General features: G+C 74.8%; 51 protein-coding genes, 1 pseudogene and 1 riboswitch (1 of these 53 running past the window's edge). Of the genes and pseudogenes, 34 read left to right on the top strand and 18 right to left on the bottom strand.

Features of this window, described 5'->3' with window-relative positions:
- The 3 genes from cbiB to DMH08_RS05265 form a co-directional block, all read left to right on the top strand.
- A partial coding sequence (cbiB, locus tag DMH08_RS05255; RefSeq protein ID WP_125612074.1) for an adenosylcobinamide-phosphate synthase CbiB occupies positions 1-708 on the top strand: 708 nt, incomplete at its 5' end.
- On the top strand, positions 693-2,198 hold the full coding sequence (locus DMH08_RS05260; RefSeq protein WP_233617405.1) for a cobyric acid synthase: 1,506 nt from the start codon (positions 693-695) through the stop codon (positions 2,196-2,198). The genes cbiB and DMH08_RS05260, both read left to right, overlap by 16 nt.
- A 79-nt stretch (positions 2,199-2,277) precedes the next feature.
- Positions 2,278-2,868, top strand: a complete 591-nt coding sequence (locus DMH08_RS05265) for a DUF1444 family protein (protein ID WP_026405379.1) — start codon at positions 2,278-2,280, stop codon at positions 2,866-2,868.
- On the opposite strand, the gene DMH08_RS05270 is transcribed toward DMH08_RS05265, so the two are convergent.
- Positions 2,852-4,405: an ArnT family glycosyltransferase gene (locus DMH08_RS05270; protein WP_199747630.1), complete on the bottom strand. Its 1,554-nt coding sequence runs from the start codon at positions 4,403-4,405 to the stop codon at positions 2,852-2,854. The two genes, DMH08_RS05265 and DMH08_RS05270, sit on opposite strands and share 17 nt — an antisense overlap.
- Positions 4,406-4,529: 124 nt before the next feature.
- On the opposite strand from DMH08_RS05270, the gene DMH08_RS05275 reads away from it, so the two are divergent.
- The gene (locus DMH08_RS05275) at positions 4,530-5,168 is read left to right on the top strand and encodes a LysE family translocator (protein WP_125612078.1); all 639 of its coding nucleotides are present in this window, start codon (positions 4,530-4,532) and stop codon (positions 5,166-5,168) included.
- Between the two features lie 33 nt (positions 5,169-5,201).
- Here the strand turns inward: DMH08_RS05275 and DMH08_RS05280 are convergent, their stop codons facing one another.
- A complete protein-coding gene (locus tag DMH08_RS05280) occupies positions 5,202-6,596 on the bottom strand; it encodes an amino acid permease (protein WP_233617406.1) in 1,395 nt (464 codons plus the stop codon).
- A gap of 167 nt (positions 6,597-6,763) precedes the next feature.
- Here DMH08_RS05280 and DMH08_RS05285 point away from each other — a divergent pair, with 167 nt between their 5' ends.
- Positions 6,764-7,735 (top strand): alpha/beta hydrolase, encoded by a 972-nt coding sequence (locus DMH08_RS05285; RefSeq protein ID WP_199747631.1) that lies wholly within the window; start codon positions 6,764-6,766, stop codon positions 7,733-7,735.
- 24 nt (positions 7,736-7,759) lie between these two features.
- On the opposite strand, the gene DMH08_RS40855 is transcribed toward DMH08_RS05285, so the two are convergent.
- From DMH08_RS40855 to DMH08_RS05305, 4 genes are all read right to left on the bottom strand, one after another.
- The gene (locus tag DMH08_RS40855; protein WP_199747632.1) at positions 7,760-9,028 is read right to left on the bottom strand and encodes a serine/threonine-protein kinase; all 1,269 of its coding nucleotides are present in this window, start codon (positions 9,026-9,028) and stop codon (positions 7,760-7,762) included.
- Positions 9,029-9,125: 97 nt separating this feature from the next.
- Positions 9,126-10,493 (bottom strand): DUF4389 domain-containing protein, encoded by a 1,368-nt coding sequence (locus DMH08_RS05295; protein WP_051301246.1) that lies wholly within the window; start codon positions 10,491-10,493, stop codon positions 9,126-9,128.
- Between the two features lie 52 nt (positions 10,494-10,545).
- On the bottom strand, positions 10,546-11,508 hold the full coding sequence (locus tag DMH08_RS05300; RefSeq protein WP_125612080.1) for a quinone oxidoreductase family protein: 963 nt from the start codon (positions 11,506-11,508) through the stop codon (positions 10,546-10,548).
- A 130-nt stretch (positions 11,509-11,638) separates the two neighbouring features.
- Positions 11,639-12,301: a TetR family transcriptional regulator gene (locus tag DMH08_RS05305; RefSeq protein ID WP_125612082.1), complete on the bottom strand. Its 663-nt coding sequence runs from the start codon at positions 12,299-12,301 to the stop codon at positions 11,639-11,641.
- Between the two features lie 280 nt (positions 12,302-12,581).
- Here DMH08_RS05305 and DMH08_RS05310 point away from each other — a divergent pair, with 280 nt between their 5' ends.
- The 3 genes from DMH08_RS05310 to DMH08_RS05320 all read left to right on the top strand — a co-directional run bounded on the left by DMH08_RS05310 (position 12,582) and on the right by DMH08_RS05320 (position 16,756).
- A complete protein-coding gene (locus DMH08_RS05310) occupies positions 12,582-12,872 on the top strand; it encodes a hypothetical protein (RefSeq protein WP_233617407.1) in 291 nt (96 codons plus the stop codon).
- Between the two features lie 142 nt (positions 12,873-13,014).
- On the top strand, positions 13,015-13,290 hold the full coding sequence (locus DMH08_RS05315) for a DUF6504 family protein (protein ID WP_026404620.1): 276 nt from the start codon (positions 13,015-13,017) through the stop codon (positions 13,288-13,290).
- A gap of 4 nt (positions 13,291-13,294) precedes the next feature.
- Positions 13,295-16,756 (top strand): DNA polymerase III subunit alpha, encoded by a 3,462-nt coding sequence (locus DMH08_RS05320; RefSeq protein ID WP_125612084.1) that lies wholly within the window; start codon positions 13,295-13,297, stop codon positions 16,754-16,756.
- Between the two features lie 25 nt (positions 16,757-16,781).
- Here the strand turns inward: DMH08_RS05320 and DMH08_RS05325 are convergent, their stop codons facing one another.
- The 4 genes from DMH08_RS05325 to DMH08_RS41435 all read right to left on the bottom strand — a co-directional run bounded on the left by DMH08_RS05325 (position 16,782) and on the right by DMH08_RS41435 (position 19,987).
- Positions 16,782-17,474 (bottom strand): DUF4328 domain-containing protein, encoded by a 693-nt coding sequence (locus DMH08_RS05325; protein ID WP_026404618.1) that lies wholly within the window; start codon positions 17,472-17,474, stop codon positions 16,782-16,784.
- A gap of 150 nt (positions 17,475-17,624) precedes the next feature.
- On the bottom strand, positions 17,625-17,945 hold the full coding sequence (locus tag DMH08_RS05330) for a hypothetical protein (RefSeq protein ID WP_233617408.1): 321 nt from the start codon (positions 17,943-17,945) through the stop codon (positions 17,625-17,627).
- Between the two features lie 94 nt (positions 17,946-18,039).
- Positions 18,040-18,690: a response regulator gene (locus tag DMH08_RS05335; RefSeq protein WP_026404617.1), complete on the bottom strand. Its 651-nt coding sequence runs from the start codon at positions 18,688-18,690 to the stop codon at positions 18,040-18,042.
- A 13-nt stretch (positions 18,691-18,703) separates the two neighbouring features.
- Positions 18,704-19,987 (bottom strand): sensor histidine kinase, encoded by a 1,284-nt coding sequence (locus DMH08_RS41435; protein ID WP_125612086.1) that lies wholly within the window; start codon positions 19,985-19,987, stop codon positions 18,704-18,706.
- 120 nt (positions 19,988-20,107) lie between these two features.
- Between DMH08_RS41435 and DMH08_RS39960 the strand changes: the two genes are divergently transcribed.
- The 5 genes from DMH08_RS39960 to DMH08_RS05360 all read left to right on the top strand — a co-directional run bounded on the left by DMH08_RS39960 (position 20,108) and on the right by DMH08_RS05360 (position 24,300).
- Entirely contained in the window at positions 20,108-20,269 is a 162-nt protein-coding gene (locus DMH08_RS39960; RefSeq protein ID WP_158642252.1) for a hypothetical protein, read from the top strand.
- A complete protein-coding gene (locus DMH08_RS05345; protein WP_051301242.1) occupies positions 20,266-20,994 on the top strand; it encodes an ABC transporter ATP-binding protein in 729 nt (242 codons plus the stop codon). Before DMH08_RS39960 ends, DMH08_RS05345 begins: the two co-directional genes overlap by 4 nt.
- Positions 20,994-22,994 (top strand): FtsX-like permease family protein, encoded by a 2,001-nt coding sequence (locus DMH08_RS05350; RefSeq protein ID WP_125612087.1) that lies wholly within the window; start codon positions 20,994-20,996, stop codon positions 22,992-22,994. Before DMH08_RS05345 ends, DMH08_RS05350 begins: the two co-directional genes overlap by 1 nt.
- Positions 22,995-23,156: 162 nt before the next feature.
- Positions 23,157-23,357, top strand: a complete 201-nt coding sequence (locus DMH08_RS05355; RefSeq protein WP_125612089.1) for a hypothetical protein — start codon at positions 23,157-23,159, stop codon at positions 23,355-23,357.
- Between the two features lie 142 nt (positions 23,358-23,499).
- Positions 23,500-24,300 (top strand): methyltransferase domain-containing protein, encoded by an 801-nt coding sequence (locus tag DMH08_RS05360; protein ID WP_125612091.1) that lies wholly within the window; start codon positions 23,500-23,502, stop codon positions 24,298-24,300.
- 7 nt (positions 24,301-24,307) lie between these two features.
- Here the strand turns inward: DMH08_RS05360 and DMH08_RS05365 are convergent, their stop codons facing one another.
- From DMH08_RS05365 to iscB, 5 genes are all read right to left on the bottom strand, one after another.
- The gene (locus DMH08_RS05365; protein WP_125612093.1) at positions 24,308-25,963 is read right to left on the bottom strand and encodes an acetolactate synthase large subunit; all 1,656 of its coding nucleotides are present in this window, start codon (positions 25,961-25,963) and stop codon (positions 24,308-24,310) included.
- 96 nt (positions 25,964-26,059) lie between these two features.
- Positions 26,060-27,079, bottom strand: coding sequence for an LLM class F420-dependent oxidoreductase (locus DMH08_RS05370; RefSeq protein ID WP_125612095.1), 1,020 nt, complete (start codon positions 27,077-27,079; stop codon positions 26,060-26,062).
- A gap of 124 nt (positions 27,080-27,203) precedes the next feature.
- On the bottom strand, positions 27,204-27,404 hold the full coding sequence (locus DMH08_RS05375; protein ID WP_026404609.1) for a DUF397 domain-containing protein: 201 nt from the start codon (positions 27,402-27,404) through the stop codon (positions 27,204-27,206).
- Positions 27,401-28,243, bottom strand: a complete 843-nt coding sequence (locus tag DMH08_RS05380) for a helix-turn-helix domain-containing protein (RefSeq protein WP_026404608.1) — start codon at positions 28,241-28,243, stop codon at positions 27,401-27,403. The genes DMH08_RS05375 and DMH08_RS05380 overlap by 4 nt, the downstream gene beginning before the upstream one ends.
- Positions 28,244-28,270: 27 nt before the next feature.
- A complete protein-coding gene (iscB, locus tag DMH08_RS05385) occupies positions 28,271-29,569 on the bottom strand; it encodes an RNA-guided endonuclease IscB (RefSeq protein WP_125612097.1) in 1,299 nt (432 codons plus the stop codon).
- A 593-nt stretch (positions 29,570-30,162) separates the two neighbouring features.
- On the opposite strand from iscB, the gene DMH08_RS05390 reads away from it, so the two are divergent.
- From DMH08_RS05390 to DMH08_RS05480, 19 genes are all read left to right on the top strand, one after another.
- Positions 30,163-30,738 carry an ATP-binding protein gene (locus DMH08_RS05390; protein WP_233617409.1) on the top strand — a complete coding sequence of 192 codons (576 nt, stop codon included), beginning with the start codon at positions 30,163-30,165 and terminating at the stop codon, positions 30,736-30,738.
- A 57-nt stretch (positions 30,739-30,795) separates the two neighbouring features.
- Positions 30,796-30,917, top strand: a riboswitch (cobalamin riboswitch).
- 57 nt (positions 30,918-30,974) lie between these two features.
- A complete protein-coding gene (locus DMH08_RS05395) occupies positions 30,975-33,005 on the top strand; it encodes a putative cobaltochelatase (RefSeq protein ID WP_125612099.1) in 2,031 nt (676 codons plus the stop codon).
- 51 nt (positions 33,006-33,056) lie between these two features.
- Positions 33,057-33,671 carry a cob(I)yrinic acid a,c-diamide adenosyltransferase gene (cobO, locus tag DMH08_RS05400; RefSeq protein WP_026404604.1) on the top strand — a complete coding sequence of 205 codons (615 nt, stop codon included), beginning with the start codon at positions 33,057-33,059 and terminating at the stop codon, positions 33,669-33,671.
- Positions 33,672-33,682: 11 nt separating this feature from the next.
- Positions 33,683-35,047: a cobyrinate a,c-diamide synthase gene (locus DMH08_RS05405; RefSeq protein WP_199747634.1), complete on the top strand. Its 1,365-nt coding sequence runs from the start codon at positions 33,683-33,685 to the stop codon at positions 35,045-35,047.
- Positions 35,044-35,976, top strand: coding sequence for a GNAT family N-acetyltransferase (locus tag DMH08_RS41440; RefSeq protein ID WP_158642253.1), 933 nt, complete (start codon positions 35,044-35,046; stop codon positions 35,974-35,976). Before DMH08_RS05405 ends, DMH08_RS41440 begins: the two co-directional genes overlap by 4 nt.
- Positions 35,973-36,431, top strand: coding sequence for a hypothetical protein (locus tag DMH08_RS05415; protein ID WP_026404602.1), 459 nt, complete (start codon positions 35,973-35,975; stop codon positions 36,429-36,431). The genes DMH08_RS41440 and DMH08_RS05415 overlap by 4 nt, the downstream gene beginning before the upstream one ends.
- Positions 36,432-36,433: 2 nt before the next feature.
- Positions 36,434-37,381, top strand: coding sequence for a hypothetical protein (locus DMH08_RS05420; protein ID WP_233617411.1), 948 nt, complete (start codon positions 36,434-36,436; stop codon positions 37,379-37,381).
- On the top strand, positions 37,378-37,917 hold the full coding sequence (locus DMH08_RS39970; RefSeq protein WP_158642254.1) for a cobalamin biosynthesis protein: 540 nt from the start codon (positions 37,378-37,380) through the stop codon (positions 37,915-37,917). The genes DMH08_RS05420 and DMH08_RS39970 overlap by 4 nt, the downstream gene beginning before the upstream one ends.
- Before the next feature lie 17 nt (positions 37,918-37,934).
- Complete coding sequence (locus tag DMH08_RS05430) at positions 37,935-38,528, top strand: precorrin-8X methylmutase (RefSeq protein ID WP_026404601.1); 594 nt, start codon at positions 37,935-37,937, stop codon at positions 38,526-38,528.
- Positions 38,525-39,559 (top strand): Rv2231c family pyridoxal phosphate-dependent protein CobC, encoded by a 1,035-nt coding sequence (cobC, locus tag DMH08_RS05435; RefSeq protein ID WP_026404600.1) that lies wholly within the window; start codon positions 38,525-38,527, stop codon positions 39,557-39,559. Before DMH08_RS05430 ends, cobC begins: the two co-directional genes overlap by 4 nt.
- 82 nt (positions 39,560-39,641) lie before the next feature.
- Entirely contained in the window at positions 39,642-41,375 is a 1,734-nt protein-coding gene (gene cobT, locus DMH08_RS05440; RefSeq protein WP_442778627.1) for a nicotinate-nucleotide--dimethylbenzimidazole phosphoribosyltransferase, read from the top strand.
- 150 nt (positions 41,376-41,525) lie between these two features.
- Positions 41,526-42,788, top strand: a complete 1,263-nt coding sequence (gene cobA / locus DMH08_RS05445) for a uroporphyrinogen-III C-methyltransferase (RefSeq protein ID WP_125612103.1) — start codon at positions 41,526-41,528, stop codon at positions 42,786-42,788.
- On the top strand, positions 42,785-44,902 hold the full coding sequence (locus DMH08_RS05450) for an AAA family ATPase (RefSeq protein WP_233617412.1): 2,118 nt from the start codon (positions 42,785-42,787) through the stop codon (positions 44,900-44,902). The genes cobA and DMH08_RS05450 overlap by 4 nt, the downstream gene beginning before the upstream one ends.
- Positions 44,899-46,671, top strand: coding sequence for an ABC transporter (locus tag DMH08_RS05455; protein WP_233617413.1), 1,773 nt, complete (start codon positions 44,899-44,901; stop codon positions 46,669-46,671). Before DMH08_RS05450 ends, DMH08_RS05455 begins: the two co-directional genes overlap by 4 nt.
- Positions 46,672-46,770: 99 nt before the next feature.
- Complete coding sequence (locus DMH08_RS05460) at positions 46,771-47,169, top strand: single-stranded DNA-binding protein (RefSeq protein WP_051301239.1); 399 nt, start codon at positions 46,771-46,773, stop codon at positions 47,167-47,169.
- A gap of 599 nt (positions 47,170-47,768) precedes the next feature.
- Positions 47,769-49,055 (top strand): GGDEF domain-containing protein, encoded by a 1,287-nt coding sequence (locus DMH08_RS05465; RefSeq protein ID WP_125612105.1) that lies wholly within the window; start codon positions 47,769-47,771, stop codon positions 49,053-49,055.
- A 156-nt stretch (positions 49,056-49,211) separates the two neighbouring features.
- Entirely contained in the window at positions 49,212-50,876 is a 1,665-nt protein-coding gene (gene ettA / locus DMH08_RS05470) for an energy-dependent translational throttle protein EttA (protein ID WP_026404597.1), read from the top strand.
- Between the two features lie 138 nt (positions 50,877-51,014).
- Positions 51,015-51,446, top strand: a complete 432-nt coding sequence (locus DMH08_RS05475; protein ID WP_125612107.1) for an acyl-CoA thioesterase — start codon at positions 51,015-51,017, stop codon at positions 51,444-51,446.
- Positions 51,447-51,713: 267 nt separating this feature from the next.
- Positions 51,714-53,141 carry a S28 family serine protease gene (locus DMH08_RS05480; RefSeq protein ID WP_233617414.1) on the top strand — a complete coding sequence of 476 codons (1,428 nt, stop codon included), beginning with the start codon at positions 51,714-51,716 and terminating at the stop codon, positions 53,139-53,141.
- Between the two features lie 90 nt (positions 53,142-53,231).
- Here the strand turns inward: DMH08_RS05480 and DMH08_RS05485 are convergent.
- From DMH08_RS05485 to DMH08_RS41445, 3 genes and pseudogenes are all read right to left on the bottom strand, one after another.
- Positions 53,232-53,609: pseudogene (locus tag DMH08_RS05485) on the bottom strand (globin); the annotation flags it as partial.
- A 57-nt stretch (positions 53,610-53,666) separates the two neighbouring features.
- Positions 53,667-54,671 (bottom strand): mechanosensitive ion channel family protein, encoded by a 1,005-nt coding sequence (locus tag DMH08_RS05490; protein ID WP_026404593.1) that lies wholly within the window; start codon positions 54,669-54,671, stop codon positions 53,667-53,669.
- 228 nt (positions 54,672-54,899) lie between these two features.
- On the bottom strand, positions 54,900-55,346 hold the full coding sequence (locus DMH08_RS41445) for a hypothetical protein (protein WP_233617415.1): 447 nt from the start codon (positions 55,344-55,346) through the stop codon (positions 54,900-54,902).
- Between the two features lie 410 nt (positions 55,347-55,756).
- Between DMH08_RS41445 and DMH08_RS05500 the strand changes: the two genes are divergently transcribed.
- The gene (locus tag DMH08_RS05500; protein WP_233617416.1) at positions 55,757-57,418 is read left to right on the top strand and encodes an XRE family transcriptional regulator; all 1,662 of its coding nucleotides are present in this window, start codon (positions 55,757-55,759) and stop codon (positions 57,416-57,418) included.
- A gap of 7 nt (positions 57,419-57,425) precedes the next feature.
- On the top strand, positions 57,426-57,671 hold the 5' portion of the coding sequence (locus tag DMH08_RS05505) for a GNAT family N-acetyltransferase (protein ID WP_125612111.1). The gene runs 360 nt beyond the window's last position; only the first 246 of its 606 coding nucleotides appear in the window; the start codon lies at positions 57,426-57,428; its stop codon lies off the right edge, out of view.

The raw sequence follows: 57,671 nt of genomic DNA on the forward strand, positions 1-57,671 counted from the left end.
GGGTTCGCCGTGGACCGGGTGTGCAGGGGGCCGTGGGTGACGGCTCTCGCGACGTGGGCGGTCCTCGGGGGGACGTCGCTGGGGCGTGAGGGTTCGGTGATGGCGGACGCTCTGGAGCGGGGCGATCTCGAGGCGGCGCGGGCTCGGCTGCCTCATCTGTGCGCTCGGGACCCGGAGGGGTTGGCGGCGGACGAGCTGGTGCGGGCGACGGTGGAGTCGGTGGCGGAGAACACGAGCGACGCGGCGGTCGCGCCGCTGGTGTGGGGTGCGGTCGCGGGGGTTCCGGGGTTGTTCGTCTATCGGGCGGTGAACACGCTCGACGCGATGGTGGGCTACCGGAACGCGCGGTACGAGCGGTTCGGGTGGGCGGCCGCGAGGCTCGACGACGCGATGAACTGGGTGCCCGCCCGGGTGACGGGGGTGCTGGTGGCGGTGCTGGGCGGGCCGGGTGCGTGGCGGGTGCTGGTGCGGGACGGCGGGAACCATCCGAGCCCGAACGCGGGGCGGTGCGAGGCCGCGTTCGCGGGGGCGCTCGGTGTCCGGCTGGGCGGGACGAACGCGTACGGGGGCCTGGTGGAGCGGCGTCCGGAGATGGGGGACGGGCGTGCGCCGGAGGTGCGGGACGTCCGGCGGGCGGTGCGGTTGTCGGCGGCGGTGACGTTCGTGGCGGCGGGGCTGGCCGCGGTGGCGGCGTGGCGGCGCGGGTGAGCGGGCTGCTGGTGGCGGGGACCACCTCGGACGCGGGCAAGAGCGTGGTGACGGCGGGGCTGTGCCGGTGGCTGCGGCGGAAGGGCGTGCGCGTGGCGCCGTTCAAGGCGCAGAACATGTCGCTGAACTCGATGGTGACGGGGGACGGCGCGGAGATCGGGCGGGCGCAGTTCATGCAGGCGCAGGCGGCGGGGGTGGAGCCGCGGGCGCTGATGAATCCGGTGCTGCTGAAGCCGGGGAGCGACCGGCGGAGCCAGGTGGTGGTGCTGGGGCGTCCGGTGGCGGAGGTCGACGCGCTGGAGTACGGGCGCCACAAGGAGCGGCTGCGGGAGGTCGTGCGGGAGTCGCTGGAGGAGCTGCGCGGCGAGTTCGACGTGGTGGTGTGCGAGGGGGCGGGGAGCCCGGCGGAGATCAACCTGCGGGCCGGGGACATCGTGAACATGGGGCTGGCGCGGGCGGCGAACCTGCCGGTGGTCGTGGTGGGCGACATCGACCGCGGCGGGGTCTTCGCGTCGCTGTTCGGGACGTTGGCGCTGCTGGAGCCCGCGGATCAGGCGCTGGTCGCGGGGTTCGTGATCAACAAGTTCCGGGGCGCCGCGGAGCTGCTGGAGCCGGGGCTGGAGCGGTTGCGGGAGCTGACGGGACGGCCGGTGCTGGGCGTCCTGCCGTGGAAGCTCGGGCTCTACCTGGATTCGGAGGACACGCTGGCCCTGGACGCGCCGCGGCCGGACGCGCGGCCCCCGTACGGGCGGGAGACGCTGCGGGTGGCGGTCGTGCGGTTCCCGCGCATCTCGAACTTCACGGATCTGGACGCGCTGGCCTGCGAGCCCGGGGTGGCGGTGCGGTACGCGGCGAGCGCGGGCGACCTCGCGGACGCGGACCTGGTCGTCCTGCCGGGGACGCGGGCGACCGTGAGCGATCTGGCGTGGCTGCGGGAGCGGGGGATGGCGGACGAGGTCCTGCGGCGGGTGCGGGAGGGCCGGCCGGTGCTCGGGGTGTGCGGCGGCTACCAGATGCTCGCGAGAGAGATCCGCGACGACGTGGAGTCGGGCCGGGGGCGCGTGGCGGGGCTGGGGGCGCTGCCCGCGACGGTGGTGTTCGGCCGGGAGAAGGTGCTCGGACGTCCGAGCGGGACGGCGTACGGGGAGCCGGTGGAGGCGTACGAGATCCACCACGGCGTGGTGGCCGTGGAGGGCGGCGAGCCGTTCCTGGACGGGTGCAGGGCGGGCGGCGTCTGGGGGACGACGTGGCACGGCGCGATGGAGAACGACGGGTTCCGGCGGGCGTTCCTGCGGGACGTCGCGGCGGCGGCGGGGCGGGACTTCGCGCCGGCGCCGGACGTGTCGTTCGCCGCGCTGCGGGAGGCGACGCTGGACGCGCTCGGCGATCTGGTGGAGGAGCACCTCGACACGGACGCGGTGTGGCGGCTGATCGAGCAGGGCGCGCCGGCGGGTCTGCCGGTGGTGCGTTCCGATGTCAAGGGTCGGTAAGGGCCGGGACGCGCGGGACGGGTGCGGCGGTAGGGTGATCCACTCGAAGGTGCGGCCGACGTATCAGGAGGAAAGCCCCGTGACCGACCCGAGTCTCATCGTCCCGCTGATGAAGGCGCGGGTGCCGGCCGAGGTGCAGCTCGAGTTCCCGCTCCCGGCGGACGAGGAGCCGGTGCGCGACCCGTTCGCCGGCGACCTGTACGTGACGTACGCGCTGGAGCACGCGGACGAGAACGGCCGCCGCTACGAGCACGTGGCGCGGCGGCACTGCGCGGAGCTGGGCGTGGAGCCGGGCGACCTGCGGGCGCGGGCGGTGCTGAACCTGCGGGACCGGCGTCCCGAGCTGGGCCTGAACTGGTACCCGGACGTGCGCGCCGTGACGGTCGCGGTGGGCGGGCTCGAGGCGAGCCTGCTCCTGGACGACGGGTTCCTCGACAAGCTCGCGCAGGACGTGGAGGGCGACCTGGTGGTGGCGGCGCCGGCGCGGGACGTGTTCGTCGCGTCGGGCACCGGTCACCCGGAGGGCGTCGACAAGCTGCGCTGGGCGGTCGCGCAGGTGTGGGCGCGGGACGCCGACCCGGCGTGGGACGCTCCGGCGTCCGCGCTGCTGGGGCACGACCTGCTGGTCCGGCGGGAGGGGTCCTGGGGGATCCTCACGACAGTGTCCTGAATTCGGGCCACAGGTCGGTCCAGGTGCCGCGGAGGCCGCGGCAGATCCAGACGGGCTTGCCCTGCTCCTCGTTGTCGAGGCCGACGCCGTTGTCGATGCGCCCGGCGGGACGGACGTCCGTCCAGAAGCGCCGGAGCCGCGCGGCGCCCGCGACGCTTTCTGGTCCGACGACGACCGCGGTGGTCGCGGTGTCGGGCGGGCGCCCGAAGTACCAGTAGCCGTTGTGGCCGCTGTAGGCGCGGGGGAGGCCGAGGTCCGGCCCGTACCGGTCGAGCGCGCCGGCCTCGCCATAGTTGCTGACGATGATCGTCGCCGGTTCGCCCGGGGGGAGCGTGCGGTGCACGCGGGCCACCTCGGCGGCGAACCGGGGCCAGCCGACGGTCTCGGCGCCGTCGGCGTTCACGGCGGGCTGCGGGGTGCTCGCGAGCGTCGCGACGGGGTAGACGGGCAGCGTGAGCAGGACGGTCGACACGCCGGTGACCGCGTAGGCGGGGGCGGACGCGGCCCATCCCCAGCCGCGGGGCGCGCCCCGCCGCTCGACCTCGACGGCGCCCGCCGCCCACAGCGCGGCCCACAGCCCGGAGAGGTAGTACGGCTTGCCGGCGGTGGCGAGGAAGGCGATGTTCAGCAGCAGGTAGGCGTGGCCGACGAAGCGGTACGGGGCGAGGTCGGCCGACCGGTAGAGCCGCCACAGCCCGTAGATCCACAGCCAGGACAGGACGACGCCCGTCAGCACGAGCTGGAACGGCAGGAAGCCGGGCCGGCCGCCGAAGTCGGCGTCTCCGGCGATGGCGTCGGCCATGTCGAGCTGCGGCCAGCCGTGCCGGGCCTGCCAGAGCAGCCCGGGGACGGCGGCGGCGACGGCGAGGGCGGCCCCGGCGGCGAGCGGCGGGCGGCGGAGGAGGTCGCGGGGCCCTGCGATGAGGAGCCCGGCGACGAGCGCGGCCAGCGCGACGGGCGCCAGGTACTTGACGTTCACGGCGACGGCGGTGACCGCGCCCGCCGCGAGGAGGAGCCGCTGGTCGCGGGTCCGCACCCAGCGGATCGCCAGCCAGGCGAGCACGGTGGTGAGCAGCATGTCGAACGCCGCCGTGGAGAGGGTGTGCCCGGACGCGATCGCGAACGGGCACACGGCGTACGCCCCGGCGGTGAGGAGCTGCGCGCGGCGCCGCCCGCCCAGCTCGCGGGCCGTCAGCCCCGCGACGAGGACCCCGGCGGCGACGCAGAGGGCGGACGGGACGCGCAGCGCGATGAGGGAGTCGCCGAACAGGGCGGTGACCGCCCGGGCGAGCAGCGGGACGAGCGGCGGCTGGTCCGGGTAGCCCCAGTCGAGGTGCCGTCCGGCGACGCGGAAGTACAGTTCGTCGCGGTGGTAGCCGTAGCGTGCGCCGAGGGCGAGGAGGACGAGCGCGGCGCCGCCCGCGACGAGCAGCAGCGGCCGCCACGCGGGCGGCGCCGGTGCGCCGCTCCCGGGCGGCCCGGGGTCGGGCGGTACGGGGTCGGACGGGTCGGGCGCCTCGGACGCGGGGGCTGACACATCCGCACCATATGTCGCAATGTGGCCCACGTCACGCTATGCCGGGTGTCCAGGCCCGGTCACGGATCCGGCGGCGCCGATATTCGGTGGGGGTTCCGCGGCGTCCGGCGTACCGTGCTGCCTCATGGTGACGCTGCATCGGCTGCTCGGGTTCTCCGCGATGGCGCTGGCCATCATCGTGATCCCGGGGCCCTCGGTCCTGTTCGTCGTCGGCCGCGCGCTCGCGCACGGGCGCCGCACCGCGCTGACGAGCGTCGCCGGGAACACGCTCGGGGTGCTGGCGCTGACGGCGGCGGTCTCGGTCGGCGTCGGGTCGGTGGTGGAACGGTCCGCGGTCGTGTTCACGGCGCTGAAGACGGTGGGCGCGGTCTACATCGTGTACCTCGGGGTCCAGGCGATCCGGAACCGGGGCGCGCTGGGGGAGGCGGTCGCGGAGACCGGGGAGGCGCGGTCGCGCGGCCGCGAGCTGTGGCAGGGGTTCGTGGTCGGCGTGACCAACCCCAAGACCGCGGTGTTCCTCGCCGCCGTCCTGCCGCAGTTCGCCGACCCCGCGCAGGGGCGCGTCCCGCTGCAGATGATGGTGTTCGGGCTGGTGTTCGCGGTCCTGGCGCTGCTGTGCGACAGCGTGTGGGGCCTGGCCGCGGGGACGGCGCGGGCGTGGTTCGCGCGGTCCCCGCGGAGGCTGTCGGCGATCGGCGGCGCCGGCGGGATGATGATGATCGGGCTCGGCGTCACCGTCGCCGCGACCGGACGCAAGGACTGACGGCCCCCGGCGGGCGGGCGCCGGCCGGGGGCGCTACGGGTTCTTCGTGAGCGTCTGCGGCGCGGCGACCGGCGGCGTCCTGCCGAACCTGCGGCGCAGCGGGTAGACGGCGGCGACGACCGCGAGGCTGACCAGCGACGCGGCGAGCTGCGAGCGGCGCTCGTCCATGAGCGCCATCGAGACCAGGACGGCGCCGAGCGCGGCGATGACGAGCCAGGTCAGGTACGGGAACAGCCACATGCGGTAGGTGAGGCTGCCCGGGTCCTCGCGCTGCAAGCGCGCGCGCAGCCGCAGGTGCGAGAACAGGATCGCCAGGTAGACGAACGCGAGCACGACCCCGATCGAGTTCATCAGGAACGCGAAGACCTGGTCGGGGGACGTGTAGGAGGCGATGACCGCGGCCCACGCGGCGACCGTCCCGAGCAGGATCGCGCGGACCGGGACGCCGCGCCGGTTCAGCTTCACGAGCCCGGCGGGGGCGTCACCGTCGCGGGTCAGCACGTACAGCATCCGGGACGAGACGTAGATCGCCGAGTTCAGCACGGACAGGACGGCGGTGAGGATCACGGCCTGCATCAGGGTGCCCGCGGCGGGGACGTCGAGGTGCTCGAGGGCGCTGACGAACGGGCTGGTGAGGACCTCGGCGGCGTTCCACGGCAGGATTGCGACGACGAGCAGGATCGAGAACACGTAGAAGATCGCGACCCGCCACAGCACGTTGCCGGTGGCCTTCGCGACGGCGCGGCCCGGCTCGGAGCTCTCCGCGGCGGCGACGGTGACGATCTCGGTGCCGCCGAACGCGAACATGACCGCGACGATCGCGGTGAAGATCGCGCCGATGCCGTTCGGCGCGAACCCGCCGTGCGCGGTGAGGTTGCCGAGGCCGCCGGGGGAGTCGGGCCACAGGCCGAGCACCCACAGGACGCCGAGCACGATGAACACCAGGATCGCGGCGACCTTGATCGAGGCGAACCAGAACTCGAACTCGCCGAACGACCGGACGGACACGAGGTTCACGGCCGTCATCACGACGAGCAGCGCGGCGGCGAGCGTCCAGGGCGGGAGGCCGGTCCACTCCGCGAGGATCGCGGCGCCCGCGACCGCCTCCGCGCCCACGAGGATGACGTACAGGTACCAGTAGATCCAGCCGATCGTGAACCCGGCGAACGGGCCGAGCGCCATCCGCGCGTACTCGGCGAGCGACCCCGCGACGGGCCGCGCGACGACCATCTCGCCGAGCGCCCGCAGGACGCACAGGACGAGCGCGCCCGCGGCCGCGTAGGACAGGACGGCCGCGGGGCCGGCGGTGCCGATCACGGCGCCGCTCCCGACGAACAGGCCGGCGCCGACCGCGCCGCCGATCGCGAGCATCGTCATGTGGCGGCGGCGGAGTCCCGTGCGCAGCCCCGCGTGGTGAGTTTCGGACATTCCCCTCGGATTCCCGTGCGCGCGTCGTGGACGGGTCCACCCTAGGTGACCTGTGCGAGTGTCGATATCCGGCATATGGGGCGTCCGGAATATGGGCGGCGGGCCGACGCCGTACGCTGAGGCCCTGCGAAGATCGAGACCGGAGATCGAGACCGAGGGAGGCCCGGATGGGCGAGGTCGTGGCGACGGACGTGCTCGGCCCCGGCTACGAGGCGATCGAGCTGCCGATGGGCCGGGACGCCGAGGGCGAGGTCGTCGCGACGCTGGTGCGGCGCCGCAGGCCCGAGCCGTCCCGCCGCGCGGTGCTCTACCTGCACGGGTTCGTGGACTACTTCTTCCAGCGGCACCTCGCCGACTTCTACACCGGCCTCGGGTTCGACTTCTACGCGCTCGACCTGCGCAAGTACGGGCGCTCGCTGCGGCCCCACCAGACGCCGAACTACATCGAGAGCCTCACCGAGTACTTCGCGGAGATCGACGCGGCCGTCCGGATCGTCCGGGAGCGCGACGAGCACGGGACGCTGCTGCTCAACGGGCACTCCACCGGCGGCCTCGTCGCCGCGCTGTACGCCGACCGGGTGCGCGGCAAGGGCGTGGTCGACGGCGTGTTCCTCAACAGCCCGTTCCTGGACATCAACGAGCCGTGGCCCATGCGCAAGATCGGCGCCGGGCTGGCCCGCGCGCTGCGCCCCCGGCTGCCGAAGGCGCCGCTGCCCGCCGGGCTGTCCGACCTGTACGCCCGGAGCCTGCACCGCGAGCACGAGGGCGAATGGGACTTCGACCTCTCCTGGAAGCCGCTCCTCGGCTTCCCCGTCCGCGCCGCCTGGCTGGACGCCGTCCGGCGCGGCCAGCTCCGCCTGCACCGCGGCCTCGCGATCGACGTGCCGGTGCTGGTGATGGCGTCCACCCGCAGCGTGCGCCCGTCCCGCCGGTCGCCGGACGTCTCGGGCGCCGACGCGGTCCTCGACGTCGAGCACATGGCCCGCTGGGCGCCCCGGCTCGGCCCGCACGTGACGCTCGTCCGGGTGGAGGGCGGCCTGCACGACCTGGTGCTGTCGCCCGAGCCGGTGCGCGGGCGCGTGTTCGAGGAGCTGGCGCGCTGGACGAACGGGTACCTGCCGCCCGAACCGGCCCGCTGACCGCCCGCCGCGCGGGACGGGCGGCTAGCCGAGGATCTTCGACATGTCGAAGTCGTCGAACTCGGCGGTGACGTCCTCGGCCTGGTTGCCGCCCCGCTCGATGCGCAGGCCGACCCGGCCGTTCGGCAGGGGCTGCTCGGCGTCGGTCTCGTCGATGACCCGGTCGCCGTTCACCCAGAGCCGCAGCCGGACGCTCTCGCCGTCGTCCTTGCCCTCGCAGGCGATCTGGACCTCGTTGGGGCCCTCCTCGTCCCACCCGCCGGACGAGTCGACCGCCGCGAGGTCCTTGGTGCCGCGGTCCCCGTCGACCTTGCGCAGCAGCGCGCCCTGGCCGTCGTTGCGGACCAGGAAGACGTACTGCCGGGCGCCCTCGTCGTTCGACCGGCACGTCATGCCGAACCGCGCGTCGGCGGGGCCCTCGCGGACGGCGACGGTGACGGTCGCCAGGAGCGGGTCGGGGATGGCGCCGGTGCCGACCAGCCGGCCGAGCAGCTCCTGGACGGACGGGCGGCTGCGGGGGTCCTTGTCCAGCGCGGCCGCGACGACGTCCCGCAGGCCGGGGTCGAGCGCGTCCAGCTTCGGCGCGTCGTGCACCACCCGGTAGAAGATCGCGGGGACGGTGTCGCCCGCGAACGGCGCGACGCCCGTCCCGGCGTAGGCGACGACGCAGCCCCACGAGAAGACGTCGGAGGCGGGGGTGATCGGCTCGCCGCGCAGGATCTCCGGCGGCAGGTAGTTCGGGGTGCCGACGAACTGCCCGGTGCGGGTGGGCCCGTCGGCGGCGTCGAGGGCGCGGGCGATGCCGAAGTCGATCACGCGGGGGCCGGTGGACGACAGCAGGACGTTCGCGGGCTTCAGGTCGCGGTGCACGATGCCCGCGCCGTGGATCGCGGACAGCGCGGTCGCGACGCCGACCGCCAGGCCCTCCAGGTCGGAGCCGGGCAGCGGCCCGCGGTCCCGCACGGCCTTCTCCAGGCTCGGCCCGTCGATGAACTCGGTGACGACGTACAGCGGGTCCCGGTCGAGTTCGGCGTCCAGGACGGGCGCCGTGCAGAACCGCCGGACCTGCCGGGCCGCGGTCACCTCGCGCCGGAACCGCTCCCGGAACGCGCCCTCCCCGGCCAGCTCCCGGTTGATCACCTTGACCGCGACGCGGCGGCCGCCGTCGTCCTCGCCCAGGTAGACGGTGCCCATGCCGCCGCGTCCGAGCCGTCCGGTCAGCCGGTACGGGCCGAGCCGGTCGGGGTCCCCGGGGCGCAGTGCCTCGCCGTTGTCTCCTGGGTGCGTGGTCATCCTGATCCTGTGGGGGGTGAAATGCGGAATGGGGGGACTGTCCGTCAGAACCCTAGCGGTCCTCCGTGAAATGGGACGTTCGAAGCCTAGTGGTGGTTCAGCGTCCGCGCCGGGCGCGGGGCAGCGTCCGGAACGGCGGCAGCTTCTCGCCGGTGAGCCCGAACGCGTACGCGACGACGCGCGCCGACCACCGCTGGCAGCCGACGACCAGGCCGTAGAGCGGACGCGGGTAGCGCCCGGTGAACGGGATGACCAGGCAGCTCGCCAGCAGCACCAGCACCAGCGCGATGTGCATGAGCAGCATGACCACCAGGTGCGGGACCACCAGGAGGGTGCGCAGCAGGGTCAGCCAGCGCTGCGCCCCCCGCCACGCCTCCGGGTACGGCAGGTCGACCAGGACGGTCGACTCGGCGCCGCTCGCGGCCGTCCCGCCGGCCGTGCCGTCCGCCGCGTCGCCCGCGGGCTCGGCCTCGGCCTCCGGGACGGGCGCCGGGAGCGGGACGGGCGGCGCGGCGGAGTCCGGGTCGGGCGCGGGCACCGGCGGCGGGAGCGGGTGCCCGCCCGTCGCGGTGGTCGCGCCGCCCGCGCCGTCCCGCCGCCAGGTCGCCGACACCGACTCCGCGAGCCGCTCCGGATCGGGCCGCTGCTGGCCGACGAGCCGCGCCAGGACGTCCTGCGCGGTCGGGCGCTCGCGCGGGTCCTTGGTGAGCGCCGCCGCGACGATCTCCCGCAGCCGGAGGTCGAGCCCGCTCAGGTCGGGCCGCTCCGCGCCGATGCGGCGGAACGTCTCCGCGACCGTCTCGCCCCGGAACGGCGGCCGCCCCGTCCCGGCGAACGCCACCACGCAGCCCCACGCGAAGACGTCCGAGGCCCGCTCGACGGGCGCGCCCTCCAGCACCTCGGGCGCGATGTAGGACGGCGTCCCGACGAACTGCCCGGTGCGGGTGAGGCCGTCGGCGGCGTCGAGGGCGCGGGCGATGCCGAAGTCGATCACGCGGGGGCCGGTGGACGACAGCAGGACGTTCGCGGGCTTGAGGTCGCGGTGCACGATCCCGGCCCCGTGGATGGCGGTGAGCGCGGTGGCGACGCCGACCGCGAGGCCCTCCAGGTCGGAGCCGGGCAGCGGCCCGCGCTCGCGGATCGCGTCGTGCAGGCTGGGCCCGTCGATGTACTCGGTGACGATGTAGGGCGGGTCCTGGTCGAGTTCGGCGTCCAGGACGGGCGCCGTGCAGAACCGGTGGACGCGCCGCGCCGCCGTCACCTCCCGGCGGAACCGGGCGAGGAACGCCGGCTCCCCGGCCAGCTCCCGGTTGATCACCTTGACCGCGACGCGGCGCCCGTTCGGCTCCGCGCCCAGGTAGACGGTCCCCATGCCGCCGCGGCCCAGCCGTCCGAGCAGGCGGTAGGAGCCGAGGACGCGGGGCTCGTCCGGCGCGAGGGGTTCGGCGGTGGTGGTGGCGGTCATGGGGGCACGGGCTCCTCGGATGATCAGCTTTCCGGGCCCACCCTACGGCCCGTCACGGAGTCAGCAGGAGCTTTCCGGTGGTTCGCCGGGCCTCCAGGTCGGCGTGCGCCGTGCGGGCGTCGGCGAGTCCGTACCGGTGCCCGACGTGTACCCGCACCCGTCCGTCCGCGACCCACCGGTACACCTCGCCGGAGCGTTCGAGCAGCTCCGCGCGGGTCGCGACGTGGTGCGCGAGCGACGGGCGGGTGAGGAACAGCGACCCGGCCGCGTTGAGCCGCTGCGGGTCGAACGGCGGCACCGGGCCGCCCGCCGCCCCGTACAGCGCCAGGACGCCGCGCCGCCGCAGGCTCGCCAGGCTCCCGTCGAACGTGGGCGCGCCGACCCCGTCGTACACGGCGGCGACGCCCTCGCCGCCGGTCAGCTCCCGCACCCGGTCGGCGAACCCGTCGTAGCCGAGCACCGTGTCGGCGCCCGCCCGCCGCGCCAGCTCCGCCTTCTCCGGGGTCGACGCCGTGCCGATCACCCGGGCGCCGAGCATCGCGGCGACCTGCGTCAGCAGCAGCCCCATGCCGCCCGCCGCCGCGTGCACCAGGACCGTGTCGCCCTCCCGGACCGGGTACGTCGAGCGGGCCAGGTAGTGCGCGGTCATGCCCTGCAGCAGGACGGCCGCCGCGTCGTCCGAGGAGACGCCGTCCGGCACCGGCACGAGCTTCTCCGCCGGGACGACGGCCCGCTCCGCGTAGGCGCCCTGCACGTTCGCCCACGCGACGCGGTCGCCGGCGGCGAAGCCGTCCACGCCCGCGCCCACCGCCGCGACCGTCCCGGCGGCTTCCATGCCCGGCGTGTAGGGGAGCGGCTGCGGGTAGGCGCCCGTCCGGAAGTACACGTCGATGAAGTTGACGCCCGCCGCGGCGACGTCCACCAGCACCTCGCCGGGCCCCGGCTCGGGGTCCGGGCGCTCGGCGGGCACCAGCACCTCCGGGCCGCCGTTCTCCGACACGACGATCGCGCGCATGCGTCCACTCCCTCTCGACGGTGACCGCGTTGATCAGCGGGCTACGGAACGGGGCAACCGCGCCCCCGCACGGGTTGTTCCCTGCCCCGGACGCCCGGGTCCACCGCCGGGGCGCCGGGCCGCGGGCGCGTCAGGTCCAGTCGCGGACGGTCGCGTCGACGAGCGCGACGGTCTCGTCGACGCGCGCGGCGATCGTCCCGGGGTCCCAGATCGCGCGGCGGGAGCACTCCTCGAACCCGACGCGGGTCGCGGCGGCGAAGAGCGCGACGACGAGCCGGGGCCGCGGGTCCCGTTCCGGGTCGACGCCCTCGCGGCGGGCGACCTCGGCGACCAGCGCGCCCTCCGACGCCGCGTACCGGGTCAGCTCGGCCGACAGCAGCGCGGGCGTCGCCTCGATCACCTGCCGGATCCGGCGGAACCGGGCGACGTCCTCCTCGTCGCCCGCGGCGATCTTCTGCAGCACCGTGCGCAGCGCCTCGAACAGCGCGGTGAACGGGCGCTCCCCGGCGGGCCGCGCCGCCACGGCCTCCTCCAGGGCCCGGTACCGCTCCGTGACCTGGCTGAGGATCACGTCCTCCTTGGACGCGAAGTACCGGAAGAACGTCCGCTGGGACACCGGGAGCGCGGCGACGATCTCGTCGACCGTCGTCTCCTCGTAGCCGTTCCGCGCGAACAGTTCCAGGGCGGCGTCGATCAGCGCCATCCGGGTCCGGTGCTTCTTGCGCTCGCGGACCCCGCCGGCGGAGGGGCCGCACGGGGGCCCCGGCGGCCCGTCGGCCGCGTCGGCGGTCATCGCTGCTCCTTTGCCCCGGTGCACGGGCGGTGCCCGCCCGCTCTCACAGTGCTTCTATCACGGCCGCACGGTACCCATCCGGGTGACATTTCAACTATTCGGTTGCGATTGGCCCCGGGGCGCCCCGCGTGTCGGACGTCCGGCCGAGGACCAGCGCCCGCCGCGGCGGGAAAGGCAGACCGTTCTCCGCGTTTTCGCTGCGCGGGCCGTCCGCTCGGGTCATGCTGAGACCGGTCACGAATCGTTGCCGAACGGTAGCCCAACGTTACCGTCCGGCGGGATGAGGTGGGTGAGCGGCATGTCCGTCATCGGCGGGCCGGATCTCGCGCGGGTGCGCCGGAGGCACCTCGCGGCGCTCGCGTACGAGGTGGAACTGCGCGGGCTGGCCTGGCGGCTCGCCGGGCCGGGGGAGTCGGTGCTGAGCGTCCGCGGCGCCCGCTCCGGCCGGAGCGTCATGGTGGTCGCCACCCCCTCCGGGGACGGCTGGTCCTACCTGTGGCCGGGCGGCGGCATGGCCGACGTGGCCGCCGCCGCCCAGGTCGCGGACCGGCTCGCCCGCCTGCTCGCCTGAACCCCGGCCCGGGCCGCCCCCGGGCCGCCCGGCGAGGGGCCGCCTTGCTTCCCGCTCCGCGATCTCTCTAGACTCGGCTGCGAACGTATGTTCGATCGTCCGCATGCCCTTCCCCCGTGCGGTGAACGCGAGGGGGAGGCAGATGACGCGCGTGTTCGGCGATCCCGTGGACGTCTCGGTGCGGGACGGGCGTCCGGTCCGGTTCGTCTGGCGCGGCCGGTGCTACACCGTGCGGCGCGTGCTGGAGCACTGGGTCGCCACCCGCGACTGGTGGCGCGAGCAGGACCCGGACGGCGACGTCCTGGGCGAACGCGAATTCTGGCGCGTGGAAGCCGCCCCGGGCGCGGAAACGGGCGTCTACGAGCTGAGATGCGACGTTTCGACGCAGACTTGGCTGCTTTCCCGGGTATGGGACTGACACGATGCATCTGCACGTCGCGTCCGCGTACTCGCTGCGCCACGGCGTCGCGCCGCCCGCCGCGCTGGCCGAGCGCGCCGCCGAACTGGGCATGGAGACGCTCGCCGTCACCGACCGCGACGGCCTCTACGGGGCCGTCCGGCACGTGCTGGCCTGCCGCGACGCGGGCCTCGGCGCGGTCGTCGGCGCCGACCTCGCGCTCGCCGGCGGCGGCCGGATCGTGGTGCTCGCCGAGGGGCGCGCCGGATGGCGGTCGCTGTGCCGGCTGGTCTCGGCGGCGCACGCGCCCGGGCACGCGGCCGTCCGCGCGTCCGGCACCGGGCCCGCGGTCACCCGCGAGCTGGTCGGGGCGCACGCCGAGGGCCTCGTCGTCCTGCTCGGCCCCGCCTCCGACGTCGGACGGGCCGTCGCCGAGCGGCGCCCGGACGAGGCCGCGCGGCGGCTCGCGGCGTGGCGCGCGGCCGCCGAGACCGCCGTCGAGATCGTCAACCACTTCGACCGGGGCGACGGGCACCGCGCCGCCCGGATGCTCGCCCTCGCCCGCGAGGCCGGGGTGCCCGCCGTCCTCGGCAACGCCGTCCGCTACCTGGACCCGGCCGACTACCCGGTGGCGCAGGTCCTGGACGTCACCCGCCGGCTCGTCCCGCTGGACCGCCGCCACCTGGAGGAGCGCACCGGCCACGCGTACCTCAAGCCGATCCCCGAGATGCGGCGGGCCGCCGAGCTGAGCTGCGGCCCGGGGGACGACCCGGACGCGCTGCTCGCCGCGACCCGGCGGCTGTCCGAACGGTGCGTCCTCGACCCGGACCGCGACCTCGGCATGGACCGGGTCCACCTGCCCGCCGTCGCCGGCGACGCCCACGCGCGGCTCGTCGCGCGCTGCGCGGACGGCCTCGTCCGGCGCGGGATGGAGCACTCCGCGCGGGCCGCCGCCCGGCTCGCCGACGAACTCGCCGTGATCGCCCGCAAGGGCCTCGCCGCCTACTTCCTCACCGTCGCCGACGCGGCCGCGCTGATCCGCTCCCGCGGCATCCGCTGCGCGATCCGCGGCTCCGGCGCGGGCAGCCTCGTCAACCACCTGATCGGCATCGGCGACCTCGACCCGCTCCGGCACGACCTGCTGATGGAGCGGTTCCTCGCCGACAGCCGCGAGGGCCTGCCCGACATCGACCTGGACGTCGAGTCGGCGCGGCGGCACGAGGCGTACCGGGCGCTGTTCGACCGGTACGGCGCCGACGGCACCGCCTGCGTGTCGATGATGGAGACCTACCGGGCGCGCAGCGCGCTCCGCGACGTCGGCAACGCCGTCGGGCTGCCGCCGCAGGAGATCGACGCGATCGCCAAGGCGTTCCCGCACATCCGCGCCAGGCAGATCCGCGCCGCCCTGCACGACCTGCCGGAACTGCGGCAGAGCAACCTCGCCCAGGGCCGCCTCGAAGTCCTGTTCCGGATCGCCGAGCGGCTCGACGGGATCCCCCGGCACGTCGCCATGCACCCGTGCGGGGTGCTGCTGTCGAACCCGACCCTGCACGACCGCACGCCCGTCGAGGAGAGCGCCCTCGGTTTCCCGATGAGCCAGTTCGACAAGGACGACGTCGAGGCGATGGGCCTGCTCAAGCTGGACGTCATCGGCGTGCGGATGCAGTCGGCGATGGCGCACGCGGTGGACGAGATCGCCCGCACCACCGGCGAGCGGCTCGACCTCGAGGCCGTCCCGCGCGACGACCCGGCCACGTTCGAGCTGATCCGCACGTCCCGCACCCTCGGCTGCTTCCAGATCGAGTCGCCCGGCCAGCGCGAGCTGATCGGCCGCCTCCAGCCGCGCGACCTCGACGACCTCGTCATCGACATCTCGCTGTTCCGGCCCGGCCCCGTCAACTCCGACATGGTGAGCCCGTTCCTGGACGCCCGCGCCGGGCTCCGCGAGCCCGACTACCCGCACCCCGACCTCGAACCGGCGCTGCGCGAGAGCCTCGGCGTCGTCGTCTTCCACGAGCAGGTCCTGCGGGTGGTGGACGCCATGACGGGCTGCGGGCTGTCGACGGCCGAGGCGGCCCGCCGCGCCCTCGGCGACGCGGAGGGCCAGGCCGCCGTCGGCGCGTGGTTCCGCGACCGGGCCCGCGCGCGCGGCTACGGCGAGGCGGCCGTCGACCGGGTGTGGCGGACGCTCACCGCGTTCGGCGCCTTCGGGTTCTGCAAGGCGCACGCGGCGTCGTTCGCCCTGCCCACCTACCAGTCGGCGTGGCTGAAGCGGCACCACACCGCCGCGTTCTACGCGGGCGTCCTCACCCACGACCCCGGCATGTACCCCAAGCGGGTGATCCTCGACGACGCCCGGCACTTCGGGGTGCCGATCCTGCCGCTGGACGTCAACCGCTCCACCGCCGACTGGCACGTCGAGCCGGTGTCGGAGGGCGGGCCCGCCGGGATCCGGGTGGCGCTGTCGGAGGTGAAGGGGATCGGCGAGGCCGAGGTCGGGTCGATCGTCGAGGCGCGCGCGGGCGGCCGTCCGTACCGGTCCCTCACCGACTTCTGGCGGCGGGCCCGCGTGTCCCGGCCCACCGCGGAACGGCTCGTCCTCGCCGGCGGCTTCGACGCCCTCTACGCCCCGCACGCCCCCGGCGCGGACCCGGCCGCGCCGGACCCGGCCGCGCCGGGCGGCGGGGCGGCGCCGCGGCGGGACCTGCTGTGCCGCGTGGGCGCGCTCGACCGCGTCACCGGGCGGCCCCGGCGGGGCGCCGGGGCGGCGGACGGCCAGCTCCCGATCGGCTTCGCCGACGGCGAGCTCGAACCCGTCCTCGCCGCGCCCGTCGCGGACCCGGCGCTCGGCGACGTCGCGCCCACCGGCCTGCCGCCGATGACGCCCGCCGAGATCGTCGAGGCCGAGCTGGAGATCCTCGGCATGGACGTCTCCCGGCACGTCCTGACCTTCTACCGGCCGCTGCTGGCCGTGCTGCGCGCCGTGCCCGCCGCCGACCTGCCGCGCCGCCCGCCCGGCACGGACGTCCTGGTCGCGGGCGTGAAGGTCGCGACGCAGACGCCGGCCGTCCGGTCCGGGCAGCGGGTCGTCTTCGCGACGCTCGACGACGCGACCGGCCCGGTCGACCTGGCGTTCTTCGAGTCCGTGCAGGACCGCTGCGCCGCCACCGTGTTCGGCTCGTGGCTGCTGGCGGTGCGCGGCCGGATCCGCCGCGCCGGGGGCCGCGCGGTCTCCGTCACCGCGACGGCCTGCTGGGACCTGGCGTTCCTCGAGGAGGAGCGGCGGCGCGGCGGGCCCGCCGCCGTCCGCGCGGCGATGGCGCGGCCCGGCCCGTCCGGACGGCCGGTCGGCCGCCGCGTCGTCCAGCCGACCGGGTTCGCGATGTCGCCGTACTCCGACATCGGCCCGGCGGGCGCGCCCGCCGCGTCCCGTCCGCCGGCGAAGCTGTGGCACGCCAGCACGGGCAGCTCCGGCCCCACCCCCTGACCGGACGCCGCCGAGGGCGCCGCTATCAAACGCGCGGTACCACCTCGTGCCCGGTCTGGAGGCGGGTGATCTGGAAGACGTTCGCCATGCAGAGCGCGGCGGCCAGCGCCAGGCAGCCGGCCGCCGCGACGCCGAGGTGGACGTCGAAGCGGGCCTCGGCGAGGCTGTCGGTGCTGCCGTGCGCGAACGCCCGCGCCAGCAGGACGCCGAGGACGGCGCAGCACCACCAGGCGGCGACGACCGCCCCGGCGGCCTGCCGCTCGGCGGTGCGGTACCGGCCGCTGTTGACCCACACCTCGTACACCAGGCGCGGCGGCAGCCACAGGTTCACGACCGGCGTCAGCCAGCCGAACAGCGCCCACGCGCGGTGGTGGCGGTGCGGGCCGGGCGCCTGCCCGTAGGCGCGCCAGAACCAGAACAGGTAGAGCACTCCGGTCACGATGGCCAGGAGCGCGTACACGGTGAACACCTCGGTGTAGGGGGCGATCGCGTCACCGGTGGCCACGGCGTCGTACGTCTCGCGGGTCTCCCGGCGCAGCGGATGCGCCATCCGCAGCAGGCTGATGCCCGAGCCCAGCGCGACGAACGCGTCGAACCCGAGCAGCATGAACACCGCCACGCCGACGGCGCGGAAGTCGCGCCGCCGGGCCCACGCTCCGCACGCCGGGCAGCGGTTCACCTCGGCGGGGATGATGTCGCCGCAGAGGGCGCACGGCATGGTCGACCTCCGGGGGCTTGGGGGTGCGGCACATTCTGTCTACTACGAAGGTACGACTTGTCCGCGGCCCGAGCGGTTCGGACCGTTCTCAAGAACACCGTCTCTCAAGAACACGGTCTCTCAGAACACGGTCTCTCAGAACACGGTCTCTCAGAACACCGCCCGCGTCGCCGCGAACGCGAAGGCGGCCGAGAGCGCGAGCCACCCGGCGAGGCGCCGCAGGCCGCCGGACGCCACGAGCCGTTCGGGGCGCAGGCCGGTGGCGACCGCGAGCGCCCACCACTGGGCGGCGAGCCAGATCGTCGCGTACAGGGACCCGTGGCCGACGTGCGCGCACAGCAGGACGACCGCGGCGGGGGTGGCGGTGTGCGCGAGCAGCGACGGTCCGCGGGCGGGGCCGTGCACGCCGCGCCGCAGCCCCGCCAGCACCGCGACCCAGCCGGCGCCGCACAGCGCCCACAGGGCCACCACCGCGGTGGGCAGCCCGCTCAGCGACTCCGGTGCCAGCGCCGTCCCCCTCGTCCCGTCTCCGTGAGCCCGTCCCGCCGCCGCGGACGCCCGTCCGTCAGCGCACCAGGCCCGATTCCCAGGCCCACGCCGCGGTCTCGACGCGGTTCCGGGTGCCGAGCTTGCGGTGGACGCTCCCGACGTGGGTCTTGACCGTGGACAGCGACACGAACAGCTCCCCGGCGATCTCCTCGTTCGTCCGGCCCCGCGCGACGAGCCGGACGACGTCCAGTTCGCGCTCGGTGAGCGGTTCGCGCGGCTGGACGGGCGGGACCCGCGCGGGCCGCGCCAGGTGCTCCAGCAGCCGCACGGTGATCGACGGCGACACCAGCGACCCGCCGTTGGACGCCGCCCGGATCGCCTCCACGAGCAGCGCGGGGCCGCCGTCCTTGAGCAGGAACCCGACGGCGCCGCCGCGCAGCGCCCCGTACACGTACTCGTCCATGTCGAACGTCGTGACGATCACGATGCGGAGCGGGTCGGGGACGCCGGGCCCGGCGAGCAGCCGGGTCGCCTCCAGGCCGTCCATCACGGGCATCCGGATGTCGAACAGGCACACGTCCGGGCGGAGCCGGCGGGCCAGCTCGACGGCCTGCCGGCCGTCGGCGGCGTCCCCGACGACGGTCATGTCGGGCTGCGAGTCGACGATCATCCGGAACCCGGTCCGGACCATCTCCTGGTCGTCGGCGATCAGTACGCGGATGGTCACGTGTCCGATTGTTTCAGCATTCGCCGAGGGGCAGCACCGCCACCACCTCCCAGCCGCCCTCGGGACGCGGTCCCGCGTGCAGCCGCCCGCCGAGCGCGGTCACCCGCTCGGCCAGTCCCGCCAGCCCGAACCCGCTGGAGGGGAGCCGCCGCCCGCGGCCCCGCCCGTCGTTGCGCACCGCCACCTCGACGCCGCCGCCGAGCCGCGCGAGCGACACCCGCACGTAGGTGGCGTCCGCCGCGTGCTTGCGGATGTTGGTCAGCGCCTCCTGCACGATCCGGTGCGCCGACGTCGCCACCTCCGGCGGGAGGGCGCCGAGGCCGGGCGCCATGGACAGGACGGCGGGCGGGTGCGTGAACCCGGCCACCAGCTCGCGCAGCCGGTCGAGGTCGCCGACCGGCCGCGTCGCCGACCCCCGGTCGGGCGGGCCGCCGGACGCGTCCCCGTGCGGGCCGCCGGGGTGCGGGCCGCCTGGGTGCGGGGCGCCGGGGTGCGGGCCGCCGGGGTACGGGCCGTACGGGCCCGCGGCGGGCGGGGCGTCCACGTGCTGGGCGTCCCGCAGCAGGCCGACCATGCGGCGCATCGACGTCAGCGCCTCCGTCCCGGCCTTCTCGATCCCCTCGAACATCGAGTCGAGCTGCTCGGGCGACTGCGCGGCCCCGGAGCTCGCCGCGAACCGCGCCGCCTGCGCCTGCACGACGATCCCGGTGACGTGGTGGGCGACGAAGTCGTGCAGGTCGCGGGCCAGTTCGAGGCGCTCGTCCCGGCGCGCCGCCGTCACCGTCCGGGCCCGCCGCGCGTCCACCGCCCGCAGGTACAGCCCGATCCCGAGCGCGATGGCGAGCAGCACGCCGAGCGGCGCGGTGAACAGCACGCCGGAGACCAGCGAGAAGCGCAGCGGCATGATCAGCAGTGCGGCGCCGAGCAGCACGGCGACCGGGACGACCCGGTCCCGCGCCATCCGCCACACCGTGCGGACGGTCAGGATCAGCAGCCCGCCGATCTCGGCGAACAGGCTCGGGGCGCCCCCGGAGTCGAGGATGACGGCCGTCCCGAGGAACAGGCTGCTGAACAGCGACAGCGACCCGGCGCCCACCATCCAGGGCAGCAGCCGCCCGCGGCTCACCACGGCGGCGTTGACGCCGGCGGCGACCAGCACCATCCACAGGTCCGCCGCCCTGCCCACGACCAGCAGGCACAGCAGCAGGAACAGGGCGGCGAAGCCCCCGTACGCGATGCGCGCCACCCATCCGCCCGCGGTGTGGATGCGGTCGAGACCGGCCCCTGTGTCACTCACGGATATGCAGGCTACGACCCTCCGCCGACCGCCGGATCGGTCATTCGGCCGATGGCGGCCCGCCCGGGACCGGCCCCGCGCCCGATGCGGCGGGGCGGCGCGCTCCCGCACGCTGGGGGCATGGAAATCATCTATGTCCCGCTCGCCGTCGCCTTCCTCGCCGCGTTCGCCGTCTTCGTCGTCTACGGCGGGGTCGTGATGCCGGCGACCGAGATCGCCGAGTCGTGGCGGGCACGCCGCCCGCGCGGCGGCGGCGCCGGCGCCCCGGAGGGGGACCGGTGACCGATCTCACCGCGCCCGCCCCCGAGCCCGGCTTCGAGGCCGGCCCCGAGCCCGTCCTGGCGGGGCGGGGCCTGGCCAAGCGGTTCGGGCCGACCGTCGCGCTCGACGGCGTCGACCTCGCCGTCGCCCGCGCCGAGACCGTCGCGATCATGGGCCCGAGCGGCTCCGGGAAGTCGACGCTGCTGCACTGCCTCGCCGGGATCGTCCGGCCGGACGCCGGCGAGGTGCGGCTGCTCGGGGAGCGCGTCGACGCCCTCGGCGAGCGCCGCCGCAGCGTCCTGCGCCGCACCCGCTTCGGGTTCGTCTTCCAGTTCGGCCAGCTCCTCCCGGAACTGCCCGCCGAGGAGAACGTCGCGCTGCCGCTGATGCTGAACGGGACGCCGCGCCGGGAGGCGGTGCGGGCCGCCCGCGCCTGGTTCGGGCCGCTCGGCCTCGCGGGGACGGAGGGCCGCCGCCCGGGCGAGCTGTCGGGCGGGCAGGCGCAGCGCGTCGCGATCGCCCGCGCCCTCGTGACCCGCCCCGCCGTCGTGTTCGCCGACGAGCCCACCGGCTCCCTCGACCAGGCCACCGGCCGCGAGACCATGGCGCTGCTGGTCGACGCGACCCGCGGCAACGGCGCGTCCCTCGTCGTCGTCACGCACGACGCGTCCGTCGCGGGCTGGTGCGACCGGACGGTCGAGGTCCGCGACGGCCGCGTGCGGCCCGCCCTCGCCGGAGCGGCGTGATGCGCACGCCCGTCGGCCTGGCGTGGCGGCTGCTGCGCGGCGGGGGAGCCCGCGACCTGCTCGGGTCCCTGCTCACCCTCGCCGCCGTGGCCGTCTCGACGGGCCTGCTGCTGTTCGCGCTCGGCGCCCACCACGCGTTCGCCGAGCGCGCCGCCGCCGACGCGTGGCGGCACCCGGCGGAGGCGTCCGGGACGCCCACCGCCGTGCAGGCGCTTTCCACCGACTACGTCGACGCCGGAGGCGGGCACGGCACGCCGATCACCGTCGTCGACCTCGCCGCGCTGTCGGACGGCGCGCCCGTCCCGCCCGGGATGCCGCGCTTCCCCGCGCCGGGCGAGCTGTGGGCGTCCCCCGCGCTGGCCGGCCTGCTCGCGGAGCTGCCCGCCGAGCGGCTCGCCGACCGGTTCCCCGCGTCCGCTGGGACGCTCGGCGACGACGCGCTCGTGCACCCCGGGGAGCTCGTCGCGGTCATCGGGCGGGACGCCGCCGCGCCCGTCCTGACCGCCCCGCGCACCGACACGACCGGCCTGGACACCACCGCCGCCCCCACCCGCATCGACGCGTACGCCACCGGCACGTCCGCCTGGATGGGCGTCTACCGGGGGCTCGCCGGGATCGCGTCCGTCCTGATGGCCGCGCCGCTGCTGGTGTTCGGCGGCGCCGCCGCCCGGCTCACCGTGGCGCGCCGCGACGGGCGGCTCGCCGCGCTCCGGCTGGTCGGCGCGACCCCCGGCCAGGTCGTCGCGATCACCACCGCCGAGGCCGTCCTCACCGCCGCCGCGGGCGCCGCGCTGGGCGCCGTGCTGTACGCGGCGGCCGTCCCGGCGCTCGCGCACATCACCATCCAGGGCGGCGGCTGGTTCGCCGGGCACCTGTGGCCCGGCCTGCCGACCGTCGCGGCCGTCCTCGCCGCGGTGCCGGTGCTCGTCGGCGCCAGCGCCGTCGTCGGGCTGCGCCGCGTCGTCGTCGGCCCGCTCGGCGTGGCCCGCCGGGAGACGCCGCCCGCGCTGCGCGCCGTCCGGCTCTTGGCGCCGCTCGCCGTCCTCGCCGCGTTCGCCGTCGTCGGCGGCGCGCTCATGGGGATGCGGTACGCCGGGCTCGCGGTCCTCCTGGTGCTGATGACGCTGGCCTTCCTCGCGATCAACTACGCCGGGCCGTGGGCGGTGGCGGCGATCGGCGGGCTCATGGTCGTGTTCGCCCGCGGCCCGTCCCGGCTGCTCGCGGGCCGCCGCCTGCGGGACGACCCGCGCGCGGCGTGGCGGACGGTCGCGGGCGTCGCGCTCACCGGGTTCGTCGCGGGGTTCCTGGCGCTGCTCAACCCGGGGGCGATCGAGTCCGGGCCGTCCGACCGGCTGCGGATCGCCGTTCCGGACGGCCGCGCGCCCGCGGCCGTCGCGGCCCAGGCGCGGGAGCGCCTCGCCGGGACCGGCGCCGCCGTCGCGACCGGCGACGGCGACCCCCTGCACGATGCCGCCCACGAGGGCCGGACGGTCGTGACGATCACCGTGCCGGGCGGCGGCGCGGCCGTCGACCGCGCCCGCACCGCGCTGCACGGGCTCGTCCCGGGCGGCGTCGCCACCACCCCGGCCGACGACGACACCGGCGGCCGGTACCTGCTCGGCGACCTGCGGACGGGTGCGCTGACCGTGCTCGCCGCCGCGTTCCTCATCGGCGCCACGAGCGCGGGCGTCACCGGGGCGTCCGCCGTCCTGGACCGCCGCCGGGAGTACGCGATGCTCCGCCTCGCCGGGACGCCGCTGAGCGTGCTGGACCGCGCGCGCCGGCAGGAGACGCTCGTCCCGCTCGCGGTGATGGGCGGCGGGTCGCTGCTCGCGGGCCTGTTCTTCGCGTCCCCGTTCGCGGTCGGCGTCGGGGCGCCCGGGCTGGCGACGCTCGCCGGGTTCCTGGTGCTCGGCTTCGGCGGGATCCTCGGCGCGAGCGCGCTCAGCCGCCCGCTGCTGCGGGCCGTGACGACCGACCCTGCGCCCCGTCCGGACTAGCCGGAAATGTCAGTGGCGCTCTGTAGTTTGTGCATGTGATCACAGGTTCCGGTGGGAACAGATGCCGAACCGTGACGCTTGTTACGACGTACCAGGGGTACGTCACAGGCGACGGCCCCGCCGGGCGGCGGTGCCGTCGGCGTACAGGAAGGGGTGTTGGCAGTGGAGGCGACTTTCCATATCTCTCGCCCGCGGCTGGACGGGCCCGCCGAGCGGACCGTGGTGCAGCCGTGGCTGACCGAGCTCACCCACGCGACGATGAACGCCTACGCCGAGCCGCCTCGCGCGCTCGCCGCGGTCGAGACGCTCCCCGTGCGGGACGCGCGTCGCCGGCCGTCGAGCGCCGCCGTGGCCGCCGCCTGACGGGGGAAACCGTAGCGTAGAAAGGGCCGGGACGACAGCGTCCCGGCTTCTTCTTTCCCCGTGCGTCTCAATATATGAAACATGTTTCTCAAGATACGAGAAGGCGGCGTAGGGTGCGGTCATCGCGAAGGAGAGGTGACCCATGGCCGACCAGGCGACCTACACCCACGGACACCACGAGACCGTCCTGAGCGCCCACCGCCGGCGGACGGTCGAGAACTCGGCCGCCTACCTCGTCGAGCACCTGCGCCCCGGCGCGTCGGTGCTGGACGTCGGCTGCGGCCCCGGCTCGATCACCGCGGGGCTGGCGGAGCGCGTCGCGCCGGGCCGCGTCGTCGGCGTGGACGCCGCCGGGACCGCCGTCGCGGAGGCGCGCGCCGCCGCGGGCGGCGCCGCGAACCTCGAGTTCGCCGTCGGGGACGTCCACGACCTGCGGTTCGACGACGGCGCGTTCGACGTCGTCCACGCCCACCAGGTGCTGCAGCACATCGCCGACCCGGTCGGCGCGCTGCGCGAGATGCGCCGCGTCGCGAAGCCCGGCGGGGTCGTCGCCGTCCGCGAAGCCGACTTCGGCGGCATGGTCTGGCACCCGGACCCGCCCGGCATGGACGCCTGGCTGCCCGTCTACCGCGCGGTCGCGCGCGGCAACGGCGGCGAACCCGACGCCGGACGGCGCCTCGCCGCGTGGGCCCGCGAGGCCGGGTTCGCCGACGTGCGCGCGTCCGCGTCCGCCTGGTGCTTCGCGACGCCGGACGAACGCGAGTGGTGGAGCGAGTCGTGGGGCGGGCGCCTCGCCCGCTCGGCCGTCGCCGACACCGCCGTCGCCGAGGGCCACGCCACCCGCGCGGAACTGGACGCGATCTACGCGGGCTGGAAGGCGTGGGCGGCGGCGGAGGACGGCTGGTTCGCCGTCCTCCACGCCGAGATCGTCTGCCGCGCCTGACCCGCCCTCAGAACGGATCGGTCAGCTCGCCGAGCTTGTCGGTGAGGCGCAGGTTGTGCGAGTAGTCGACCGGGACGGTGACCACCGACACCCCGTCGTCGGCGAGCGCCTTGCGCAGCGTGGGCAGCAGCTCGGCGGCCGACTCGACCCGGTACCCGTGGGCGCCGAAGCTCTCCGCGTACTTGACGAAGTCGGGATTGCCGAACGCGATGTGGGAGCTGCGGCCGAGGTCGAGTTCCATCTTCCACCCGATCAGCCCGTACGCCGAGTCGTCCCAGATCAGCACCGTGATCGGGACGTTCTCCCGGACGGCGGTCTCGAGCTCCTGCGAGTTCATGAGGAACGCGCCGTCGCCGGTCGCCGCCAGCACCTTCCGGTCCGGATGGGCCAGCTTGGCGGCGATCGCGCCCGGCACCGCGAACCCCATCGACGACAGCCCGTTCGACACCAGCAGCGTGTTCGGCTCGTACGTCGGGTACATCCGCGCCATCCACATCTTCACCGCCCCCGTGTCGGCGAGCACGATGTCCTCCCGGCCCATCGCGGCGCGGACGTCCGCGACGATGCGGCGCGGCGAGAGCGGGAACCCCTCCTCGGCGGCCCCCTCGGCCAGCTCGTCCCGCATCAGCTCGCGGATCCTGCGGCCCGTCCCGTTCACGTCGAACCGCCGGTGGACCGAGTCGGCCAGCGCGTACAGCGACCGCGGGATGTCCCCCTGGATCCCGACCTCGACCGCGTAGTGGTCGTCGACCTCGGCGGGCGACGGATGGATGTGGATGATCTTCTTGTCCCCGGACGGGTTGATCTTGACCGGGTCGAACTCCTGCAGCTCGTACCCGACGGTGATGAGCACGTCCGCCTCGTCGAACCCGAAGTTCACGTAGTCGTGCCGCATGAACCCGACCGCCCCGAGCGCGTTGCGGTGGTCGTCCGGGAACACGCCCTTGCCGTTGAACGTCGTCGCGACCGGCAGCCCCAGCCGCTCCGACAGGTACACCAGCGCCGCGCTCGCGCCCTGCCGCGTCGCGCCGTGCCCCGCCAGGACGATCGGGCGCCGCGCGAGCGCCAGGACGTCCGCGGCCCGCGCGACCTGCGACGGCGACGGCTCCTGCGGGCGCACGACGTTCACCGGCAGCGGCGCCAGGCCGACCGGGACCTGCGCCGACTCGACGTCCTCCGGGATCGCCAGGTACACGGCGCCGGGACGCTCGGTCTGCGCGGTCTTGAACGCCTTGCGCACCATCTCCGGGAGCGCCTCGGCGCGCGGCGCCAGCTCCGACCACTTCGTGATCGGCCGGAACAGCGACACCAGGTCGACGATCTGGTGCGACTCCTTGTAGATGCGGTCCAGCCCGACCTGCGCGGAGATCGCGACGACCGGGGTGCTGTTGGTGGTGGCGTCCGCGACGCCGAGCTGCAGGTTGATCGCGCCGGGGCCGAGCGTCGCCGACGCCACGCCCGCCTTCCCGGTGAGCCGGCCGTAGATCTCGGCCATGAACGCGGCGCCCTGCTCGTGCCGGACGAGGACGTAGCGGATCGACGAGTCGTTCAGCGCGTCGACGAAGTGGATGTTCTCCTCGCCGGGGATGCCGAAGACGTACTCGACGCCCTCCGCCTCCAGGGTTCGGACGAGGAGGCGGGCGGCGTCTTCCTGCGCGGACATCGGGTGTCCCTCTTCCCACGTGTGATCTTCGGGGTTCACCCCGTGCAGCGCACCGCGGGCCGCCCGCATTCCCCGGCGAGAACGCGTTCCACCGGCTCAGCCGTCGACGACCTCCTTGATCGCCCGCAGCGTCGGCTCGTCCTTCACCCCGGCGATCAGCAGCGTGGTGACGGGGCTGTCGCGCCACAGCCCCATGCGCTCCTTGATCCGCCCGATCGGCCCGAGCAGCGAGATCGAGTCGGCGAGCTCGTCCGGCACCGCCTTGATCGCCTCCTGGCGCCGGCCGTCCAGGAACAGCTCCTGCACCCGGGCCGCCTGCTCCGCGTAGCCGAGCCGCCCGATGAGGTCGAGGTGGAAGTTGCGCTCGCGGGCGCCCATCCCGCCGATGTAGAACGCGAGCGGGACCTTGGCGAACTCCAGCGCGGACGCCAGGTCGTCGGTGACGATCGTGGTGACGGTCGCCGCGATCTCGAAGCCGTCCGGGCGTCCGGCGAGGGACGCCCCGAACACCGGCTCGATCTGCTCGGGGTCGACGAACAGCGGCAGCCAGCCCTGCGTCGCCCCGGCGGCGAGCGCCACGTTCTTCGGGCCCTCGGCGCCCAGGTAGACGGGGATCTCCGGGCGCACCGGATGCACGATCGACTTCAGCGGCTTGCCGAGGCCCGCGCCGCCCGGCAGCGGCAGCGGGTAGTGCGGCCCGGCACTGGTCACCGGCTCCTCCCGCCGCCACACCTGCCGGACGATGTCGAGGTACTCGCGCGTCCGGGCCAGCGGCTTCGGGAACGGCTGCCCGTACCACCCCTCGACGACCTGCGGGCCGGACGCGCCGAGCCCGAGGATCACCCGTCCGCCCGACAGCGCGTCGAGGGTGAGGGCGTGCATCGCGGTGGCGGCCGGCGTCCGCGCCGACATCTGCACCACCGCGGTGCCCAGCTTGATCCGGGACGTCCGCGCCGCGTACCAGGTGAGCGGCGTGAACGCGTCCGACCCGTACGCCTCCGCGGTGAACACCGAGTCGTAGCCGAGCCGTTCGGCCGCCAGGACGGTGTCGGTCTGGTCCTCCGGCTCGCGCTGCCAGTAGCCGACGTTCACGCCCAGCTTGAGATCCGCGCTCACGATGCAACCCCTTCTCCGCGTTGACGACGCCGCTCGATGGTAGAACACGTTCTACTTTCGCGGAAGCGGGGCGGGCATGCCGGAGGGCCGCGGCCGGGGGAGACCGCGGCCCTCCGGTACCGGGCTATGCCTCCCTGGCGATGGTCAGGAGGGCCTCGAACGCGGCGGGCGTCAGCACCAGGGCCGGGCCGCCGGGGTCCTTCGAATCACGGACAGCGCGCAGATCGCGGGAGAGGGGGGCCACCTCGACGCACTGGTCGCCGCTCCCGCTGTGGGAGGACTTGCGCCATGCGGCCCCGGTCAGGTCGCGCTGCAGGTTGGTCACGGGCTGCTCCTTGCTGCCTCGGCTATGAGGTGCGCGGATTCCTCGGTGGACAAAGCGGCCGCCTCGATCCGATCGAAGCGGTCCCTATGTTTTGCTATTGCCTCCGCGCTCTCAAGGTAAACGTCGCCCATGGTGCCCTCTACGTAGGCGATATCGGGGTCCGCGGGGTCCGGATACGACAATATGGTGAAACGTCCGTCTAGGCCCGCATGCTCCTGCGCTGAGTACGGAAGTACCTGAATGGTGATCGTCGGGCGGTCCGCCGCCTCGATGAGCGCCTCCAGTTGAGCGCGCATCACGCCCGGCCCGCCGATCGGCCGCCGCAGCACCCCCTCGTCGAAGACCACGTGGAGCTGCGGCGCGTTCTCCCGGGTCAGCAGCCCCTGCCGGTGCTTGCGGGCCGAGATGCGGCGCTCGATGTCCTCCTGGTTGGGCAGCAGCCGCCCCGCGGTGATGACCTGGCGCGCGTACTGCTCGGTCTGCAGCAGCCCGTGGATCAGCTGGGGGTCCCAGGTGCGGATGTGCGACGCCTCGTCCTCCAGCGCGACGTAGCTGCCGGCGAAGACGTCCTGGTACGCGGTCCACCAACCCCGCTGGCCCGCCTGCCGCGCCAGCGTGATCAGCGAGTCCCGCTCCGGACTCGGCACCCCGTACAGATCGAGGATGTCGGCGATGTCGCCCGGTTTCGGGCGGGTCTGGCCCGTTTCAAGCCGAGAGATGGTCGCCCGCGACCAGTCGAGCCGGTCCGCGACCTCCTGCAGGGTGAGCTTCTGCTCCTCGCGCAGCCTTCGGATCTCGCGCGCCAGGCGACGGCCGCGAACGGTGGGACGGTAAGTCATTCGAGTTCAGGGACGCTTCCAGGCCCGTCACGGACGAGCGGCGGTCCCTGCCTCCTTTCCGGTGGTGTAGGCATAGCCGTCCGCTCGCTGGAGCAGCCGGAAGCGGATGTGCCGAGCGGTGAACAGCCCGCCTCTCGAGCGGACGGTGAACGTTCCGGAGGAGCGGACGGCGATGCGCCCGGTATGCGTTCCGGCGTTCTTGCCGGACGGGACCACGGCCCGGGCGAGGTCTCCGGTCCGGAACCCGAAAACGTCCTTGCGGCGAGGGAGGCGAAGGCGGGGGAACCCGTGCCTGTCGGGACGAGTGCGGGCGTAGGTGCCGCGGCCCGTGCATCCGACGGCAAGGAAGACGGTGAGGATCTCAGTGATCGAGTCGAGTTCGCCGACGGCGAGCGCGTCGAGCGTGTGCGACTTCGGCAGGTGGTGACGAGTCCTGTTCCATTTGGTGCGGCCTCCTGAGGAGGCGCGCACCGGCATGCGCGCGTCGAGCGCCTTCCACAGTGCCCGGCGTGCGGTGTTCAGCGCGGCGGCGTCCCGCAGGGGCGCCAAGGCGCGAACTTTGATCGAGGCGGCCTTGGCGGGAGCGAAATGCTCCACGGGCAGGTCGCCCTTGGCGCGGTTGCAAGGGATGCACGCCGGCACCAGGTTGCTCACGCGGTCGGAGCCGGCGCGGGAACGGGGAACCACATGGTCGATGTTGAGCGGAACACCGGTGGCGTCGCAGTAGACGCAAGTCCGTCCGAACTTGGCCAGGAGGTACTCGCGAACTTCGTAGCCGTGCAGAGTGCCGTGCTGGTATTCGGCTCCTTCCAGTGGTCGTCCGGCGGCCATGGCGTGCGTGTCGAACGCGGTGCGCTCAAGGTGGGCGGCCGTCACAGGGGCCCATCGGGACAGCCGGTCTACCCAGGAGACGGTGGTCTCGAGGCGGTGCCGCACCGATGGCGCGATCCACCCGTCGGTACGCACGCGGTTGTCGAAGCGAGGGGCTCGGTGACGCAGGTTCGCGGTCCGGCGCCGCCGCCGGTAGGCGGCGCGCTGCCGCAGCTTCTTGCCGATGGCCGAGCCCCGGTGGTCGAGCCTGACGCCGAACCGGGCCCGCCTCTCTTCCCGTCGGGAGGTGAACACGGCCATGCCGGTGTGCCGGGAGCCGGGATCGATACCGATCTCCACGCCGTCGACCCGTGATTCCCGGACGGTGCGGTCTCTGAGGCGGATGACGAACGGCGTGTGCCGCGCGACCACCGCTCGTCCGCTGCTGAGCAGCTTGCGCGCCCGCGGTGGAGTGGTCGGCTGCAGCGGTCTGCCGTTCTTGTCCAGGACGAACACGGCAGGTTGACGTATGCGGACCTCACGGCCCATCTCCCCGCCCCGGTGCGGGACGGGGGTGACGCCGCGGCCGCCAGGTGAAGCGGCCGCGGTCTCCCCTCGACCATGGTCCGTGCCGGGTGCCGCGCTGCGGCGTCCGCGCCTCGTTTCGTCCCTGTTCCTCGGGGTGTCTGCCGACGCGGATTCCAGAGCCGCCTGCTGAGGAAGCACAGACGGGTGGGTCTGCCGTCCTGCACGGAACGTAGCCAACCAGGTCACCTCCAATGCCGTCGGCTCGGTCTGGTAACGGCGCGCCCCCGGCCTCGCGGCCGACGGCGCTCGCCCTCGGGCGGGAACCCGTTACGGGAGTGGAGTCTCCTCACTCGGCGGGTGCGCCACAACGAGATTGCCGCATCCCGGTGCGAAGGCAGGTCGATTTCCCGAAGGCAGTTGCAAAGGTGAGAATCTCACGTAACGCTGGGATCCGTGACTGCTCGGGGACCGAAAGTGACGAGCGAGCCCGCCGCGCACCCCGGGACGTAGTTGCGGGAGGACCCGTGAAGACCTCGTCAGCCCACGTTACGGACGTCCGGACCGCCCACGCGGACGTGCCCGTGAAGGCCGAAACCCGTCTCGCGCCCGGACCGGCCCCGGGCGCGGCGCCGCGATCCGCGCCCCCGCCGGATCCCGCGCACGCCGCGCAGAGCATGGCGGACGCGATGGCCGACGAGCCCGGCGCCCCCGCCGGCACCCGTCCCGGCTGGGTGTGGGCGCTGCCCGGCGGCCCCGGCTGCGCCGGGCACGCGCGCCGCGTGCTGCGCGACGCGCTCGCCGCGCTCGGCGTCCCCCGCGACGTGATCGGCGACGCGCAGCTGATGGTCAGCGAGCTCGCCACCAACGCCCACCAGCACGCCGGCGACCACGGCCCGCACGAGCTGTGGCTGTACTTCGGCGACGACGGGACGGGCGGGGAGGGCGCGGGCGAGGTGCGCTGCGCGGTGTTCGACGCGCTCGCGGACGCCGCGCTGCCGGGCTACTCGTGGACGTCCGGCGACTGCGGCCGCGGTCTCGGGATCGTGCGCGAGCTGTCGGGCGGCCGGTGGGGGGCGCGCCGCACCCGGTCCCGGCTCGGGCCGTCGGTGCGGGGCAAGGCGGTGTGGTTCGCGATCCCGCAGGCGTCGCCGTCCTGAGCGGGGCCGTTCCCCGCGCGGCGCACCGGTGTGCGATCCTTGCGGGCGACGGACGCGGAGGAACCCGGTGCGAATCCGGGGCTGTCCCGCAACTGTGACCAGGGGAGTTCCCTCTCGACAGGGCCACGGCGCATGCCGGAAGGCCGAGGGGGAGCGGTGATCCGGGAGCCAGGAGACTCCGGCCGTCGGACAGTACCGCCATCGGGCGTGGACACCCGAGGAAGGACGAATCCGCGATGCCCCCTGCCGCGCCGGCCCCCGGCTACCCGTTCTCCGCCGTCGTCGGGATGGACGACCTCAAGCTCGCGCTCCTGATCAACGCCGTGTCGCCCGGTGTCGGCGGCGTCCTCGTGCGGGGGGAGAAGGGCACCGCCAAGTCGACGGTCGTCCGGGCGCTGGCCGCCCTGCTCCCGCCGGTGCGGACCGTCCCCGGGTGCCGCTTCTCCTGCGACCCGGACGCCCCCGACCCGGGCTGCCCGGACGGCCCCCACGGCGCGGGGGCCGGTGAGCGGGCCGCCCGGCTGGTGGAGCTGCCGGTGGGCGCGTCCGAGGACCGCCTCACCGGGTCCCTCGACATCGAGCGGGCGCTGACCGAGGGCGTCACGGCGTTCGAGCCGGGCCTGCTCGCCGCCGCGCACCGCGGCGTGCTGTACGTCGACGAGGTCAACCTGCTGCACGACCATCTGGTCGACCTGCTGCTGGACGCCGCCGCGATGGGCGAGTCGCACGTCGAGCGGGAGGGCGTGTCGGTGCGGCACGCCGCGCGCTTCCTGCTGGTCGGCACGATGAACCCCGAGGAGGGGGAGCTGCGGCCGCAACTGCTGGACCGGTTCGGCCTCACCGTCGAGGTGGCCGCCACCCGCGACCCGGCCGAACGGGCCGAGGTCGTCCGGCGGCGGCTCCGGTTCGAGGACGATCCGGCCGGGTTCGCGGCCGGGTGGGCGGCGGCCGAGGCCGCTCTCGCGGCCCGGATCGCGGCCGCGCGGGAGCGGCTGCCGCGGGTCGAGCTGACCGACGCGGCGCTCCGCCGGATCACCGCCGTCTGCGCGTCCTTCGAGGTCGACGGGCTGCGCGCCGACCTGGTGACCGCGCGGGCCGCGATCGCGCTCGCCGCCTGGCACGGCCGTCCGGCGGTCACCGCCGACGACGTGCGGACCGCCGCGCGGCTCGCGCTGCCGCACCGCCGCCGCCGCGACCCGTTCGACGCGCCCGGCCTGGACGCCGACAAGCTGGACGCGGTCCTCGACGAGCACGCCGATGCCGACCCTCCCGAGGTCCCCGAGGGGCCCGACCGCCCGGATGGTCCGGATGGCCGGGATGGCTCCGACGGTCCCGACGGACCGGACGACGACGGCCCCGGCGGTCCGGACGACGACGGGTCCGGTGGCGGGGTGCGGCCGGACGTGCGGGGAGACGACGCGAACGGCTCCGCGCCGCCTGAGCCGTCCGGTGGGGAGGGGAGCGGCGAGAGCGAACCCGCGCCGGCGGACGCCGCCTACAAACCGCGCCTGTTCACCGTTCCCGGTGTCGGTGCGGGCGCGCCGGGGCGGCGTTCCAAGGCGCGCAGCCCGTACGGACGGGTGTCGGGTGCGCGTCCGGGCGCGCGCGGGCTGCACTTGACCGCGACGCTCCGCGCTGCCGCCCCGCACCAGAGCGCGCGCGGGCGGAGCGGCACGGGCCTGATCGTCCGGTCGGGGGATTTGCGCGAGGCCGTCCGGGACGGGCGCGAAGGCAACCTCGTCCTGTTCGTGGTGGACGCGAGCGGGTCGATGGCCGCGCGCGCCCGGATGCGCGCGGTGAAGGGCGCGGTCCTGAGCCTGCTGTTGGACGCCTACCAGCGCCGCGACAAGGTCGGGCTGATCACGTTCCGGGGCTCGGCGGCCGAGGTGGCGCTGCCGCCGACCTCGTCGGTGGAGGCGGGGGCGCGCCGCCTGGAACGGCTGCCCACGGGCGGCCGGACGCCGCTGTCGGCCGGGCTGCTGCGCGCGGCGGACGTCCTGCGGGTGGAGCGGCTCCGGGACCCGGCGCGCCGTCCGCTCCTGGTCGTGGTGACCGACGGGCGCGCGACGCACGGTCCCGATCCGGCGGCCGCGGCGGCGCGGCTGGCGGGTGTCGCGGCGGTGGTCGTCGACTGCGAGTCCGGCCCGGTGCGGCTGGGGCTGGCCGGGGCGCTCGGCGCGCGGCTCGCCGCCGAGGTCGTCCGGCTGGACGACCTGGCCGCCGACTCGCTCGCGGGCGTGGTCCGGGCCTCCCGCCGTGCCGCCTGACCCCTGCCGGGGCGGGCGCGCGGAGTTCTGACGACGTGGAAGGGATCGAGGATGCCGCAGGGGAAGCCGGAGTACGTGCCGGAGGACGGGCTCACGACGCGGCAGCGGCGCAACCGGCCGCTGGTGATGGTGCATACGGGGCCGGGCAAGGGGAAATCGACGGCGGCGTTCGGGCTGGCGTTGCGGGCGTGGAACCAGGGGTGGCCCATCGGGGTGTTCCAGTTCGTCAAGTCCGCCAAGTGGCGCATCGGGGAGGAGAACGCGCTGCGCGCGCTTGGGCGGCTGCACGGGGAGACGGGCGAGGGCGGTCCGGTCGCATGGCACAAGATGGGCGAGGGCTGGTCGTGGATCCAGCGGCCGGGCAGCGAGGACGACCACGCGGCGGACGCGCGTGAGGGCTGGGAGCAGATCAAGCGGGATCTGCAGGCCGAGACGTACCGCCTTTACGTCCTGGACGAGTTCACCTACCCGATGAAATGGGGATGGGTGGACGTCGACGACGTCGTGGCGGCGCTCCGGGAACGGCCCGGCAACCAGCACGTGGTGATCACCGGGCGGGACGCCGATCCGCGGCTGGTCGAGTCGGCCGATCTGGTGACGGAGATGGGCAAGGTCCGGCACCCGATGGATCGCGGGCAGAAGGGGCAGAAGGGCATCGAGTGGTGAACGTTCCGCGGCTGGTGATCGCGGCGCCGGCGTCCGGGAGCGGCAAGACGACGGTCGCGACCGGGCTGATGGCGGCGCTCGCGGGCCGGGGCGCGGCCGTCTCGCCGCACAAGGTGGGGCCCGACTACATCGACCCGGGCTACCACGCGCTGGCCACCGGGCGGCCCGGCCGGAACCTGGACCCGTGGCTCGTGGGGGAGGACCGGATCGTCCCGCTGTTCCTGCACGGGGCGGCGGGCGCCGGGATCGCGGTCGTCGAGGGCGTGATGGGCCTGTACGACGGGCGGACGGGCAGCGGGGACCACGGCGGCGGCGACTTCGCGTCGACCGCGCACGTGGCGGCGCTGCTGGACGCGCCCGTGGTGCTCGTCGTGGACGCCTCGGCGGCGGCCGGGCGGTCCGTCGCGGCGCTCGTCCACGGCTTCCGGTCGTTCGGGCCGGTGCGGGTCGGCGGCGTGATCCTCAACCGGCTCGGGTCGGACGCGCACGAGGCGATGTGCCGGGACGCGCTCGACGACCTGGGCGTGCCGGTGCTCGGGGCGCTGCGGCGGCACGCGGACGCGGCGGCGCCGTCCCGGCACCTGGGGCTGGTCCCCGCCGCGGAGCGGGACGCCGACGCGGTCGCGAGCGTGCGGCGGCTCGGGGAGCTGGTCGCGGCGTCGTGCGACCTCGATGCCCTGGAGGCGCTGGCGCGGTCGGCGCCGCCGCTCGCCGCGGAGCCCTGGGACCCGGCCGCGGAGGCGGCGGAAGCCGGGGGCGCGGGCCGGGTGCGGCCGCGGATCGCGGTGGCCGGGGGAGCGGCGTTCACCTTCGGGTACGCGGAGAACGCGGAGCTGCTGGCGGCCGCGGGCGCCGAGGTCGTCCGGTTCGACCCGCTGCGGGACGAGTCGCTGCCGGAGGGCACGCGCGGCCTGGTCGTCGGCGGCGGGTTCCCCGAGGTGTACGCGGCGGAACTGGCCGCGAACGGGCGGCTGCGGGCGGAGCTGGCCGCGTTCGCCGGTGCGGGACGTCCCGTCTACGCCGAGTGCGCGGGGCTCCTTTACCTCGCGCAGGAGCTGGACGGTGCGCCGATGTGCGGCGTCCTGGACGGTGTGAAAGCGGCCATGGCCCCGCGCCTGACGCTGGGCTATCGTGCCGCCGTGGCGGTGGCCGACTCCGTCGTCGCCCGGACGGGCGAGCGGGTGCACGGTCACGAGTTCCACCGCACGGTGACGGATCCCGTCCACGGGGACACGGCCGCCTGGCAGTGGTCCACGTCCGGTCCGGCGGGGTTCGTGCAGGGCGACTGTGTCGCGTCCTACCTCCACCTGCACTGGGCCGGGTCGCCCCGGTTCGCGAGCAGACTGGTCGACGCCTGCGGTAGGGAGCGCGGTTGAACGCCTTCGAGGGAAAAGTGCGCCTGGAGGGGGAGCGGATCGTCCTGCGCCCGTTCTGCCTGGACGACGCGGCGGAGCTCATCGAGGTGATCCGCGCCCGGGAGGACTGGCTCCCGCCCAACTTCCCCACCGCGCTCAACGCCGAGACGATCGCGTGGTTCCTGCGGGAGGGCATCCACAAGGTCCAGCAGTACGGCCTCGGCATCCACCTGGCGATCACGGACGGGGACGGCGGGCTCCTGGGGACGATCGGGCTGTTCAAGGTCGACTGGACGCAGGGCACGTGCGAGGTCGGATACGGGATGCGGCCAAGCGCGCGCGGGAACGGGTACGCGACCGAGGCGCTCCGCGTGGTGTCGGACTGGGCGCTGCAAGACTGCGGCCTGTACCGGGTGGAGTTGCGCGCGCTCGTCACCAACGCGCCGTCCATCCGGGTGGCGGAGAAGGCGCGGTTCTGGCGGGAGGGACGCGCGCGCGGCGCCGAGGTCGAGGACGGCGCCAACCAGGACATGTTCGTGTTCAGCCGCATCGCGCCCGACCTGCGGGACGAGCGGCCCGCGCGGCTCGTGCCGGTGGACGTCGGCCCGGGCGATCCGGAGCTGGTCACCGTCCGGGCGCTGCGGCTGCTGCACGAGGCCGACGCCGTGCTCGTCGCCGACGCGCCCGACGCTCCCGTGCGCGCGCACACGACCCGGGTCCGGCGGGTGGACGGCGACCCCGCCGCCGCCGTGCTCGCCGCCCTGGACGGCGGCGCCCGCACGGTCGCGTTCGCGCTCGGCGACCCGGCCGTCTTCCGGGAGGCGGCGCGCGGCGTCGTGGCGGCGCGCCCCGGCGTGCTGATCGATCCGCCGCTCCCCGGCGCGCCGGGTCCGTCCGCGGACGGACCCTCCGGGAGGCTCGTCGCCCACGACGGGGAGGGACGGGCATGATCGACGAGACGCTGGTGATGTACGGCGGCGGCGCGGAGGACGCGGCCCGCAGGATGCTGCCGAAGCTGCCGGACGGCTGCTTCGCGCCGGTCGACCTGGACGCGCTGCGGGAGGCCGCCGGGCGCGGAATCCGGCAGGTCGTCCTCGTCGCCGGGCTGGCCGACCAGGCCGCCATCGTCGGCCCGGTGCTGGGCGAGATCACCGCCGACATGGCGGGCGACGCCGAGGGCGGCGCGCTCGCCGCCGCGGTCGCCGCGGCCGACGCCGCCGCCGACCCGGGGCGCGCCTACGCGCTGTGGGAGGCCGCCGGACGGCTCGGGCCGTGCGGCCGCGAGCTGTGCCGCCGCACCGCGGGCGAGCTGGAGCGCCGGGCCGGGTCGGTGGCGGCCCAGGTGGTCCTGGTGGACGCCTCGGGCGAGCGCATGGTCGGCATGTTCGGGCGCATGGCGCGGTAGGCATGGACGGATCCCTCGTGATCCGCGCGTGCGCGCGCGCCGGTCTGCCGTGGGAGGACGCGTTGATCGTGTCGGCGCACGAGCTGCGCCGTGCGGTGAACGCGTGCCGCGCCCACCCGAAGGTCGCGGTGCTGACCGCTCCTGGCGCGGGCCCGGCGGAACTGGCGCGCGCGCTGTTCCCGCAGACCCCGCGCACGTTCGTCGTCTGCGAGGACCTCGACGGACCGGACGAACGCGTGGTGCGCGTCCGTCCGGCCGAGGCGACCACGCGTCCCTGGAACGCCCCGCAGGTCGTGCTCGTCCTGGACGAGCGCCGCCCGCCGGACGGCCCCGGCTGGACCGCGCGCCCGCCGGGCCCGGACGGCTGGGCGCTGGACGGCTTCGACGGCGCGGCCCTCGCGCCCGAGACCAGGGCGTTCGTCCTCGCCAGGCTCGGCCCGCGCACGGGCGACCTGGTGTGGGACCTCGGGTCCGGCGTCGGCTCCGTCGCGGCCGAGTGCGCCCGGTTCGGCGCGGCCGCGGTCGCCGTGGGGGCGGACGCGGCGTCCTGCGAGCGGATCCGCGCGGCCGTCCGCGCCCGCCGCGTGCGGGTCGCGGTGGCGCGCGGCGCGCTCCCGTCCGTCCTCGACCACCTCCCGGACCCGGACGCCGTGTTCCTGGCCGGAGCGGAGGCCGCGTCCGTCCGCGCCTGCGCGGACCGCGCCCCGGACCGGTTCGTTGCGACGGCGGACGAGCGCCGGGTGCCCGAGATCGTGGACGTCCTGGCCGGGGCGGGTTTCACCGCCCGGGCCGCCGCGTTCGGCGTGACACCTCTCGTCCCGCCGCAGTCCGGCGGCTCGGGGGTGCCGGGCCCGCCGGTGACCCTCGTCTGGGCGCGTCGCGCCGCTCCCGAACCCGTCCGGCCCGCCCCGGCGCGGCGCCGCCCGGTCGAGCGGACCCCGCCGCTGTGACCGCCGCGACGCACGTCGCGGTGCTCGGCGTCGGCGTGTCCGCGGCCGCCGGTGCGGACGAGGTCGGCGCGCTGCTGGACGCCGTCCTGCGGCGGGCGGGCGTGCGCCCCGGCGCCGTCTGGTGCGCCGCGACCGCCGAGGGGCGGCGCGGCGAGCCCGCCGTCCGCGCCGCCGCCCGGGTCCGCGGCCTGCCGCTCGTCGCCTACCCTGTGCCCGTGCTCGCGCAGGTCACGGTGCCGAACCCGTCGGACGTCGCGCGCCTGCGGGCGGGCACGCCGAGCGTCGCGGAGGCCGCGGCGCTGCACGCCGCCCGCGCGCTGTGCGGCGGCCCCGTCCGCCTCGCGGTCCCCAAGCGCGCCTCCGGCCGCGCGACCGCCGCCCTGGCGATCGCGACCGCCGCCGTCGAACCGGACACGGCGCGCGCATCCCGGCATGTGTCCGCAACCCGGCATGGGGGTGTAGAAGCCGTGAAACCCTGGTACTTCCTCCCGGAGCGGCACGCGCCCGGGGACGGCGACAGCGAGGATTGCCCGTGACCCAGCAGGAGGCTCCTGTGAGCGTACGCCAGCCGCATCCGGTGGAGATCAGGTCGTATGAGATCCTGCGGTCCCGCGTCGACCTGTCGCCGATGCCGCCGCTGTGGCGGGCGGTCGCCGAGCGGGTCGTCCACGCCACCGCCGACCTGGAGTACGCGGTCGACCTGGTGACCGAGGAGGAGTCCCTCCGGCGCGGCTGGGAGGCGCTGCGCTCCGGCGCGCCGATCGTCACCGACGAGGGCATGGTCGCCGCCGGGATCACCGCGCGGGAGACCGTCTGCCACGCCGCCGACCCGGCCGCCGCGCGGATGTCGCGGGCCGCGGGCATCACGCGTCCGGCCGCGGCCGTCCGGCTCGCGTACGCCGACGTGGGGCCCGGCGCGGTGTGGGTCGTCGGATCGGCGCCCGAGGCGATCTTCGAGATCATCGACCGGCGGGTCGGCCCGGCGCTGGTCATCGGCGTCCCGGTCGGGTTCGTCGGCGCCGCCGAGGCGAAGGAGGCGCTGCGCGCCAGCGGGCTGCCGCAGCTCAGCAACGTGTCCGAGAAGGGCGGCTCCGCGGTCGCCGCCGCGGCCGTCAACGCCCTGCTGTACCACGAGGGGGCCCGGTGACCGCGGGCACGGCGGGACGCGGGATCGACCTGCGGCACCACGGGGACGCCGAGATCGGGGACGGCCTCGCCGACTTCGCCGTGAACGTGCGGACCGGCATGCCGCCCGCCTGGCTCGCCGACCGGATTCGCGCGTCGGTCGCCGACCTGGCCGCCTACCCCGACCCGCGGGCGGCGCGCCGCGCGGTGGCGCGGCGGCACGGCCGCTCGGTCGAGGAGGTGCTGCTCACGGCGGGCGCCGCCGAGGCGTTCGTGCTGCTCGCGCGGGTGCTGGCGCCGGAACACGCCGTCGTGGTGCACCCGCAGTTCACCGAGCCGGAGGCCGCGCTGCGGGCGGCCGGGCACGACGTCGAGCGCGTCGTGCTCGGCGCGGACTTCGTGCTCGACCCCGCGGCGGTGCCGCCCGCCGCCGACCTCGTCGTGATCGGGAACCCGACGAACCCGACGTCGGTGCTGCACCCGGCCGCGGCGGTCGCCGCGCTCGCCCGCCCCGGCCGGACGGTCGTCGTGGACGAGGCGTTCATGGACTGCGTGCCCGGCGAGCCCGAGTCGCTCGCCGCGCGGCTGCCCGCCGGGGTCGTCGTGATCCGGTCGCTCACCAAGACGTGGGGGCTGGCGGGGCTCCGCGCCGGGTACGTGCTGGCCGCGCCCGCTCTCGTGGCCCGGCTGGCGGAGGCGCAGCCGCTGTGGGCGGTGTCCACGCCCGCGCTCGTCGCCGTCGAGGAGTGCTCCACGCCCGAGGCCGTCGCGGAGGCCGAGAAGTGGGCCGTGGAACTCGGGACCGAACGGGACCGGCTGGCCGCCGAACTCACCGGCCGGGGCCTGTACGTCGTCCCCGGCGCGCGCGCGTCGTTCCTTTGCGTCCGCATCCCCGACGCCCTCGGCATCAGGGCACTGCTACGGCAACGCGGTTACGCGGTCAGGCGCGGCGACACCTTCCCCGGGCTCGGCCCCGACTGGCTCCGCATCGCCGTCCGGGACCGCGCGTCCAACGAGACCCTTCTGGAGGTCATGGGTGAGCTCGGCATCTGACGGCCCCGGACCGGACGGCCCCGGACCGGACGGCCCCGGACCGGGCGACTTCCCACCGGGTGACTTCGCGCACGCTTTCCCGGTGGACGAACGTCGCGCCGTCCACCGAGCCATCGCCGAACGGCGCGACGTCCGGGACGGCTTCCTGCCCGACCCCGTCGACGACGGCGTCCTCACCCGGATCCTCGAGGCCGCGCACCGGGCACCGTCCGTCGGGCTGACCCAGCCCTGGGACTTCCTCATCGTCCGGGACGCCGCAAAGCGCGAACGCATCCGCGCCCTGGCGGAACGCCAACGCGACGGCTACGCCGCCACGCTGCCGCCCGCGCGCGCCGCCCGCTTCGACGGGCTCAAGATCGAGGCCATCCGCGAGGCGCCGGTGAACATCGCCGTCACCTGCGACCCCACCCGCGGCGGACGCAACCCGCTCGGCCGCCACGCCCAGCCGAGCACCGCCCAGTACTCGGTGGCCTGCGCCGTCCAGAACCTGTGGCTGGCCGCCCGCGCCGAAGGGCTCGCCGCCGGCTGGGTCAGCTTCTTCGACGAGCGCGAGCTGGCCGCCGAGCTCGGCCTGCCCGCCGACGTCGAGGTCGTCGCCTACCTGTGCGTCGGGCACGTGACCGGGTTCCCGCCCGCGCCCGTCCTCGACCTGACCGGCTGGGCGCGCCGCAGGCCCCTCGCCTGGGCCGTCCACGACGAGGAGTACGGGCGGCGCGCGCTGCCCGGGAAGGAAGCCGTGCACATGATCGAGCAGACGGTCGCCGCGATCGCGCCGCCGGACGAGGCCGCGATCCGCGATGCCCGCGAGCACCAGGCCCGCCTCACCAAGCCGCCGGGGTCCCTCGGCGTGCTGGAGGAGGTGTCGGTCCGGCTCGCCGGGCTCGCCGGGCACTGCCCGCCGCCGCTGCCCGAACCGGCCGCCGTCGCGGTGTTCGCCGCCGACCACGGCGTCCACGCGCAGGGCGTCACGCCCTGGCCGCAGGAGGTCACCGCCCAGATGGTGGCGAACTTCCTCGCGGGCGGCGCGGTCGTCAACGCGTTCGCCGGGCAGGTCGGCGCCGAGGTCAGCGTCGTGGACGTCGGCGTCGCCGCCGACCTGGACGCCGCCCCCGGCCTGCTCCGCCGCAAGATCGCGCACGGCACCGCCGACATGACGCGCGGCCCCGCGATGACCGGCGAGCAGGTGCGCCGCGCCGTCGAGACCGGCATCGAGGTGGCCCGCGAACTGGTCTCGGCGGGCGCCCGCTGCCTGGTCACCGGCGACATGGGCATCGCGAACACCACCGCGTCCGCCGCGCTGATCGCCGCGTTCACCGGCCTGCCGCCCGAGCGCGTCACCGGCCGGGGGACGGGCGTGGACGACGCCACGCACGCCCGCAAGGTCGAGATCGTCCGCGCGGCGCTCGCCCGGCACGGCCTCCTGGACGGCGCGGGCGACCGGGACCCCCTGGACGTCCTGGCCGCGGTCGGCGGCCTCGAGCACGCCGCGCTCGCCGGGTTCGTCCTCGGCGGCGCCGCCCTGCGCGTCCCGGTCGTCCTGGACGGCGTGATCGCCGGGGCCGCCGCGCTCGCCGCGGCCGCGCTGTGCCCGGACGCCCTGCACGCCTGCGTCGCCGGGCACCGCTCCGCCGAGCCCGGGCACGCCGCCGCCATCGACCGGCTGGGGCTGCGCCCGCTGGTCGACCTGGAACTGCGGCTCGGCGAGGGGACCGGCGCTCTGCTCGCGCTCCCGCTGGTCCAGGGCGCCGTTCGGGTGCTGCACGAGGTCGCCACGTTCGATTCGGCGGGCGTCAGCGGGAAGGACGCGGCGCCGTAACGACATGATCACGGACTGAGTCACGCTCGGCTATCGACTCACCGGAGCCCCTCTCCATGGACTCCCCAAGCCGAGTAACGTTGTTGAACGAAGAAACTTGTCGGTCACCGGCGCCCGCAAGTCAACCGTACGAGCGAGAGATTCCCCGACGTGCCCCCGTACCTGCTAGGTCTGCGACTCGCCGGGCGACGCGTCGTCGTCGTCGGCGGCGGACGGGTCGCCCAGCGCCGCGTCCCGGCGCTGCTGGCGGCCGGCGCCGAGGTCGTGCTGGTGTCGCCCGAGGTGGCCGCGTCCCTGGAGGCGCTGATCGACGACGGCCGGGTCGTCTGGCACCGCCGCCGCTACGCCCCCGGCGACTGCGCGGACGCCTGGCTCGTCCAGGCCGTCACCGACGACGCCGAGGTCAACGGCGCGGTCGTCGCCGAGGCCGAGGCCGCCCGGATCTGGTCCGTGCGCGCCGACGACGCCGAGTCGTCCCCCGCCTGGACGCCCGCGAGCGGCCGCGCCGGCGACGCGACGGTCGGGGTGCTGCTGGGCGGCGACCCGCGCCGCGCCGCCGGCATCCGCGACGCCGTCGTGGACGGCCTGCGCGACGGCGCCCTCGAAGCGCGGGAGTCCCGCACCAAGCCCGCGGGCGTGGCGCTCGTCGGCGGCGGCCCCGGCGACCCCGGGCTGATCACCGTCCGCGGGCGGCGGCTGCTCGCGATGGCCGACGTCGTCGTCACCGACCGGCTCGCCCCCGCCGAGCTGCTCGACGAACTGCCCGACGACGTCGAGGTCATCGACGCCGCGAAGATCCCCTACGGGCGCACCGTCACCCAGGAGCGCATCAACGACCACCTCGTCGAGCAGGCCAAGCGCGGGAAGTTCGTCGTCCGCCTCAAGGGCGGCGACCCGTTCGTGTTCGGCCGCGGCGGCGAGGAGGCGCTGCACTGCGCCCGCCACGGCGTCCCGGTGACGGTCGTCCCCGGGATCACCAGCGCCGTCGCCGTGCCGTCGGCCGCGGGCATCCCGGTCACCCACCGGGGCGTCGCGCAGGAGTTCCACGTGGTCTCCGCGCACGTCCCGCCGGACCACCCCGACTCCACGGTCGACTGGGCGGCGCTCGGCCGCGCCCACGGCACGCTCGTCCTGCTCATGGCGGTCGAGCGGATGCCCCTCATCGCCGAGACCCTCGTGCGCTATGGTCGAGCGTCCGACACGCCGGTCGCCGTGATCCAGGACGGCACCCGGCCCGCCCAGCGGACCGTCACGGCCACCCTCGCCACGGTCGCGGACGCGATGGCGGCCGCCGGCGTCCGGCCCCCGGCGATCGTCGTGGTGGGCGACGTGGTGGCCGTGGGACGCGAGATCGACATGATCCGAGCCGACGAACGAGCCGACATTCCAGCCGACATGGGACGGGATCCGTGACACCCCCCGCAGAGCAGAGCGCGGTTCACGACGAGGAGGCGGGCACCGGCCCGGGCACCGGCGAACGGGACCCCGCGGCGCCCGAGCCGCGGGCGGCGTCCGAGGGACGCGCCGTGCCCGCCGCCCGGGACGAGCCGGACGCCGCGTCCGGCGCCGCCCCCGAGCACGACGCGAGCAAAAAGGAGAAGGCCAGGGGAAGGCACGCGCGCAAGGACAACCTGGGTAAGGACGACTCGGGTAAGGACGACCTGCGCAAGGACGACCCGGGTAAGGACGACCCGCGCGGGGACGGCGGAAACGGTGGCGACGGCGAGCAGGCCGTGCCCGAGGCCGCCACCGCGCCCGAGGCCGGTGTCGGGCCCGAGGCCGCCACCGCGCCCGAGGTCGGCGAGCGGGCCGCGCGGCGCGACCCGCGCGACGGCGCCGGGACCGTCCGGCAGGGCGAGCTGATCCAGGCGCTGACCGCGCTCCGCGAGCGGCTCGGCGCGTTCGAGTTCGTCCTCGACCTGCCCGGCGCCGCCGACGCCAAGGAACTCCGCGACGAGCTGCGCGCCCAGATCGAGGACTACGTCCTCCCGCGCATCCAGGCGGCCGGCACCCCGCTGCTGGTGGTCCTCGGCGGATCGACCGGCGCGGGCAAGTCGACGCTGGTCAACACGCTCGTCGGGTCCCGCGTCAGCGCCACCGGCGTGCTGCGCCCCACCACCAGCAGCCCGATCCTGGTCTGCCACCCCGACCACGCCGACTGGTTCCTGGAGGGGCCGCTGCTGCCCGGCATGGGACGCGTCCGCGGCCCCGCGCCGGACGCCATCGCCGGCGACCAGCTCGTCGTCATCGCCAGCGACGCGCTGCCGCCCGGCCTCGCCCTCCTCGACAGCCCCGACTTCGACTCCGTCTTCGAGGACCACTACGAGTTCGCCACGAAGCTGATGGCGGCCGCCGACCTGTGGCTGTGCGTCACCACCGCCGCCCGGTACGCCGACGCGATGGTGTGGCAGATGATCGAGCGCGCGAAGGAGAACGGCGCCACGGTCGGCGTCGTCCTGTCGCGCGTCCCGCAGGGCGCCGCGGGCGCGGGCGCCGCCGAGGTCGTGGAGCACTTCGGCGAGATGCTGGACGAGCACGGCCTCGGCGACGCGCGGAGGTTCACCGTCCCCGAGACCCGCATCGAGGAGAGCCGCCTGCCGGAGGAGGCCGTCGCCGACGTCCGCGCCTGGCTCACCGGCGTCGCCGCCGACACCTCCGGCCGCGAGATCGTCGTCGGCGACACCCTCGCCGCCGTCCTGGACAGCATCCGCGACCGCGTCTCCGAGATCGGCGAGCACGTCGAGGCGCAGGCCGGGCAGCGCGCCGAACTGGCCCGCGCCGTCGAGACCGGCTACGGCACCGCCCTCGCCGAACTCGACGAGGCCACCCGCGACGGCTCCCTCCTGCGCGGCGAGGCGCTCGCCCGCTGGCAGGACTTCGCAGGGACGGGCGACCTGCTGCGCTCCCTGCACGTCCAGCGCGCGCGCAAGGGGCGCGGCTCCAACCGGCGGCGCCGCAGCCCCACCCGTGTGCGCGCGCTCAAGGCCGCCCTGCGCAGCAGCCTCGAATCGACGATCCTCGCGTCCGCCGAACGCGGCGCCGAGCACGTCCTGGCGCTGTGGCGCGAGCATCCGGAGGGCGGCCCCGTCGTGTCCGGCCCCGCCGCCGAGATCGGCACCGTCTCCCCGGAACTCGCCCGCCGCGTCACCCGGGCCGTCAGCGCCTGGCAGGACCACGTCCAGGAACTCATCCGCACCGAAGGCGTCACCAAGCGCTCGGTCGCGAAGCTGGTCTCGTTCGACACCGAGGCGGTCTCGCTCGTCCTGACCGTCGGGCTGCTCGGCCACGGCGCCGGGGACGACGAGGGCGGCGCCGTCCCGCAGCGCCTGCTCAAGGCCCTGTTCGGCGCCGAGTCCCTCCGCGGGATGGGCGCCAAGGCCCGCGCCGACCTGCGCAGCCGCATCGGGATGCTGTTCGACGAGGAGGCGATCCGGTTCGGGCAGGTCCTCGACACCGTCGGCATCCCCGACGAGACCGTCCCCGTCCAGCTGTACCAGGCCACCTACAACCTCGAGGTTGCCCGATGACGACATCGGCCGTCCCCGCGAACCCGCCGGCGGGCTCCCCGGCCGGCACCGGCCCGATCCCCGTTTCGCCCGACGCCGAGGCCGCCGGGGCCGCCGGGTCCGCCGCCGCGCCCGCCCTCACCGACCGCCTCGACGGCCTCGACCGGCTCGTCCAGGCGGGCACCGGACGGCTCGACCGGCCCCTCCTCGAGGAGGCGGGGGCCCTCCTCGACCGCGCCGGGCAGCGGCTCAAGCTGTCCGGGGAGCACACCGTCGTGACCCTCGCCGGCGGCACCGGCAGCGGCAAGTCGTCCCTGTTCAACGCCATCTGCGGCCTCGAACTGTCGCCCCCCGGCATGCGCCGCCCGATGACGTCCAAGGCGCACGCCTGCGTCTGGGGCCTCGACGGCGCCGGCCCGCTCCTCGACTGGCTCGACGTCGACAAGAAGCACCGCTTCGCCCGCGCCGGCGCCGCCGACCGCGCCGACGGCTCCCTCCAGGGCCTCGTCCTGCTCGACCTGCCCGACCACGACTCGATCCAGGCGATGCACCGCGCCGAGGTCGACCGGTTCGTCACCGTCGCCGACCTGCTCGTCTGGGTCGTCGACCCGCAGAAGTACGCCGACGCGTCCCTGCACCGCAACTACATCGTCCCGTTCGCCCGGCACACCGGCGTCACCCTCATCGTCCTCAACCAGGTCGACCGGCTCGGCCCCGCCGAGATCGACGACTGCGTCGCCGACCTGCGCCGCCTCCTCGAGGCCGAAGGGCTCGCCGACCCTCGCATCGTGACGTCGTCCGCCGTCGCCGAGGGCGGCGTGACGGGCTTCCGCGAGGTCCTCGTCGACACCGTCGCCGCCCGCCGCGCCCGCACCGAGCGGCTCGCCACCGACATCGACCGGATCGCCGAGCGCTTCGCCGAGCACCGCCTCGACGCCGAACCGCCGACCACGATCGACGACGGCCGCCGCGCCGAGCTCGTCCAGGCGTTCGGCGACGCCGCGGGCGCCCCCGCCGTCGCCGAGGCCATGGAGAGCGCCTACGAGCTGCGCGCCGCCGACTTCATCGACTGGCCCGTCACGACCCTGGTCACCCGCCTGCGCTCCGACCCGCTCCGCCGGATGCGCCTCACCGAGCTCCGCGAGGAGCTCCGCGGCGCCTTCACCGGCCCCGTCGGCGCCCAGCAGGGCGACGTGGACGTCGCGCTGCACGGCGTCGCCGAGGGCGTCGCCCCCGAACTGCCCGTGCACTGGGCCCGGTCCGTCCGGATGGCGGCCCGCTCCCGCGCCGCCGAGATCCCCGAAGCCCTCGGCGAATCCCTCCGCGCCGCCCTGCCGAGCTTCAACCAGGTGCCGCGCTGGTGGTGGCTGGTCAAGACCTGGCAGTACTTCCTCGCGCTCGTCGCGGCCCTCAGCGCCGTGTGGATCGCCGTCCTCGTCGGCTACGGCGCCATGGACGCCGACGCCCCCGGCCCCCTCGGCGACGCGGGCCTGATCCCCTACGTCGCCGTCCTGGCCCTGTGCACCCTCGGCATGGGCCGCCTCACCACCTCGGCCTGCCGCAACCTGGTGGCCCTCTCGTCCGCCAAGCACGGCGACAAGATGGAGGAGCACATGCGCGAGGGCATCGAGCGGGTCGCCCGGGAGAAGGTCATCGAGCCCGTCGAGGCCGACCTGCGCGCCTACGCCGACTTCCGCCGCGACGTGGACGTCGCCCTCGGCAAGGAGCCCGGGCGGGCGCCCGAAGGGGCGCCCGAGGGGGCGGGCCCGGCCGGGCCGCGCGCCGAGTAAGGGGTCGCCGCGCCCGGTTATCCACAGGCCGGCTTTTTTCTTCAAGGCGTCCCTCCGCCGCGTCATCGTGGGATCACGACGCGAAACCCGGAGGGCACCATGAACGAAGCGCACGTCACCGTCATCGGCTGGGCCGTCGCCGACCCCGCGTACGCGACCACGGCGGGCGGCGTCCCCTTCCTGTCACTGCGGATCGGCTGCACGCCCCGCCGCTACGACCGGGAGACCGGCGCGTGGGTCGATCAGGAGACCCAGTTCATGACCGCGATCTGCCGCCGCGCCCTCGCCGACAACGTCCAAGCGTCGGAGATCGGCCGCGGCACGCCCGTGGTCGTCACCGGCCGCCTGCGCGTCCGCCAGTACGAACGGGACGGCCAGTGGCGCACCACCGTCGACATCGAAGCGGCCACCCTGGGGCACGACCTCTCCCGGGGCACCGCCGAGTTCACCCCCATGCGAAGAGCGACCCTCACGGACCGGGAGCCCAGAGCCGCCTGACCACGGCCTACCCGCCCCAGCCGCCGAGCCCGCCTCGGGGGTGCGTGCCTTGGAGGGGGCGTGCCTTGGGATGCATCCCTTTGAGGGCGGGTGCCCCAGCCGCCGAGCGTGCCTTGGGGGTGGATGCCCTGGGGGGTGGGTGCCTTGGAGGGTGCGTCCCTTGGAGGGTGCGTGCCCTGGGGGCGCGTGCCAAGGGGGTGCGTCCCGTGAAGGCGCGTCCTGTGAAGGCGCGTCAATGGAGGCGCACCCATGGGAGCGCGTCCCACAGAGGCGCGTCATGGAGGTGAGGCATAGAGGGGAGGCATACGGGAGGGGGTGCCGCGGAGTGGCCGGGGCGGTCGCGGTCCGTACGGGGCCGGCGTCCGTCGGGGCGTCCGACGGCCGTGGGCGACTCGGTGAGCGCGAGATGTCAGATCCAGGAGACGCCGCGCATGATCCTTCCCCTTCGGGTGGATGTGGGCCGCGCGTTCCGCGGGGACCGCCGGCGGGTGCCCGCGAAGGTCAGCCGCATGTGCCCTACCGAAGGTACCTGTTTCACGCCCGTTCCGCACACCTTGCAACTATCGTGTTACACAACGTGATGCGTGTAAGGGGGAAGGATGACGGCAGTGCAGTCGTCAGCCGAGGACCGCGGTGGGGAACTGGCCCGCAGGCCCCGGCGCCGGGCGATCACGGGACGTCCGTCCCTGCTCGTGGTGTACGTGCCCGCGGTCGTCGGCATCCATGTGGCGCTCCTCGCGATGGGGCTGGTCACCGCCTCCTGGCGCGCCGACGACCTGGTGACGTTCGGGGCGCTGGTGGCCTGCGGGGCGGTGTGCATCGAGGCGACGCGCCGGCTCGGGATCCCGGCCGGGGTCGCGCGGGACCTGCTGTCCGCCTGGTGGCTGCCGGTGGCGCTGCTCCTGCCGCCGGTGTACGCGCTGCTGATGCCCGTCCCGCTGCAGGCACTGCTGCAGTTCCGGGTGCGGCGGACGCTCGTGTACCGGCGGGTGCTGGTGGCGTCGGCGCACGGCCTGGCGGGGGCCTGCGCGTCGGTCGTCTTCCACCAGGTGGTGCCGCATCCGCTCGCGGGCGCGGAGTGGGTGGTGGAGGCGTGCCCGAAGGTGGCGGCGGCGGTCGGCTGCGCGGCGCTGTTCACCGTGGTGAACGCGGCCCTGGTCGGGATCGCGGCGCACGCGGCCAACCCGCAGGGGCGCTGGCGCGACGTCCTCTGGACGCGCGAAAGCCTCCTGCTGGACGTGGTGGAGCTGTGCGTCGGCATGCTGGTGGCGGTGACCTCGGCGCTGACGCCGTGGATGCTGCTGCTGGCGCTGCCCCCGGTGATGCTGCTGCAGCGCAGCCTGATGCACCAGCAGTTGCAGGCCGCCGCCCGGACCGACGCCAAGACCGGCCTGCTGAACGCCGCGGCCTGGCAGCGGGAAGCCGATACCGAACTGTCCCGCGCCCAGCGGACGCACTCGGGGCTGGCCCTGCTCCTGATCGACATCGACCATTTCAAACGGGTCAACGACACCCACGGCCACCTGGTCGGCGACCAGGTCCTGGTGGGCGTCGCGAGCACGCTGTGCCACCAGCTCCGCGACTACGACGTCGTGGGCCGGTTCGGCGGCGAGGAGTTCGTGGTCCTGCTGCCCGGCGCCGACACGGTCGAGGCGTGCCGCGTGGCCGAACGGCTGCGGGGCCGCATCAAGCGGCTCGCGGTGCCCGCGGAGGACGGCACGGTGACGGTCACCGTGTCGATCGGCGTCGCGCTCTTCGACACCCACGGGGAGGATCTGATCGAGCTGCTCGCGACGGCCGACCTCGCGCTTTACCGCGCCAAGTCGTCCGGCCGCGACCGCGTCTGCCTTCCCGCCCTCGACGGCCCCCGGACCCCCGAAACCTGACCCGCCCCACCGGTATCCCGCTTCCGCCCCGCCGACTCAGCGGGCTGCGGCCGGTGGGGCGGGCTCGCGCACGCCCCCGTGCCCGCGGAGACGGTGTGGTGGAGATGTCCGGCGAGTGAGACCAAGCGGTGCCGCGGACCCTCTAGGCTTGAATATATGGCCGAGTACATCTACACGATGCAGCGTGTGCGCAAGGCACATGGCGACAAGGTCGTCCTGGACGACGTCACCCTGCATTTCCTTCCCGGCGCCAAGATCGGCGTCTTGGGGCCGAACGGCACCGGTAAGTCGACCCTGCTGCGGATGATGGCCGGTCTGGAACAGCCGTCGAACGGCGACGCGCGCCTCATGCCGGGCTTCACGGTCGGGATGCTGCAGCAGGAGCCGCCGCTCAACGAGGAGAAGACCGTTCTGGAGAACGTCCAGGAGGGCGTCGCCGAGACGAAGGCGATGCTCGACCGGTTCAACCAGATCGCCGAGGAGATGGCGACGGACTACTCCGACGAGCTCATGACGGAGATGGGCAAGCTGCAGGAGCAGCTCGACCACCGCAACGCCTGGGACCTCGACAGCCAGCTCGAGCAGGCGATGGACGCGCTGCGCTGCCCGCCGCCGGACGCCGACGTGACGACGCTGTCGGGCGGTGAGCGTCGCCGGGTCGCGCTGTGCAAGCTCCTGCTGGAGGCCCCCGACCTGCTGCTGCTGGACGAGCCCACCAACCACCTGGACGCCGAGAGCGTGCAGTGGCTCGAGCAGTTCCTCGCGAAGTACGAGGGCACCGTCCTCGCCGTCACCCACGACCGGTACTTCCTGGACAACGTCGCGACCTGGATCCTGGAGCTCGACCGGGGCCGCTGCTACCCGTACGAGGGCAACTACTCCGTCTACCTGGAGAAGAAGCAGGAGCGGCTCAAGGTCGAGGGCAACAAGGACGCCAAGCGCAAGAAGCGGCTCCAGGAGGAGCTGGAGTGGGTCCGCTCGAACCCGAAGGCGCGGCAGACGAAGAGCAAGGCGCGTCTGGAGCGGTACGAGGAGATGGCCGCGGAGGCCGCCAAGACCCGCAAGCTGGACTTCGAGGAGATCCAGATCCCGCCGGGTCCGCGGCTGGGCAACACGGTGATCGTGGCCGACAAGCTGACCAAGGGCTTCGGCGACCGGATCCTCATGGACGAGCTGTCGTTCAACCTCCCGCCGAACGGCATCGTCGGCGTCATCGGTCCGAACGGCGTCGGCAAGACCACGCTGTTCCGGATGATCGTCGGTGAGGAGAAGCCGGACGGCGGCGACCTGCGGCTCGGCGAGACCGTCCAGGTCTCCTACGTCGACCAGGGCCGCGGCGGCATCGACCCGAAGAAGACCGTGTGGGAGGTCGTGTCCGACGGGCTCGACCACATCAACGTCGGCCAGGTCGAGATGCCGTCCCGCGCGTACGTCGCGGCGTTCGGCTTCAAGGGCCCCGACCAGCAGAAGCCGTCGGGCGTCCTGTCGGGCGGCGAGCGCAACCGGCTGAACCTGGCGCTGACGCTGAAGCAGGGCGGTAACGTCCTGCTGCTGGACGAGCCGACCAACGACCTCGACACCGAGACCCTGTCGAGCCTGGAGAACGCGCTGCTGGAGTTCCCCGGCTGCGCCGTGATCACCTCGCACGACCGGTGGTTCCTGGACCGCATCGCCACGCACATCCTGGCGTGGGAGGGCGGTTCGAGCTGGTTCTGGTTCGAGGGCAACTTCGCCGACTACGAGAAGAACAAGATCGAGCGGCTCGGCGCCGACGCCGCGCGGCCGCACCGCGTCACGCACCGCAAGCTGACGCGCGACTAGCGGATCCCCGAACGGTCGCCGCCGCGCGTGCGCGCGGCGGCGACCGTTTTTGTCACGTCCCGCAGTACGGAGGCGCACCCGGCCGCCGGTAGCATCGGGCCGATCACATCAATTCCCCCAATGACCCCAGGCGAGGACATGACGGACAAGCCCGCGGCCGAGTACCGGCACGTCTACGAGTTCTACATCCGCTTCGGGGACATCGACTCCCAGGGGCACGTGAACAACGTCAAGTTCCTCGGGTACCTGGAAGACGCCCGCCTGGAGATGTTCCACGGCGACCCGGTGCGCAAGGGGGAGGAGCCCGTCCGCGGCATGGTGATCTCCCGGCACGAGATCGACTACCGGCTCCCGCTGCTGCCGACGGTCTACCCGATCCGGGTCGAGACGTGGGTGACCGAGGCCCGCGCGGCGTCGTTCAAGCTCGCCTACGAGGTCCGGGACGACGACCGCGTCTACGCCGCGGCCACGTCGACCCTCGTCGCGTTCGACGTCGAAGCCAACCGCCTGCGCCGGTTCACCCCCCACGAGCGCGAGTTCATCGGCCGCTACCTCGCCCCCGACGCCTGACCGACGACCCGGCCGGTCCGCGGACCGCCTGCCTGGCGTGTGCCACTGCCGTTGATCTCCGGTGCGGCGTGGGGCGCGCGGGCGTCGGCGTCCGGTCGTTCCAGGGCGCGGCGGTGTCGCGGGTGTCTTCTTTCCGCCCTTCCTAGGGAAAGTTCGATCGCCGTCCGCATGACACTGGGTGATCACGGATAAGTAACGAGCGGCGCAGGAATCCGTTTTTGCCCGGGTTTTCGCTCTAGTGTCGCGACGCAAATGTGGCGAACCCACGTGGAAAGGGACACAATGCGGCGCGTCTCACAAGGGGCGGTGGCGCTGCTGCTGGCGGCGGGGCTGGCCGGAACCGGCCTCACCTCCGCGCAGGCGGCGACCACGACGCAGGCCACGGCGCAGGCGGGCGACATCGCCGCCCGGCTCGACGCCGTCCCGGGCATGGAGGTGACGGAGAAGCCGTCGACGATCCCCGGGCAGCGGTGGTTCTGGCTCACCTACCGGCAGCCCGTCGACCACCGCAAGCCGTCGGGGCGGTGGTTCGAGCAGCGGATCATGCTCCAGCACGTCTCGACCGACCGGCCGACGGTCTTCTACACCAGCGGCTACCACACGCCCGAGACCATGTTCACGGCCGAGCCCACCGCGCTGGTGAACGGCAACCAGGTCTCGATGGAGTACCGGTACTTCAGCCCGTCGCGGCCGGAGCCGGCGGACTGGCGCAAGGACACGATCTGGCAGGCCGCGACCGACCAGCACCGCATCATCGAGGCCCTCGACCGGATCTACACCGGCCAGTGGATCACGACGGGCGCCAGCAAGGGCGGCATGACGGCCGTCTACCACAAGCGCTTCTACCCGGACGACGTGGACGGCAGCGTCGTGTACGTGGCGCCGAACGACGTGCGGAACCAGGACGACCGGGCCTACGACGCGTTCTTCGAGACGGTCGGGAGCCCGGAGTGCAACGCGCACGTGAAGGCGCTCGCCCGGGAGTTCCTCAAGCGGCGGCCGGCGATGCTCGAGCGGTTCGCGGCGGCCGCGAAGGAGAACGGCTGGACGTTCGAGATCCTGCGGACGCCCGACCGGGCGTTCGAGAACTCGGTGATGGACTTCGAGTGGGCGTTCTGGCAGTACAGCTTCGAGTCCGACTGCGCGGACCTGCCCGCGGCGACCGCGTCGGACGACGAGATCTACGCGGCGCTCGACGCCGTGTCGGGCCTGTCGTTCTACACCGACCAGGGGCTCGAGCCGTACGTTCCGTACTACTACCAGGCGGGCACGCAGCTGGGGTGGCCGAAGCCGGAGTTCCGGAACCTGCGGCCGCTGCTGCGGCACGAGTCGAGCTACCGGCCGCGGACGTACGTGCCGCGCGACATCCCGATGCGGTTCGACCACGGCCGCGCGATGCGGGACATCGACCGGTGGGTGCGGGGAAACGCCGAGCACATGCTGTTCGTGTACGGCGAGAACGACCCGTGGGGCGCCGAGCCGTTCCGGCTGGGCAAGGGCGCGCGTGACTCCGACGTGTACGTGGCGCCCGGGCAGAACCACAGCGCGCGGCTGATCGCCCGGCTGCCCGCGGAGCAGCGCGCGGACGCCGAGTCGGACGTGCGGCGCTGGGCGGGCGTCCAGGACGAGCCGCGCACGCTGCGGACCGGCCCTGCGGCCGACGACCCGCTGCAGACGCAGCGGCCGCGGCTGTAGCCGTCCGTCCCGCGGCGGGGCGCTCCGGCGTCCCGCCGCGGGGCCGGCCGGGCAGCCGCCCGCCGCAAGGTGCGGCCTACGCCGTCACGTGGGTGCGTTCACCAGGGAGTTGGCGGCCATCGTGAAGTAGTTCCAGAGCATCTGCTCCAGCTCGGGGGGCAGCTCCAGCTCGTCCACGGCGACGCGCATGTGCCGCAGCCAGGCGTCGCGCTCCGCCTGCCCGATGACGAACGGGACGTGCCGCATCCGCAGCCGCGGGTGCCCGCGCCGCTCGCTGTAGGTGTTCGGGCCGCCCCAGTACTGGATCAGGAACAGCCGCAGCCGCTCCTCCGCGGGGCCGAGATCCTCCTCGGGGTAGAGGGCGCGCAGGTCCGGGTCCTCGGCCACGCCCTCGTAGAAGCGGCGGACCAGCCGGCGGAAGGTCTCCTCGCCGCCGACCGCCTCGTAGAAGGTCACCTTTTCCGTCATAGCGCGTCCCACCCTATGCGAGAGATCGCCTTTCCCGGCGCCGGTCCGGCACCGCGGTCACGGGGAGGCGGGGGTCGCGACGGCGACGCCCGCCTCGTCGAACGAGCGCTTGACGCGTTCCCGCAGCTCGCGGGCGACGTCGCCCTGCCGTCCGGGGGCGGTCTTGAGGACGACGCGGATGACGACGGCGTCCCCGGCGAGGGCCTGCACGCCCCAGACCGACGGCTCCTCCAGGACGAGGTCGCACCACGACGCGTCCGCCGCCAGCTCGTCCGCGGCGCCCTTCAGCAGCGCCTTCACCTTGTCGGTGTCCTCGTGGACGTCGACCGGGACGTCCAGGACGGCGCGGCCCCAGTTCTGCGACTCGTTGCCGACCTTCTTGATCTCGCCGTTCGGGACGTACCAGACGACGCCGTTGACGTCGCGCATCCGGGTGACCCGCAGCGTGACCGCCTCGACCGTCCCCTTGGCGGTGCCGACGTCGATGACGTCGCCGACGCCGTACTGGTCCTCGAGCAGCATGAACAGCCCGGCAAGGAGGTCCTTGACGATGTTCTGCGCGCCGAACCCGACGGCGACGCCGATGACGCTCGCGCTCGCCAGCACGGGCGTCAGGTCGAGCCCGAGCGAGCCGAGGATGCTGAACGCGGCCGTCCCGATGATGACGACGGACGCGATGGAGCGCAGCACCGACCCGAGCGTCTGCGCGCGCTGGGAGCGGCGCCGGTTGAGCAGGACCGGGCTGCCGGCGAACGCGGACCGCGACCGCTCCCGGGCGCGCTCCGTCATCGTGCCCTCCGCCATTCGGAGGGTCACCCGGGTGATCGCCCGGTGGGCGAGGTTCCGCAGGACGAGCGCGGCGGCGAACGTCACGACGACCCAGAACAGGGTGGTGAGCGGGCCGTCGAGCCAGGTCGCGTAGAAGCGGGTGAAGTCGGGGTTGTGGGAGACGTTCCAGACGATCCGGCACGCGGCGGACGGCGACCGGTCGCCGCACGCCGTCTCGGGGGACCCGGCCTGCGCCCAGGGAGGCGCGGCGGACGCGATCGAGGCGAGCGGCATGACGAACCCTCCCCGGCCAGTGTGGGTGTCGTGACACCTCGCCGTGGACGCGCGGCGGGCTCGATCTTGATCGTAGGGGACGGTCACGATCGGATCGCGCGCCGCGCCCGAAGTGTCACGGCAGGGGAAGCATCACGTCCTGGCCGGGGAGGGCCGGCTCGGCGAACGCGCCCCGCGTTCCGCGGCCACCGCGCCGTTCCGGCCGCGGCCCGCGGGGCGCGCCCGGTCTCAGCAGCGGCTCGGCGGCCGCTCTCCCGCGGGCACCGGCGCGCGGCGCTCGCACGCCGCCGGCTCCCGGTGCTCGCGGACGTCGGGGTGCTCGCGGACCGGCTCCCGGCCGGGCCCGCGGGCGTCGAGTGCGCGGTCGAGGGAGGTGTCGACGGGGAGGTCGCAGGCGGGGGCCAGCGGCTGCAGGACGTGCGCGAGCTTGCGCGCGGCGGCGTCCGGGTCGCCCACGCGGACCATCCGCTCGCCCCACGACCACCAGTAGTAGTGGTCGCGGCCGTCGGGGACCGGCGCGCAGGTGACGTCCTCGGCGAGGCTCGCGGCCGCCGGGTTCACCACCCGCAGGAACGCCGGCCCGGAGCGGGTCCGGACCACGCGCGCGACGAATCCGCGCGTGCCGAGCTCGCGCTCCAGCTCCTGCAGGTAGCCGACGCGTTCGTCGCTGCCCACCTTCGCACCCCTTCCTCCATCGCGGCGCCGCGGGGGTTCCCGCGCCGCGCCCCGGCCGCGCCCGTCGGTGGTCGACTCAGCGGATCCGGTCCGTTACTCCCGGCGAGAATTGCAATTCTCACACTGCCGGGTCAAGGGCCCGCGCGCACGCCGAAGTACAGAGGTTTCACCCGGTGGGAGAAGCTTCCCCTCCCTCGGAGGAAGAATCTCTACCCTGGGTGGCGAGGATCACCCCGAAGCCCTTCCTCTCGACGGGAAAAGCTTGGCCGGCCTTGCCCCCGGGGTTACGCTGCGTGCGCGAGAGATTATCTCTCGTGGCCAATTGGTAACCGGTCGCTGTGGCAGGGACGATCACCTCTCCCCGGGGTGACGACGAACGTGTCGGCAGGACGGTGAGGAGGCCGGAGGCGATGTCGGAACCCCCCCGGAAAGAGACGGACGTCGCGCGCCGGATCCGCGCGCACGGGCTCGCCCGCGGGCGCGGCCCCGCGCAGATCGCACGCGAGATCCACGAACAGTGCGCCCCGCTGTTCGGCACGAGCCGGATCAAGTCGCACCGGCTCTCCCACGGCGTCGCGCTCTCCGACATCGTCGCCCAGGTCAAAGCGCTGTACGAGATCGACGGCAAGCCGCTGCCCCGGCTGGGGGAGACGCTGCTGTCGGCTTACGAGAGCGGCTACAAACGACCCGGCCCCGAGTACCTCCACTACCTCTGCGCCGTCTACCGGGTGGAGCCCCACGAGCTGGACTACCAGGGTCCCTGCATCTGCGGCCGCGGCCACGCGGCCCGTGCCGGCGCCGCCGCCGCGGCGCCCCCGCCGCGCGCGCCCGAGCGGCCCGCGGCGGTCCGGGAACCCGACGGACGTCCGCTCGTCGGGGCGATCGTGCCCCGGGCCGGGGACGGTCCCCGGCCCGCCGCCAACGACCTCCGGGGCCCCGACCGCGCCGACGGCCCCCTGACCCTTGATGTGGGAGAGGAGGACATCGTGCTCCGCAGAACCCTTCTGCAGTTGCTGGCCGGAGCGGGCGTCACGCTCGACGGCCAGATCCTCGGGACGGTCGACAGCCTGCGACGCAAGATGGACGACACCCTCGTCGGCGCGACCGTTTCGCCGACCATGCTCGACCAGTGGGAGGAGACCACCTACGGCTACGGCCGCCAGTACCAGGCGACGCCGTCCCTGCGGATGCTGTGCGACGTGCTGCTGGACTTCAGCGAGGTGCGGCGCATGTGCGACCAGCGGCAGCCCGTGGAGCTCCAGGAACGGCTGTGCCGGATCGCGGCGCAGCTGTCCGGGCTGTCCGGGCTCATCATGATCAACCTGGGCGACCACCGGCTGGCCCGCTCGTTCTTCCGGACGGCGCGGACCGCCGCCGACGAGACCGGCGACCGGCAGCTCCGCGCCTGGGTGACGGTCCGGGAGTCGCTCGTCCCGATGTACTACGGCGACCCCCGCGAGGCCCTGCACCTCGCGCGCAAGGCGCAGGACCTCGCCGGCCGCACCCCGGGGGTGGCCGCCGCGATGGCGCCCGCCGTGGAGGCCCGCGCGCTGGGCATGCTGGCGATGCGCGGCCGGGGCGACGCCGCGCCGAGCGCCCGCCGCGCCCTGGTGCGCGGACGCTCGGTGTTCGACCAGCTGTCCAAGTCCGACACCGGCGACCTGGTGTTCGGCTTCACCGACCGGCAGATGGCGTTCTACGAGGGCGACACCTTCACCAGCCTCGGCGACCACAAGAGCGGCGACGAGGTGCTCAGCCACGCCCTCACCCTGTACGAGCCCACCGACCGCGTCGACCGGACGCTCGTCCGCCTCGACCGCGCCACCTGCAGGCTGCACGCCGGCGAGCCGGAGGCGGCCCTCGCCGCCGGGCAGGAAGCCATCCTCGACCTGCCCGCCGACCACCGGTCCGACATCCTCGTGCACCGCGCGCGGCAGATCGGCGCGGCCGTCGCCGCCAAGCACGGCTCCGACGCCCCCGGGCTGCAGGACTTCTACGAGGCGCTGTCCGGCCCGTGGGTGACGAGCCCCGCGCAGGAGACCCCGTCCGTCCCGCCGGCCGAACAGGTCTGACGCCGGCATGACGACCTCGGAAGACGCCCCCTGGCAGGGCGCCCGCACCCTCGTCCGCCTCGCGGACGAGCCCCCCGAATGGCGGTTCGGCGAACTGCGCCTGCGCCGCTACCGCGCCGCCGACCACGGCGTCGTCCTCGCGCTGCACCGCGAAGGGCTCGCCCAGGTCGGGCTGCGCCCCGGCGACGGCGTGTACTACGACCACGACTTCTTCCGGATGGAGGACATCTACCTCCGCAACGACGGCGAGTTC

The organism is Actinomadura sp. WAC 06369 (genome assembly GCF_003947565.1).
GTDB classification, from domain to species: Bacteria; Actinomycetota; Actinomycetes; order Streptosporangiales; family Streptosporangiaceae; genus Spirillospora; species Spirillospora rifamycini.

Bases quoted from the DNA above. Each gene is read 5' to 3' on its own strand.
- DMH08_RS05275 (WP_125612078.1), top strand. From the start codon at position 4,530: ATGGTGACGCTGCATCGGCTGCTCGGGTTCTCCGCGATGGCGCTGGCC.
- DMH08_RS05280 (WP_233617406.1), bottom strand. From the start codon at position 6,596: ATGTCCGAAACTCACCACGCGGGGCTGCGCACGGGACTCCGCCGCCGC.
- DMH08_RS05285 (WP_199747631.1), top strand. From the start codon at position 6,764: ATGGGCGAGGTCGTGGCGACGGACGTGCTCGGCCCCGGCTACGAGGCG.
- DMH08_RS40855 (WP_199747632.1), bottom strand. From the start codon at position 9,028: ATGACCACGCACCCAGGAGACAACGGCGAGGCACTGCGCCCCGGGGAC.
- DMH08_RS05295 (WP_051301246.1), bottom strand. From the start codon at position 10,493: ATGACCGCCACCACCACCGCCGAACCCCTCGCGCCGGACGAGCCCCGC.
- DMH08_RS05300 (WP_125612080.1), bottom strand. From the start codon at position 11,508: ATGCGCGCGATCGTCGTGTCGGAGAACGGCGGCCCGGAGGTGCTGGTG.
- DMH08_RS05305 (WP_125612082.1), bottom strand. From the start codon at position 12,301: ATGACCGCCGACGCGGCCGACGGGCCGCCGGGGCCCCCGTGCGGCCCC.
- DMH08_RS05310 (WP_233617407.1), top strand. From the start codon at position 12,582: ATGAGGTGGGTGAGCGGCATGTCCGTCATCGGCGGGCCGGATCTCGCG.
- DMH08_RS05315 (WP_026404620.1), top strand. From the start codon at position 13,015: ATGACGCGCGTGTTCGGCGATCCCGTGGACGTCTCGGTGCGGGACGGG.
- DMH08_RS05320 (WP_125612084.1), top strand. From the start codon at position 13,295: ATGCATCTGCACGTCGCGTCCGCGTACTCGCTGCGCCACGGCGTCGCG.
- DMH08_RS05325 (WP_026404618.1), bottom strand. From the start codon at position 17,474: ATGCCGTGCGCCCTCTGCGGCGACATCATCCCCGCCGAGGTGAACCGC.
- DMH08_RS39960 (WP_158642252.1), top strand. From the start codon at position 20,108: ATGGAAATCATCTATGTCCCGCTCGCCGTCGCCTTCCTCGCCGCGTTC.
- DMH08_RS05350 (WP_125612087.1), top strand. From the start codon at position 20,994: ATGCGCACGCCCGTCGGCCTGGCGTGGCGGCTGCTGCGCGGCGGGGGA.
- DMH08_RS05360 (WP_125612091.1), top strand. From the start codon at position 23,500: ATGGCCGACCAGGCGACCTACACCCACGGACACCACGAGACCGTCCTG.
- DMH08_RS05365 (WP_125612093.1), bottom strand. From the start codon at position 25,963: ATGTCCGCGCAGGAAGACGCCGCCCGCCTCCTCGTCCGAACCCTGGAG.
- DMH08_RS05380 (WP_026404608.1), bottom strand. From the start codon at position 28,243: ATGACTTACCGTCCCACCGTTCGCGGCCGTCGCCTGGCGCGCGAGATC.
- DMH08_RS05395 (WP_125612099.1), top strand. From the start codon at position 30,975: ATGCCCCCTGCCGCGCCGGCCCCCGGCTACCCGTTCTCCGCCGTCGTC.
- cobO (WP_026404604.1), top strand. From the start codon at position 33,057: ATGCCGCAGGGGAAGCCGGAGTACGTGCCGGAGGACGGGCTCACGACG.
- DMH08_RS05415 (WP_026404602.1), top strand. From the start codon at position 35,973: ATGATCGACGAGACGCTGGTGATGTACGGCGGCGGCGCGGAGGACGCG.
- DMH08_RS05420 (WP_233617411.1), top strand. From the start codon at position 36,434: ATGGACGGATCCCTCGTGATCCGCGCGTGCGCGCGCGCCGGTCTGCCG.
- DMH08_RS05455 (WP_233617413.1), top strand. From the start codon at position 44,899: ATGACGACATCGGCCGTCCCCGCGAACCCGCCGGCGGGCTCCCCGGCC.
- DMH08_RS05460 (WP_051301239.1), top strand. From the start codon at position 46,771: ATGAACGAAGCGCACGTCACCGTCATCGGCTGGGCCGTCGCCGACCCC.
- DMH08_RS05465 (WP_125612105.1), top strand. From the start codon at position 47,769: ATGACGGCAGTGCAGTCGTCAGCCGAGGACCGCGGTGGGGAACTGGCC.
- ettA (WP_026404597.1), top strand. From the start codon at position 49,212: ATGGCCGAGTACATCTACACGATGCAGCGTGTGCGCAAGGCACATGGC.
- DMH08_RS05475 (WP_125612107.1), top strand. From the start codon at position 51,015: ATGACGGACAAGCCCGCGGCCGAGTACCGGCACGTCTACGAGTTCTAC.
- DMH08_RS05490 (WP_026404593.1), bottom strand. From the start codon at position 54,671: ATGCCGCTCGCCTCGATCGCGTCCGCCGCGCCTCCCTGGGCGCAGGCC.
- DMH08_RS05500 (WP_233617416.1), top strand. From the start codon at position 55,757: ATGTCGGAACCCCCCCGGAAAGAGACGGACGTCGCGCGCCGGATCCGC.